This is a genomic window from Dyella japonica (genome assembly GCF_040545895.1).
Taxonomy (GTDB): domain Bacteria; phylum Pseudomonadota; class Gammaproteobacteria; order Xanthomonadales; family Rhodanobacteraceae; genus Dyella; species Dyella japonica_D.
Map to the genome: position 1 here is coordinate 1,251,561 of NZ_JBEPMU010000001.1, position 57,671 is coordinate 1,309,231.

Annotated in this window: 41 protein-coding genes and 2 tRNA genes (1 of these 43 only partly in view); 11 read left to right on the top strand and 32 right to left on the bottom strand. The window is 64.4% G+C overall.

The features are described from left to right. The 3 genes in view from recC to recD are tightly spaced (each overlapping or abutting the next) and all read left to right on the top strand, a layout consistent with a single transcriptional unit that may run on beyond the window. Positions 1-2,134: the 3' portion of an exodeoxyribonuclease V subunit gamma gene (recC, locus tag ABIC75_RS05525; protein WP_354013073.1), read on the top strand. Its footprint begins 1,349 nt before the window's first position; 2,134 of the gene's 3,483 nt are visible here — the last part of the coding sequence; its start codon lies beyond the left edge, outside the window; its stop codon occupies positions 2,132-2,134. After that, positions 2,131-5,796 (top strand): exodeoxyribonuclease V subunit beta, encoded by a 3,666-nt coding sequence (recB, locus tag ABIC75_RS05530; RefSeq protein WP_354012842.1) that lies wholly within the window; start codon positions 2,131-2,133, stop codon positions 5,794-5,796. Before recC ends, recB begins: the two co-directional genes overlap by 4 nt. Further along, positions 5,786-7,780: an exodeoxyribonuclease V subunit alpha gene (recD, locus tag ABIC75_RS05535; RefSeq protein WP_354012843.1), complete on the top strand. Its 1,995-nt coding sequence runs from the start codon at positions 5,786-5,788 to the stop codon at positions 7,778-7,780. The genes recB and recD overlap by 11 nt, the downstream gene beginning before the upstream one ends. 37 nt (positions 7,781-7,817) lie before the next feature. Here the strand turns inward: recD and ABIC75_RS05540 are convergent, their stop codons facing one another. From ABIC75_RS05540 to murJ, 13 genes are all read right to left on the bottom strand, one after another. Then, the gene (locus ABIC75_RS05540) at positions 7,818-8,255 is read right to left on the bottom strand and encodes a type IV pilin protein (RefSeq protein WP_354012844.1); all 438 of its coding nucleotides are present in this window, start codon (positions 8,253-8,255) and stop codon (positions 7,818-7,820) included. Positions 8,256-8,267: 12 nt separating this feature from the next. After that, complete coding sequence (locus tag ABIC75_RS05545) at positions 8,268-11,927, bottom strand: pilus assembly protein (RefSeq protein ID WP_354012845.1); 3,660 nt, start codon at positions 11,925-11,927, stop codon at positions 8,268-8,270. 57 nt (positions 11,928-11,984) lie between these two features. Next, positions 11,985-12,623, bottom strand: a complete 639-nt coding sequence (locus tag ABIC75_RS05550) for a pilus assembly PilX family protein (RefSeq protein WP_354012846.1) — start codon at positions 12,621-12,623, stop codon at positions 11,985-11,987. 1 nt (position 12,624) lies between these two features. Beyond that, positions 12,625-13,611, bottom strand: a complete 987-nt coding sequence (locus ABIC75_RS05555) for a PilW family protein (protein WP_354012847.1) — start codon at positions 13,609-13,611, stop codon at positions 12,625-12,627. Beyond that, complete coding sequence (pilV, locus tag ABIC75_RS05560; RefSeq protein WP_354012848.1) at positions 13,608-14,105, bottom strand: type IV pilus modification protein PilV; 498 nt, start codon at positions 14,103-14,105, stop codon at positions 13,608-13,610. Before pilV ends, ABIC75_RS05555 begins: the two co-directional genes overlap by 4 nt. Further along, entirely contained in the window at positions 14,102-14,830 is a 729-nt protein-coding gene (locus ABIC75_RS05565; protein ID WP_354012849.1) for a GspH/FimT family protein, read from the bottom strand. Before ABIC75_RS05565 ends, pilV begins: the two co-directional genes overlap by 4 nt. A gap of 242 nt (positions 14,831-15,072) precedes the next feature. Beyond that, entirely contained in the window at positions 15,073-22,086 is a 7,014-nt protein-coding gene (locus ABIC75_RS05570; RefSeq protein ID WP_354012850.1) for a beta-1,3-glucanase family protein, read from the bottom strand. A gap of 947 nt (positions 22,087-23,033) precedes the next feature. Next, positions 23,034-23,109: transfer RNA gene (locus tag ABIC75_RS05575), tRNA-Thr, on the bottom strand. A gap of 52 nt (positions 23,110-23,161) precedes the next feature. Next, positions 23,162-24,121: a 4-hydroxy-3-methylbut-2-enyl diphosphate reductase gene (gene ispH / locus ABIC75_RS05580; protein ID WP_354012851.1), complete on the bottom strand. Its 960-nt coding sequence runs from the start codon at positions 24,119-24,121 to the stop codon at positions 23,162-23,164. Between the two features lie 78 nt (positions 24,122-24,199). Next, a complete protein-coding gene (gene lspA / locus ABIC75_RS05585) occupies positions 24,200-24,691 on the bottom strand; it encodes a signal peptidase II (RefSeq protein WP_354012852.1) in 492 nt (163 codons plus the stop codon). A 66-nt stretch (positions 24,692-24,757) separates the two neighbouring features. After that, entirely contained in the window at positions 24,758-27,622 is a 2,865-nt protein-coding gene (gene ileS, locus ABIC75_RS05590) for an isoleucine--tRNA ligase (protein WP_354012853.1), read from the bottom strand. 117 nt (positions 27,623-27,739) lie between these two features. After that, entirely contained in the window at positions 27,740-28,693 is a 954-nt protein-coding gene (locus ABIC75_RS05595) for a bifunctional riboflavin kinase/FAD synthetase (protein WP_354013074.1), read from the bottom strand. 48 nt (positions 28,694-28,741) lie between these two features. Further along, positions 28,742-30,334 carry a murein biosynthesis integral membrane protein MurJ gene (murJ, locus tag ABIC75_RS05600; protein ID WP_354013075.1) on the bottom strand — a complete coding sequence of 531 codons (1,593 nt, stop codon included), beginning with the start codon at positions 30,332-30,334 and terminating at the stop codon, positions 28,742-28,744. A 288-nt stretch (positions 30,335-30,622) separates the two neighbouring features. Between murJ and rpsT the strand changes: the two genes are divergently transcribed. Next, complete coding sequence (gene rpsT / locus ABIC75_RS05605) at positions 30,623-30,886, top strand: 30S ribosomal protein S20 (protein ID WP_008213299.1); 264 nt, start codon at positions 30,623-30,625, stop codon at positions 30,884-30,886. A gap of 377 nt (positions 30,887-31,263) precedes the next feature. Here rpsT and cgtA read toward each other — a convergent pair whose 3' ends face one another. The 4 genes from cgtA to ABIC75_RS05625 all read right to left on the bottom strand — a co-directional run bounded on the left by cgtA (position 31,264) and on the right by ABIC75_RS05625 (position 33,935). Beyond that, entirely contained in the window at positions 31,264-32,340 is a 1,077-nt protein-coding gene (cgtA, locus tag ABIC75_RS05610; RefSeq protein WP_354012854.1) for an Obg family GTPase CgtA, read from the bottom strand. A 173-nt stretch (positions 32,341-32,513) separates the two neighbouring features. After that, complete coding sequence (gene rpmA, locus ABIC75_RS05615; protein ID WP_131408737.1) at positions 32,514-32,771, bottom strand: 50S ribosomal protein L27; 258 nt, start codon at positions 32,769-32,771, stop codon at positions 32,514-32,516. A gap of 19 nt (positions 32,772-32,790) precedes the next feature. Continuing rightward, the gene (gene rplU / locus ABIC75_RS05620) at positions 32,791-33,105 is read right to left on the bottom strand and encodes a 50S ribosomal protein L21 (protein ID WP_038616498.1); all 315 of its coding nucleotides are present in this window, start codon (positions 33,103-33,105) and stop codon (positions 32,791-32,793) included. 95 nt (positions 33,106-33,200) lie between these two features. Beyond that, complete coding sequence (locus tag ABIC75_RS05625) at positions 33,201-33,935, bottom strand: DUF2059 domain-containing protein (RefSeq protein ID WP_354012855.1); 735 nt, start codon at positions 33,933-33,935, stop codon at positions 33,201-33,203. A 210-nt stretch (positions 33,936-34,145) separates the two neighbouring features. Here ABIC75_RS05625 and uvrA point away from each other — a divergent pair, with 210 nt between their 5' ends. From uvrA to ABIC75_RS05645, 4 genes are all read left to right on the top strand, one after another. Continuing rightward, complete coding sequence (gene uvrA / locus ABIC75_RS05630) at positions 34,146-37,043, top strand: excinuclease ABC subunit UvrA (RefSeq protein ID WP_354012856.1); 2,898 nt, start codon at positions 34,146-34,148, stop codon at positions 37,041-37,043. Further along, positions 37,040-37,537 (top strand): acyl-CoA thioesterase, encoded by a 498-nt coding sequence (locus tag ABIC75_RS05635; RefSeq protein WP_354012857.1) that lies wholly within the window; start codon positions 37,040-37,042, stop codon positions 37,535-37,537. The genes uvrA and ABIC75_RS05635 overlap by 4 nt, the downstream gene beginning before the upstream one ends. A 102-nt stretch (positions 37,538-37,639) precedes the next feature. Then, positions 37,640-39,106, top strand: a complete 1,467-nt coding sequence (locus tag ABIC75_RS05640) for a DUF4139 domain-containing protein (protein WP_354012858.1) — start codon at positions 37,640-37,642, stop codon at positions 39,104-39,106. A 96-nt stretch (positions 39,107-39,202) separates the two neighbouring features. Then, the gene (locus ABIC75_RS05645) at positions 39,203-39,958 is read left to right on the top strand and encodes an enoyl-CoA hydratase/isomerase family protein (protein WP_354012859.1); all 756 of its coding nucleotides are present in this window, start codon (positions 39,203-39,205) and stop codon (positions 39,956-39,958) included. Positions 39,959-40,023: 65 nt separating this feature from the next. On the opposite strand, the gene ABIC75_RS05650 is transcribed toward ABIC75_RS05645, so the two are convergent. The 4 genes from ABIC75_RS05650 to ABIC75_RS05665 form a co-directional block, all read right to left on the bottom strand. Then, positions 40,024-40,905: a sulfurtransferase gene (locus ABIC75_RS05650; protein WP_354012860.1), complete on the bottom strand. Its 882-nt coding sequence runs from the start codon at positions 40,903-40,905 to the stop codon at positions 40,024-40,026. After that, positions 40,902-41,504 carry a CoA pyrophosphatase gene (locus tag ABIC75_RS05655; protein ID WP_354012861.1) on the bottom strand — a complete coding sequence of 201 codons (603 nt, stop codon included), beginning with the start codon at positions 41,502-41,504 and terminating at the stop codon, positions 40,902-40,904. Before ABIC75_RS05655 ends, ABIC75_RS05650 begins: the two co-directional genes overlap by 4 nt. After that, positions 41,504-41,755, bottom strand: a complete 252-nt coding sequence (locus ABIC75_RS05660) for a DUF1289 domain-containing protein (RefSeq protein WP_354012862.1) — start codon at positions 41,753-41,755, stop codon at positions 41,504-41,506. Before ABIC75_RS05660 ends, ABIC75_RS05655 begins: the two co-directional genes overlap by 1 nt. A 95-nt stretch (positions 41,756-41,850) precedes the next feature. After that, entirely contained in the window at positions 41,851-42,567 is a 717-nt protein-coding gene (locus ABIC75_RS05665) for an FKBP-type peptidyl-prolyl cis-trans isomerase (RefSeq protein WP_354012863.1), read from the bottom strand. Positions 42,568-42,721: 154 nt separating this feature from the next. Here ABIC75_RS05665 and ABIC75_RS05670 point away from each other — a divergent pair, with 154 nt between their 5' ends. Further along, positions 42,722-43,504, top strand: coding sequence for an enoyl-CoA hydratase/isomerase family protein (locus ABIC75_RS05670; protein ID WP_354012864.1), 783 nt, complete (start codon positions 42,722-42,724; stop codon positions 43,502-43,504). 145 nt (positions 43,505-43,649) lie between these two features. On the opposite strand, the gene ABIC75_RS05675 is transcribed toward ABIC75_RS05670, so the two are convergent. The 5 genes from ABIC75_RS05675 to ABIC75_RS05695 all read right to left on the bottom strand — a co-directional run bounded on the left by ABIC75_RS05675 (position 43,650) and on the right by ABIC75_RS05695 (position 50,354). Then, positions 43,650-44,555: a DUF1684 domain-containing protein gene (locus ABIC75_RS05675; RefSeq protein ID WP_354012865.1), complete on the bottom strand. Its 906-nt coding sequence runs from the start codon at positions 44,553-44,555 to the stop codon at positions 43,650-43,652. A 79-nt stretch (positions 44,556-44,634) separates the two neighbouring features. Continuing rightward, positions 44,635-46,482 (bottom strand): DNA mismatch repair endonuclease MutL, encoded by a 1,848-nt coding sequence (mutL, locus tag ABIC75_RS05680; protein ID WP_354012866.1) that lies wholly within the window; start codon positions 46,480-46,482, stop codon positions 44,635-44,637. A gap of 87 nt (positions 46,483-46,569) precedes the next feature. Beyond that, positions 46,570-48,216, bottom strand: coding sequence for an N-acetylmuramoyl-L-alanine amidase (locus ABIC75_RS05685; RefSeq protein WP_354012867.1), 1,647 nt, complete (start codon positions 48,214-48,216; stop codon positions 46,570-46,572). Between the two features lie 198 nt (positions 48,217-48,414). Beyond that, positions 48,415-48,873, bottom strand: coding sequence for a tRNA (adenosine(37)-N6)-threonylcarbamoyltransferase complex ATPase subunit type 1 TsaE (gene tsaE, locus ABIC75_RS05690; RefSeq protein WP_354012868.1), 459 nt, complete (start codon positions 48,871-48,873; stop codon positions 48,415-48,417). Beyond that, on the bottom strand, positions 48,870-50,354 hold the full coding sequence (locus ABIC75_RS05695; protein WP_354012869.1) for an NAD(P)H-hydrate dehydratase: 1,485 nt from the start codon (positions 50,352-50,354) through the stop codon (positions 48,870-48,872). Before ABIC75_RS05695 ends, tsaE begins: the two co-directional genes overlap by 4 nt. A gap of 59 nt (positions 50,355-50,413) precedes the next feature. Between ABIC75_RS05695 and queG the strand changes: the two genes are divergently transcribed. Then, on the top strand, positions 50,414-51,484 hold the full coding sequence (gene queG / locus ABIC75_RS05700) for a tRNA epoxyqueuosine(34) reductase QueG (protein ID WP_354012870.1): 1,071 nt from the start codon (positions 50,414-50,416) through the stop codon (positions 51,482-51,484). Positions 51,485-51,533: 49 nt separating this feature from the next. On the opposite strand, the gene pgi is transcribed toward queG, so the two are convergent. The 6 genes from pgi to pcnB form a co-directional block, all read right to left on the bottom strand. Then, positions 51,534-53,177, bottom strand: coding sequence for a glucose-6-phosphate isomerase (gene pgi, locus ABIC75_RS05705; protein ID WP_354012871.1), 1,644 nt, complete (start codon positions 53,175-53,177; stop codon positions 51,534-51,536). A 112-nt stretch (positions 53,178-53,289) separates the two neighbouring features. Beyond that, positions 53,290-53,676, bottom strand: coding sequence for an aspartate 1-decarboxylase (panD, locus tag ABIC75_RS05710; protein WP_046971832.1), 387 nt, complete (start codon positions 53,674-53,676; stop codon positions 53,290-53,292). 100 nt (positions 53,677-53,776) lie between these two features. After that, positions 53,777-54,622, bottom strand: coding sequence for a pantoate--beta-alanine ligase (gene panC / locus ABIC75_RS05715; RefSeq protein WP_354012872.1), 846 nt, complete (start codon positions 54,620-54,622; stop codon positions 53,777-53,779). A 25-nt stretch (positions 54,623-54,647) separates the two neighbouring features. After that, the gene (gene panB / locus ABIC75_RS05720) at positions 54,648-55,478 is read right to left on the bottom strand and encodes a 3-methyl-2-oxobutanoate hydroxymethyltransferase (RefSeq protein ID WP_354012873.1); all 831 of its coding nucleotides are present in this window, start codon (positions 55,476-55,478) and stop codon (positions 54,648-54,650) included. Between the two features lie 56 nt (positions 55,479-55,534). Then, positions 55,535-56,017 carry a 2-amino-4-hydroxy-6-hydroxymethyldihydropteridine diphosphokinase gene (gene folK, locus ABIC75_RS05725; RefSeq protein ID WP_354012874.1) on the bottom strand — a complete coding sequence of 161 codons (483 nt, stop codon included), beginning with the start codon at positions 56,015-56,017 and terminating at the stop codon, positions 55,535-55,537. Further along, positions 56,014-57,372, bottom strand: coding sequence for a polynucleotide adenylyltransferase PcnB (pcnB, locus tag ABIC75_RS05730; protein ID WP_354012875.1), 1,359 nt, complete (start codon positions 57,370-57,372; stop codon positions 56,014-56,016). The genes folK and pcnB overlap by 4 nt, the downstream gene beginning before the upstream one ends. A 189-nt stretch (positions 57,373-57,561) precedes the next feature. Between pcnB and ABIC75_RS05735 the strand changes: the two genes are divergently transcribed. Then, positions 57,562-57,637: transfer RNA gene (locus tag ABIC75_RS05735), tRNA-Glu, on the top strand. Positions 57,638-57,671 lie beyond the last annotated feature (34 nt).

Genomic DNA, 57,671 nt, shown 5'->3' on the forward strand with positions numbered 1-57,671 from the left:
TTTGCCGCCGGACGACCCGCGCCACCTGCCCTTTTCCGTCGCGGACCAGCCCTCGCGTGGCGCCGTGCCACTGATGGTGGCGCTGGAACATCTGCTGTCGCTGCCCGAATCGCGCTTTGCCGTGAGCGATCTGCTGGACCTGCTCGACGTGCCCGCTTTGCGCGCACGCTTCGACATCGACGACAACGGCCTGCCCACGCTACGCCGCTGGATCGAAGGCGCAGGCATCCGCTGGGGACTCGACCGCGAGCAGAAGCAGAGCCTTGAACTGCCCGGCATCGAACAGAACACCTGGCGCTTCGGCTTGCGCCGCATGCTGCTCGGCTACGCCGTGGGCGATGGCGAGACCTGGCACGGCATCGCACCATATGGCGAAGTCGGCGGACTCGATGCCGCGTTGATCGGGCCACTCATCCTGCTGCTCGATCGGCTGGAACAATGGTGGACACGCATGCGCGAGCCTGCCACGCCGAACGCATGGCACGAACGTCTGCAGCAGCTCCTGATCGATTTCTTCGATGCGGACGATCCGTCGGACAGCGATCGCCTCACCCGCTTGAACGATGCGCTGGACGAATGGCAGCAGGCGTGCGCGGAAGCGGATTTCACCTCGCCGTTGCCGCTCAATATCGTGCGCGAACACTGGCTGACAGCGATGGACGAAAGCCGCCTGTCGCAACGCTTCATGGGCGGCGCGGTTAGTTTCGGCACGCTCATGCCGATGCGCGCCATCCCGTTCCGCGTGGTGTGCCTGCTTGGCATGAACGATGGCGACTATCCGCGCCGACAGGCGCCCGCCGATTTCGACCTCATGGCGCAGCCAGGCCACGCACGTCCCGGTGACCGCTCACGCCGCGAGGACGACCGCTACCTGTTCCTCGAAGCCCTGGCCTCGGCGCGCGACACGCTCTATGTCAGCTGGGTGGGCCGCAACGTGCGCGACAACAGCGTGCTGCCGCCTTCGGTGCTGGTGGGCCAGCTGCGCGACTATGTGGCGGCAGGCTGGCTACGCCAGGGTGACGATGCCAACGATATCCACGCTGGCGAACAATTGCTCGATGCCATGACCACGGTGCATCCGCTGCAGCCTTTCAGCCGTCGCTACTTCAGCGCGGATGCGGACGCCCGGCTGTTCACCTATGCGCGCGAATGGCGCCAGGCGCATCGCGGGCACGACGACGCGTCCGCCCATACGCCGCTGACACCCTGGCAACCCGATGCCGCCGCAAGCATCGGTCTATTGCAAAGTTTTCTTGCGCGCCCCGTTCGCCATTTCTTCAATCACCGCCTGAAGGTGCACTTCGGCGAACTGGACGAAGAAACCATGGACGACGAGCCGTTCGGCCTCAATGCACTCGAGCGGCATATCGCCACCACGGGCGTGCTGCGCGCGGCGGTGGCCGCTGCGGATGCACGAGCCGCCGTCGACGTCGCCACGCGACAACTCGCCGATCAGGGCGCCCTGCCACCGGGAGGCTTCGGTGAACTGGCACGCGATGCGCTCGCTCGCGAAGGCGGCGATCTCGCTGCGCGCTGGCTGGCCGCCTGCGCACGCTGGCCGCTGGCCGCGGAAAAGACGGAAGTGCTGCACGAAGCGCACGGCGTGCGACTCGAAGACTGGCTCACCGATCTGCGACAGGGTGACGACACGCCCTTGGTGCGGCTTGAACTCGCCACCGGCAAGTTGAAGCAGAAAAGCGATATCCGCTACGACAAGGCGACCAGCGCGTGGGTTATCCACGTGGTGGCGCATGCCCTGGGCCTGCGCATGCAGACGCGCATCATCGGCGTGGACACCACGTTGGTATTGCATCCCTTGAGTACCGAAGACGCCACCATGTGCCTCAACGCCCTGCTCTCCTCTTTGTGTGAAGGCATGCGCATGCCGTTGCCGATCGCCCGCAAGACGGCGTTCGCCTGGCTGCAGCACATCGACGATCCCGAAAAGGCGCGCAAGCAGTCGCAGCTTGCCTATGAAGGCAGTGGCTTTGGCGGCATGGGCGAGGTGCAGGAAGACGCCTATCTCGCTCGCGCGTGGCCGCGTTTCGAAGCGCTGGAAGCCGGCGGTTTTCATCACTGGCTGGCGCTTTACCAGCCGATGATCGCGGCGATCTCCGATGGAGCGGAAGCATGAGCACGACCGCACCGCTCCAGCCCTTGCAGCTCCCGCTGCATGGCATCCAATTGATCGAAGCCAGCGCCGGCACCGGCAAGACCTGGACCATCGCCGCGCTTTACCTGCGCCTGGTACTCGGCCATGGCACGCCAGGCGGCAAGACGTTGCTGCCTTCGCAGATACTCGTGCTCACCTTCACCAAGGCGGCCACGGCCGAGTTGCGCGAACGCATTCGCGAGCGACTGAGCGAAGCCGCCGATGCCTTTCGCGGCCGTCGTGCGCCGGACGATTTCCTGCGCGACCTGATCGCCCTCTATCCCGACGACGATACCCGCGCACGTGCGGCGCGGCAGCTCGATCTGGCCGCGCAATGGATGGATGAATCGGCGATCCACACGATCCACGCGTGGTGCCAGCGCATGCTGAGCCAGCACGCGTTCGACAGCGGACATCCATTCGTGCAGGACACGGATACGGATGAAAGCGCGCTGCTTGCGGACATCGTGCGCGACTACTGGCGCTGCCATTTCTTCCCGCTGGACCGGGAAGGAGCAGCCCTGGTGTCACGCTGGTGGAAAGCGCCCGCCGACCTGCAGGCCGACCTGCGCCCGCTGCTGCGCCAACCGCCCGAGAGCCTGCGACTGGACGGCAAGCCGCTGCCCGATCCCTCGCGCGTGCTGGATCAGTTCCGGCATCACGTGAATAACGTCACCGCCGCCGAAACGCAGGCACGGCAGCGCTGGCGCGAGGATGTCGACGCCATCGAAGCCATGTTCGTCCGCGCACTCGATGCCGGTGCACTGAATGGCAACAAGATGCGCCGCGAGAAGGTGATCGATGAACTCGCCGTGCTTCGCGCATGGGCGAACGATGGCGCGGATGCATCGGCTACCTTGCCCCGCTACACGCAGTCAGCACTGGCCGCCGCCAGGAACAAGAACGCCGACGCGTTGCAGCACGCGGCCTTCAGTGCAGTCGAAGCCTGCGTGGAAGCGCAAGGCCTGGTCGCGCCGTGGCGCGCGCCCGTGCTGGCGCACGCCACGGGCTGGGTGGCGGCCAAACTGGAGGAAACCAAGCAGCGCCGCTCACAACTCGGCTTCGACGACATGCTCAAGCGTCTCGACGGTGCCTTGCATGGCCATACCGGCAAGCGTCTCGCCGATACCATCGCCGCGCAATATCCGATGGCGCTGATCGATGAGTTCCAGGACACCGATCCCTTGCAGTGGCGCATCTTCCATCGCGTGTACGCGCGTCGCGATGCAACCGGCCTGTTGTTGATCGGCGATCCCAAGCAGGCGATCTACGGTTTTCGCGGCGCGGACATCCATACCTATCTGCGCGCGCGCACCAGCGCCCAGCAGCCGATGTGGACGCTCGGCACCAACTACCGTTCCACTCAACCGCTGGTGGCGTCGGTCAACCGCGTATTCGAGTTTGCGGACACGCACGCGGATGGCGCCTTTGCCTTCGGCCGCGGCCGCGATGCCCTGCCCTTTTTCCCAGTGGATGCGCGCGGCCGCAGCGATCAGCTCGTGCTGGACGATCAACCGCTGCCATCCATGCAATTGGCCGTGCAGCCGAGCGACGACGCCATCAGCAGCTCGGCCTATACCGATCTGATGGCACGCCATGCGGCGAGCTACCTGGTGGAACTGCTTGCGGCCGCGCAGGAAGGGCGCTGCGGTTTTCGCGGCGCGGATGGCGCACTGCGCCCGCTGCGCCCCGGCGATATCGCCATTCTCGTTCGCCGTGGTTCCGAGGCGGCCAAGGTACGCGAGGAGATGCAACGCCGCGGGCTCAAGAGCGTCTATCTCTCCGACCGCGATTCCGTGTATGCCTCGCCGGAAGCCACCGACTTGCTGCGCTGGTTGCGCGCGTGCGCGGAGCCCGGCTCCGACCGTGCCATGCGTGCCGCGCTCGCGACGCCAACGCTGGGACAAAGCGACGAGGAACTCGACCGCCTGAACCTGGACGAGCATCACTGGGAAGCCTGCGGCGACCGCTTCCGCCAGTTGCATCTCACCTGGCAGCGGCATGGCGTCCTCGCGATGCTGCACGACCTGCTGCATGCCTTCGACCTGCCGTCGCGCCTGCTCGTCCATGCCGATGGCGAGCGTGCGCTGACCAATCTGCTGCATCTGGCGGAACTGCTGCAGCACGCGGCCGCCACGCTGGATGGCGAACACGCGCTGATCCGTTATCTCGCCTCGCAAATTGCCACCGCGCATGATCCGCAGGCCGATACTGCCGACGAGCAGATCGTGCGCCTTGAAAGCGAAGCAGCACTGATCAAGGTGGTGACCATCCATAAATCGAAAGGTCTTGAATATCCGCTGGTGCTGCTCCCTTTCATCTGTTCGGCGCGCGAGCTGAAAGCGGACGACAGCTTTACCTGGCACGACGAGGACGGCGAATTGCGCATGGACCTTCGCGCCAGTGAAGCCGCGCTCGCACAGGCCGATCGAGAACGTCTGCAGGAAGACCTGCGCCTTCTGTATGTCGCGCTCACGCGTGCCCAATATGCCTGCTGGATGGGCGTGGCCTGTACGCGCTCCGGCACGGGCAAGGCCTCGACGCTGCACAAATCCGCATTCGGCTATGTGTTGTCGGGAGGTGCAAGGATCGAGCCTGCCGATCTCATGCCGCGCCTCCAGGCATTGCGTGACGGCGAGTCCAACATGGTGATCCGCCCGCTTGCCTCGCCCAGCGTGCATCCCTTGCCTTCCACGCAGGACGACGTTGCGCCGCTGTGGGAAGCGCGCGTCTATCAAGGGCCTGCCGCCGAGCGCTGGCGCGTATCCAGTTACAGCGGCCTGAAATATGCCGAAGCCGAAGAGACACGCGTGCCCGCGCCGGAAACAGCCACGCAGGACACGCTGATCGAAGCCAGCGTCGAGCAACCCGAGCCGTCCGATTCGCCGACCTCCATCGCACATGGCATCCATGCATTCCATGCCGGCGCGGAAGCGGGCACCTTCCTGCATGACCTGCTGGAATGGGCCGCGGATGAAGGCTTCGCCACAGCGGCGGATAACACGCAGGCCTTGGAGAAGGAGATTGCGCGCCGCTGCCAGCGTCGCGGCTGGCAAGCCCATATCCCTATGCTCACAGCATGGATCGCGGATTTTCTGCGCACGCCGCTGGCGCTGCCCGATGGCAGCAGCGCGACACTATCGCAGATGACCAGCCACTACGCCGAACTGGAATTCTGGTTCGAGGCGCAACACGTCGACACGCTGGCGCTGGATCGCCTCGTCACGGCGCATACCCTGCAAGCGCGCCCTCGCGTGGCGCTGCTCGCCGAACGCATCCATGGTCTGCTCAAGGGCTTCATCGACCTGGTGGTGGAACGGCAGGGTCGCTATTACGTGATTGACTACAAGTCCAACAAGCTGGGCAGCGATGCGAGTGCGTACACTGCCGACGCGATGCGCGATTCGATCCTGCGCGAGCGCTACGACCTGCAGTACGCGCTGTATACGCTGGCCCTGCATCGACAGCTGCGCGCGCGGCTGCCCGGCTACGATTACGAGCGACACATGGGTGGCGTGGCCTATCTGTATTTGCGTGGCGTGGATGGCGTCGGCCACGGCGTCCATGTCGAGCGGTTGCCCAAGGCATTGATCGACGCGATGGATCGCCTGTTCGCCACCGGGGAGCACGCCCGTGTCGCATGACCTCCCCCTCGTGTCCGCGGAACTGGCCATCGAACGCGGGTGGCTGCGACCGTTGGACGTGGCCTTTGCACGATTCCTCGAAGCGCAGGAACCCACGGCGTCGCCCGCACTTCCCTTGCTCGGCGCGCTGGTGAGTCGGCAGCAGGCGGATGGCCATTTGTGTCTGGACCTGTCCGCATGGGAAGCGTTGGCCGACGATGCCGGCTGGCCTGCAAGCTGGCGCAGCATGCTCGCCGATGCGTCGGCCACTTCGTCGTCGCTGCTGTCGTCGGCCTTGATGGCATCGTCGGACGAAGGATCTTCGTCGGCCTCGCCGCTGGTGCTGGACGGCAGCCGCATCTATCTGCGCCGCTACTGGAATCATGAGCAACGCGTGGCCCAGGCGATCGAACAGCGGCTGGCACGCGCGAGCGATGTCTCGCCGCTGCTTTCGACGCAACTGTCGCGCCTGTTCCCCTCCACGTCATCCACCGAAGATCCCGACTGGCAACGCGTCGCCTGCGCGCTCGCCGCGCGTGGTGCCTTCACGGTGATCACGGGCGGCCCAGGCACAGGCAAGACCACCACGGTGGTGCGCCTGCTTGGCCTGCTGCAGACCCTGCATCGCAAGGAAACGGCGCGGTCGCTGCGCATTCGCCTGGCGGCGCCCACCGGCAAGGCGGCAGCGCGACTGCAGTCGTCCATCAGCACGCAGATTGCCCAGCTCGATGTGGATAATGACGTGCGCGCCAGCATTCCCAGCCAGGTGGATACGCTGCACCGATTGCTTGGTGCGCGGCCGGACACGCGGCGCTTTCGCCACGACAGCAGCCATCCGCTGCATCTGGATGTGCTGGTGATCGACGAGGCGTCGATGATCGATCTGGAGATGATGTCCGCCGTATTGGCGGCGCTGCCGGACGATGCGCGACTGATCCTGCTCGGCGACAAGGACCAGCTGTCGTCGGTGGAAGCCGGCGCCGTGCTCGGCGACCTGTGTCGACGCGCCGAGGCCGGTCACTACAGCGAGGCAACAGCGCAATGGCTGCGCGAGACCACGGGCGACCGCATCGACGCGTGGGTGCGCGGCGACGCCCGGCCACTCGACCAGCACGTCGCGATGCTGCGCCACAGTCATCGTTTTGGGGCGGACAGCGGCATCGGCACGCTGGCGCAACGCGTGAACGAAGGTCACGCAGCCCAGGTGCATGCATTGCTCTCGGAGCAGCATGCCGACATCGCGTGGAGTGACGCGGCGGCGGATGCGCGCTCGCTAAGCCACCTGGTGCTGGACGGCGGTGCTTCGCGATTCCTGCCCCACGCCGGCGACCTGCAGCCGCAGGGTTATCGTCATTACCTCCAATGGCTGCAGCGCGAACGCCCGTCGCCACGCGCCGATGCACACGCATGGGACGACTGGGCTCGCGGCGTCCTGCGCGCGTTTGGAAGTTTCCAGTTGCTGTGCGCGTTGCGGCACGGACCGTTCGGGGCGGAGGGCCTCAATCGCCAGATCGCTGGCATTCTTCACCAGGCCCAGCTTATCGACACCACGCACGAGTGGTACGAAGGCCGCCCTGTACTGGTCACGCGCAACGACTACAGCCTCGGACTCATGAATGGCGATGTGGGCATCGTGCTGCGCGTACCCGATGAGCAAGGCGCACTGCACCTGCGTGTTGCCTTCGAAGTGGCTGGCGGCGCCGAGGACAGTGCCACGCGCATCCGCTTCGTCTTGCCATCACGACTCGGCGAACGGGAAACTGTTTACGCCATGACGGTGCACAAGTCGCAGGGCTCGGAGTTCGATCACGCGGCGCTGGTACTGCCGACCGACGCGAGCGCCGTATTGACCCGTGAGCTTCTCTACACCGGCATTACGCGTGCACGTCGCTGGTTCAGCCTATTGGCGCCGACTGCCATCGTGCGCCAGTCGGTGGAGCAGCCCGTGCACCGCCATTCCGGGTTGCACCAGCGCTGGTCATCCGGCGACGCGGACGTCTCATGAAAGCGGCCGCGAATGGCGGCCGCTTTCAAACCCATCACTACCAACAGCCGCTGGTCGTCGGCCCGCGCGTGCCGCGCTGGTTGAGCGTCAACGTGCCGCATAGCGTGTCGCGCGACGCCTGCACCGTGGTCGGCGTCGCGGTGACGGTGAACGACGTTGACGTGGTCGCAGGCGTCAGGGTGTAGTTGCGGGACACCTGCGTTTGGCAGTCCAGATGCGGATCGGCATTGGCCACGCCAGCCTGCGTCTGGTCGTAACGCAGGTTGCTGGTGTAGTACCGCTCCATGTAGTTGGCGTATTCGGCCATGCACGCCTGCGCGGCCACGCGGTGCGTACGACCGACATGGCGCGTGTAGTTAGGCCATGCGATGGCCGCGAGGATGGCGATGATGGCCACCACCACCATCACCTCGATGAGGGAGAAGCCACGATGGAAATGGCGGTTCGGCATGGCGTTGACGCGGGTCGTTTGCATGATCGGCATGCCTCAGGGGTTGATCAGTTCGCGCCAGGACACGCGGGTGAATGAGCCCTGGGTTCCCGCGGTATTGATGCTGCTGTTGGATCCGTTGTCGAAGCTCACCAGCATCACGCCACCCACGAAGATCGGGTTGTTGGGCAGCGAACTGAAACCGATGCCGCTGTTGGTGTAGGTCTTGCCGCCCGACTTGAGCGCATCGTCATCGTTGATCGCGCCGTTGCCGTTGAGATCGAAGAAGCTCGTCGTGGCTGCGGTACCAGTGAACGGGTTCACCGCCATGATCCAGCCGCGGCCGGACGGGTTGCATGCATCCACCGCCTGCGGAATGCGCGTGGTACCCAGCAGGACGCTGCCCTGGAAGATATTGGGCGTGACGATGCGTTCGCCTTCGACACCGTTGAGCGGCGAGATCAGGTCCATGTACCAACCCGATTTGGTGTCGATATCGCTGACCGCCGGCGTGGCGGTAATGGCGCGTCCGGGCGACACGGCGGGGGTGTCCTTGGTGGCGGCGGCGCCGGCCGTCTCCACTAGGATTTCGCGCTTCACCAGCGCACTGCGGCCGTTGGAGAGATTGCTCACCACGGTGTCGCTGCTGGGCGACTGCGCGATGATGCCGTACCACGTTTGCGTGGCCCGGCTATCGAGGTCCGACGAGGTGAGGTACTTGCCGGTGCCGAAGAAGAGCCACAAGTTGCCCGTGGTCGGATCGCGCCCCATCAGCATGCCCGCCGTGATCGGCTGCGCGTTGCTGTCCTTGTCCACCGCCTTGAACACCAACGATCCGGTGCTGCTGGGCTTGGGATCGGTGCCATCGTTGAGCACGAACTTCCATACCTGACCTTTCGCGTCGCCGGCATAAGCCAGGGTGCTGATGCCATTGGTGGGCTCGCCGATCCACACCGCTGGCGCGGCAAGACCATTGCCCGTACCAGTGTCGCTGACCGCGTGCACCGTCAACGTGCCATCGGTGACGCCGAACTGCAGCAGCGCGGCCGTATTGTTGGCGCTGTTGTAGCCGTTGCCGATCAACACCGACCACGTGCCGTTGGCGGTTTGCGCAATCACCGGCTTGCCCGTCATCTGGCCGATATAGTCGCTGTTGGCCAAGCCATCGGCGGCGGAGCGTTCCCACAGCAATTTGAAGGTGGCCGGATCAGTGACATCGAGCGCGTATACCGCCTTGGCCTTGCCTCGCCCGGTTGTACCTACGGCCACGGTATGCCAGCTTTCCGAACCGCTGGGACCAAAATACACATCCGCTACGGTCAGTTCGCCATCGTTGAAGTACTGGTGAGGAAGGCTTGTTCCACCGTAGTTGGTGTTGGCGAGGCTCTTGAGATTGCTGGTGATGACGGATGAAGGCAGGTACGCATAGACCTCCTTGCCGTCGGCGGCATTGAAGGCATGCAGCATGCCGTCGTTGGCAGCCACCAGGATGCGACCGGTACGACCGCTCTTGCTCGTTGCATAGCTGGCGAAGCTCGTGGAGCCCTTGAACGTCTTGCCCACGAACTGGTTCGCGGTCGGCTCGCCCACGTAGACCGGCTGCGAGTTCACGATGTCGCCCAACGCCGTGTCGCGGCTGCGCAACGTGCCACCCTTCTGGGTCGACTCCTTGGAATTGTCGCCCAGCAGGTAATCGATCACCGTCTGCTGTTCCGCCGCGGTCGAACCCAGCGCATTCTGCTGCGCGGTGGAAAGCAGGTTCAGGTTGGCCGAGTTGAACTGGAACACCGTGGGATTGGTGCCGGTGGCGGCCACGTTATACGTGTACACCTTGCGGCTGCCGAAGGCCGGCAGCACCTTGGACGCCACCCAGTCCGACGCGGTGGCAATGGCGCCGGTATTCGCATCGATGGACAACGCCTTGAGATCGCCCGTCCACTTCGCCGTGACATAGGTCGCCTGGTACGCCTTGGTGCCGGTCTTCAATTGGGTGGAATTGGCGGCCAGGCTGGCGCCGGTGCCCACGCGCTCTTCCGCGCGCTTGAGGGCGTCCTTCAGGCCGTCGGTGAAGGCCTGCGGCGTGGTCGCGGAATAGAAGCCACCGCGGCCGTTGACGGCAGCGTGCGCAAGGTCGGCAATGTTGTTCTGGCTGTCTGCCGCCGGCTTGGGCCAGCTGAAATTGGCGATGGCCGGACCGTTGCGCGACCAACTGAAGATATCGTCGACAGTTGCCGTGGAAGGCGTGATGCCCGTTGGGACGAAACCAAGACCCAGCGTGAAGGTGGTCATGTGTTGCCAGAACGCGGGGTCCACGTCCTTGTTCACCGGCACTTCGTTGGGTGTATCGGGACGAAGATCGTTGACCCAGTAGTACTGCGCCACGTCCGCCAGCGTCAGCGAGTTGGTATCACTGAAAGGCGCCGCCGGCGTATAGGTATACGTCTTCTGGTTGGGGCCGGTATTGGTCACCTTGGTGTTGTCGGCGTTGCCGATGGCCGTGGCCGGATTGTTGCCGTTCCAGAAACCGTCGGTAGTGAGGATGGTGTATGACTGCCGGCAGGCCAGTTCCGAATGGGAAGCCGCCGTGTCGTAGTCGGGATCGGATTTCATCGCCGACCACGGATCGTCCGTCTTGTAGTACTGGCCCACGAAGTCCAGTGCCTGCTGCAGCGGCGTGCCGCCATTGGGCACCTCGCCTTCCAGCCAGGACCAGAACTTCGCCCTCTGGGTGTCAGTGGAGCCATCGCCAAACGGTTTGACCTTCGCCAGGCCCGAGGAGTAACTGACCTGCTTGTTGTTGCTGGTGATCGAGGTGGTGAACGGGAAATAGCCGTCGCCCAGGCCCGACACGTTGCCGCCGTCGATGGAGCCAAAACCCACGCGATACGTAGGGTCGATGTTGCTGAACGAATTCATCAGGCCGGTCTTGGCCATGAGGATGCGCGTGCGGTAGTACGAGAACCACGTGGCCACGTTGATGCGCGTTGCCGAGCTGTCGTCGCACACTGCTTTTTCAGAAGCCACCGACAATTTGGCGCAATCGCCATTCTTGCCGACATAGCGCTGCGCATTGGCGCCGCTCACCGTCACGCTATAGGTGAAGTAGTTCTTCTTGTTCGTCGAGCACACGTGATTGGTGTTCGCGTTGCCGTCGCCCGAAAGGCAGTTCCAGGACGACGGATCCCTTGTTTGCCTGCCGGACGCGCAAGTGCTTCCGTTCCAGGTGTAGCCGTTCGGGCAAGTGGGCGTGGCGGGATACGTCGTGGTCTCGGTCGTCGTGCGCTTCGTGAAATAGTCCTTGTTGCCGGTGAAGCTGGTTACATCCACCGTGGACGTATCGAGAAAGCCGTCCTTATAGGCGGAGACGATGTCGGACGGCGTGTTGTAGCTGCTCTTGCCATCGGCCTTGGGCGGCGCCTTGTAGGTCGTATTGGGGTTGTAGTACGTCCCATTGATGCTCGAATTGCGAAAGCCGTCGGTGCTGGTGTCGCTCAGCGTGTCAGGCATGTAGTCATTGGCCATGGAGCCCGAGTCATCGAACATCAGCACGATGTTAGGCGGCAGCGTGCGCTGGATGATCAGCGGCTGCTGGTCGACGACCACGTCGGCCATGGACGGCGTGGAGATCACGCCCAACGCCAGCACCGTCAAACTGGCCGACACCAGTCGGCTCACGAAACGACCCGCACGCGTGCGCAGACGGAAGTGGTTGTTCATAGCGATTCGCCCCTGGAGGTGAATGGCGCGCTGTGTTCCAGCGCTGCCTTATGGAAATCAGCGCTGCTTGACGATGGACTGCAACACGACGACCGCGCGGTCTCCTACCTGGGCCGGATCGCCGCTGCGCGCCGTGATGCGGTAATAGACGGCCGTGGTCGAGCCGCCGGAATTGCCATAGTTGTAGGAGTTGGCGCTCTGGTTGAAGCCGGTGTCCGAATCGGGATCGGCCCAGTTGCCCATGTTCTCGATGACGTACTGCGGTTTGCTGGCCGCCAGCGCGGACGCGCTGAACTGTCCAGCGTCCGTGCCCTCGCTCACCTCGTGGATGGCGTTGGCCGGCAGGTTGGCATCGTTGAAGGGATTGGAAAGGCACACCGTTCCACCGGTGCGGCAGTTGCGTGCGATGTCGGCTGGATTACCCGGGATACGCAACCTGGCGGCGCGCAATGCGGCTTCGGCGCTCTGGAAGGCGATCTGCCTGTCGTACTGGTTGGATGCCATCTTCTGCTGGATGAGCGTGCCGCGAATGGCGGCGAAACCCACCAGCGTCAACACCACCAGCAGGATCAATGCCACCACCAACGCTACGCCTCGTTGCGTGGACGGCCCCGCCACGGCCACGCGATTCGAACGCCGTTGCCCTGTCGATGTCATCGCGTTGATCGAGCCACATGCATGTAATGTCGGCTTCATGTCACAGCACCCGATTGCGCAAGGTGGTGGTGGTGGTGAAGGAGCGCGTGATGGGGGCGGCGCCCGCGGTTCCGTCACTGCTCTGCATCGTCAAGGTGACTCGCACGGACGAAACAAGCGTCCAGTTCGTGACATCGCCTGCTGCCACGAACTGGTCGGCGAGACCCGGCTGGTGATACGCCAGCGCCATGGACGTCACGCCGCGCACCATTTCTTGCCGCTCGAAGATGTCGCCGTTGCGCGCCAGGCGATAGAGCGATGTGCCGCCCGCGGGGTTCTTGCCGACGTACCAATCGCTCGCATTGAGCTGCGTGATCAGCGAATTCGTGCCGAACGTATACGTATTGGCCGTGCCGGTGCACACGGTGGGATAGCCCAGCCCCGCGGAGCAGTTCCCGCCCGTCGTGGCATGGCCAAGCGTCTTGGCGCCGTTGTTGAAGGAGCTGGCCTTGAAGATGGCGGCATGATCGAAATCGCAGACGATGTAGACGCCTTTCGCATTCAAGTCCGGGTTGCTTTCGTTGAGCGTGAAGGTCGCCGTGGACGGCGTGTGCGTGGCCACGCTGAAGCTCGCCTCATCGCCACCGATCAGTTGAACCGACGGCGTACCGGCGACGCGATCGCCCTCACCCGTGCCCGTTGGCACGTTGCTGTCGTTGCCCGCATAGCCGCGCACGGCGTTGTTCCAGTCGGCCCACCAGGTGGTGCCACCATTGACCGGGCCGGCGTTCAGCACATTACTCACGCGGCTGCTGTTGCTGCACGCGGTAAGCCCTGCATTGCGGATATCGCGCGCCAGCATTTCGAAGGCGGTGCGCGAATTGTCCTGCACCTCGCTGAGCGCGCGGTTCGTGCGGTACACGCGCTGATTGGACAGAAACACGCTGCCGACGCCAGCAATGACCACCAGGCCCAGCAGCATCGCCACCATCAATTCGATCAGAGTGAAGCCGCGTACGTTCGCGGCAGGAAGGCGCCCCTGCGTCATAGCATGGCCCTCGTCACGACGGTCTGGTTGCGCTCGCCGCCCTTGCCGGCGCGGCTGTCGTCGAACTGGATGGTGATGGTGCAATCGCCTTCCGTTCCCACGCAGTTGATGCTGCCCGTGGTGGTATCGACCGCACCCAACGTCTTGCCCAGCATGTCGCACCAGTCGTACTGCTGCGTACTCACCATCGAGGTTCCCTTGTCAGGGCACGCGCTGGCCTTGATGGGCGTGGTGGTGTTGTAGCTGCCACTCTTGGCCGCGGCCACATCGGCCCGCATGGCGTCGAGGATCGAGTAGCTCGCCATGGTGGCCATGCTTCTTGCCATCGCACTGTTGTTGGTCGAAAGCGACATGGCCTGCAGCGCGGCGATGCCAAGGAAGGCGACCGACAACAGCAGCACCGCGATCAGCACTTCGATGAGGCCGACGCCACGCTGCCGTTGCGACGTACCGAGCGCATGCGCGCTACGCATGGGATAGTGGAATGTCTTCATGGCGAACATTCGCTTGATGTTTCCGTGTCCGTTTGCAGAACTGAGCCAGCAGCCATCCTGATCACGCGATGGTTATCGCCGCTGAGCGCAGTCGTACAAAGATCCGCCACCGTGCCGGTGTAAGGCGCAGAACTGCTGGTGGCGTGCGCAATGCCCTGCGCGCTGAAGCGCAGCGCTGTCACGTCACCATGAAGCTGCACGTTGCCTGACAGGCTGAGGTTGCTTTCGCGCACCAACACGGCGTTCGCACCGGATAAGGCGACCACGGCGCCCGCCGCCGACGCACAGGCGCCGCCAAGCGTGTCGGTGGTGTTGCTCGTCTCGGAGTTGCTGCAGAACTGCGTGCGCGCGTTACGCTTGATGGCTTCCATGCGAGCGGTCTGGATCGCACCGACCAGCTCGTTGGCGTTCGTGGTCAACCGATTGGAAAGCGTGATGCTGCGAAAGCTCGGCACGGCCACCGCCATCAGCACGACGAGCACGGCAAGCGTCACCAGCAGCTCGACCAGCGTGAACCCTCGCCCTCGTCCTCCCGCACAAGCGGGTTGCCGCATCGCCTCGACGTACATTGCCCGTCCCCTGCCCTGACTTCGAGGACAGGCTATTTCTGTCGGGCTGTATCGCAAAGTCTTACGACGACGAGCGGTATGAACTGTCCGATAAACGGCAAGAACTTGCTGATGGCGGCCGCAGGAGATGACCGAATGACGATCAAATCCTTTCAAATCATTCGATTAATCAAAGAGCGGCGAGTCATCGCGATACGACAGCAGCTGCCTAGTTTCGTAATTTATTGCTGATCGCAGCGACACGCCTTTCCGGGCCGTGGAACAAGCCGGGCGCCGCGTCGGCGGCACCAAACATCGCCATCACGTTGTCTCGCCCAGCAGGTGCGCCCAACCAGCCAGTCTCGCCGGCATAAAAAAAGGCCGGCCCTTATTCAGGGCCGGCCTTTCAACTCACCGTTTTACCAGCCGATGCCGAGTTCCATGTACTCCGGTTTATCGGTGTGGATGGTCGAGCTTTCGCTGGACACGTCGTCGTACGCAAAGCCGTAGGCGAGGCCACCGACGCCGTGCGTATGCCAGAACTTCGCGTAGTAGTTGGCCGGCGAAGCCCCGTAGTACGAGGACGAGGAAGCCCACAGCGTGCTGTCCTGCATCACGTGGCGGTTGAACGCCGCGCAGATCTGCGCTTCCAGCGCCAGCTCCGTCGCGTTGCCCGTGGCTAGCGTGCCCTTGCCTTCCAGGATGTCCTGCGTGGTTGGCTTGTGCACCACGTACGGCCCGCCCGACACGACGTTGCCAGCATTATCGAACTCAGTGAACTGCAGGTTGCCGTTGATCACCTGTCCGACGAAGTTGCGCCCGCCAACGGTGACGTTCAACGGCGTGCTGGTGTACTGCGCCCAGATCTGGTTCACGTAGTTGTCGAAGTAGTACTGGTTGGCCTGCCCCACGTCGAACGTCGACTTGCCCGGCGCCATGATGCGCAGCTGTCCCTGTTGGGGCACCTGGAATTCCGGCGGCACTTCGTTCGTGTACTCGGACATGAGCGCGTCATGCGCCTCGGTCAGGCCGGTCTGCTGGTGGAAGTTCTTGCTGTCGCCCCACACGTCCAGCAGCAGCGGCAGCCCGAAGTCGTCCACCTGCGTGGTGTTGATCCACAGGCCGGAGTCGTTGTACGTGAACTCATACCAGTCGTAACGCACGCCGATGTTCGGGTCGGTACCGTTGAGCGGATTGGGGCCGGCAAAGCCCACGTTGCCATTCGCGTCCGGCACCACCTTGATGTACAGCGGCTCGCCCAGCGAGACGAAGATGCGACCCGAATCCATCTTCGGCAGCTCCATCTGCTTGGCCTGGGCCAGCGTGAACGCATGGTTCGGGTAGTTCTGGCCGTTCTTGGTCAGATGCCCGCTCGCATCGTTGTCCGCCGCCGACAGGTGCGTGAATGTGCCGTCCGGGTTCACCCACGAGAACACGTGGGTGGCGGGATCCTGGGCGATCACTTCCACGTAGACCTGATCGTCGGTATACGCGCCGTGCGTGTTGTTCTTGAACACCGTGCCGACGAAGCCCGGAGTCACCGTGTAATCGGGCGTGCCACTGCCCGACTGCGGCGCGCCGGACGCATAGACTTCCATTTCCCAAAGCGAGTAGCCGTACTGCGTATTCCGCTGCGTGCCATACATGCGCACATAGCGGGCCGGCGTGGCATTGAACGTATCGTTCTCGATGCCGCCGCTGCCATTCGGCTGGGTGAACACCGTGCTCCAGTTCTGCTCATCCGTGGAGACCTGGATCTGATACGTCTTGCCGTACGCGTTCTCCCAGTTCAGCACGACGCGGTTGACCGGGTATGTCGCACCCAGGTCGATCTCCACCCATTGTGGATCCATGAAGGCCGAGGACCAACGCGTGTTGGCGTTGCCGTCGTTGACATTGGCGCCGCCGAAAGCCACGGCGTTTTCCGTGCCCGACACTTTCACCAGCTTGCCGAGTGCGAGATTCACCGTACCCGCGCTTCCGTTGTTACCGCCGCCGACGGTTCCGCCACCGGTCGAGCCGTTGTTTCCACTGCTGCCGTTGTTGCCCGACGTCGCCGCCGTCACGGTGAGCAATGCCGCCTGGCTGGTGGTGCTGTTGCCGTTGCTGTCAGTCACCACGACATCGAACGATGTCCCGCTATCGATCTGTGCCGCGACGAAGCTGTACGTCGCCTGGGTCGCGCCGGTCATCGGCGTTCCGTTGCGGCGCCACTGATAGGTCACCGGACCACTGGCATTGACGGTGACGGCGAACTGCGCCGCCTGCCCCACGGTCACGCTCTGCGACGCGGGCTGCGCGCTGATGGTCGGGCCGCCAGCGACGGGGTACACCTCGAACTCGTACAGCGAGATGCCATAGCCGGACGAACGCGCCGTGCTGTAGAGCCGCACGTAGCGAGCCGTCTGCGCGGTGAAGGAGATGCGCTCGGTGCCGCCCGCGCCTGCCGTTTCCGAGTAGAACGTCGTCCAGTTCTGCGCGTCGTTGGAAATCTGCAACTGGTACGAGGTGGAATACGCCCGCTCCCAGCGCAGCACCATGTGGTCAAACGTGCGTGCCGACCCGAGGTCCACATAGATCCAGCCCGGATCGCTGAACTGCGACGACCAGCGCGTCGTGAGGTCGCCATCCACCGCCTGCGAGGACGAGAGATAACCGTCGTTCTCGCTGCCGCTTTCGAACGAGGGCTGGTGCAGCGCGATGTCCACGCCGCCCTTGCCATCGCCCGGCGAGTTGTCGGTGTTGTCGCCACCGTTGCCGCCGGTGCCACCGTCGGTGCCGCCGCCATTGTTGCCATCACCACCCTGCGGAGGATTGCCACTGGTGGAGTCGTCCACGGTGAGCACGGCCGCGTTGCTTGCCACCATGAGCCCTTCGGCGCTGGTGACCTGCACGATGTAGCTGTCGCCGTTGTTGGTGGTGGCTGCGGCCGGCGTGTCGTAGAACGCATCGCTGGTGACGTACACCGACTTGCCATTGCGGAACCACTCGTAACTCAGCGGTGCCACGCCGGTCGCGGTCACGGTGAAGTGCGCGCTGCGGCCCACGCCCGCCGTCTGCGGCACGGGCTGCGTGGTGATGGCCGGCGGGAACACCTGAGCACCAGCCACGCACATCGCCTGGCCGGGATAGTTGTTGGCCACCTGGCGGGAAACATCGCCCGCGGACGACACCACGATGCCAAAGCTCGGATCGCTCGGGTCACTGTCGGCAGACCACGTATTCCACGGCACCGGGAAGGCGCAGGTCGGCGCACTGGCACCGCTCACCGCCTTCGCTTCCGCCGCGGACGGCAGGCGCGCGGTGATGCCCTGGCAGTACTGCATGGCCTTGGCCTGGGTGAGCTGCGCACCCTGGTCGGTCAATGCGTGCGGCACGCGCGTCCAGACCAGCTTACTGAGGTTGTCGGTGACGGTGTCCGGATCGTTCACCGTATAACGCTCGGTGGACGTACCCGCCGTACCGCAGTTGGCGCTGTTGTACACCTCGAACTCGAACATCGAGTAGCCGTAGTTGGTGGCACGCTTGACGCCCTGCATACGCACGTAGCGCCCCTTGATGCTGGGGAAGCTCACGTCTTCCGTGCCGCCGGTGCCGGTGCTTTCGCCGTAGGCGTCGGTCCAGGTCTGGCGGTCGTTGGAATACTGCAGCTTGTATGCGGTTGCGTAGGCGTTCTCCCAGCGCAGCACGGCGCGGTTGAACGTGCGCACCGAACCGATGTCGACATCGAGCCATTCGTCATCGGTGAACTTTGAACCCCAGCGCGTCGTGGTGTCGCCATCCACGGCGTTGGCGCCCTGCGTACCGTTGGGATTTTCCTCGCTGGAATCGAACGTGTGCTTGTTGAGCGCGAGGTTGGCGCCCGGCGGTGCCAGCTTGAGCGTCGCGCCCTTGCTGGTGGCCTGGCCGACGATGTTGGTCACCGTCACCTGATAGGTGCCCACATCGCTGGACTGCACGGCGTTGATGGCCAATGCGGGCGAATCGTCTCCCACGACCGTGCCGTCCTTGGTCCACCGATAGTGGAACGGCGCCGAACCACCGGCCACTACCGTGAAGCCGCCCGGCTGGCCGGGATTGACCACGATGCTGTTGGGATCCTGCACGATGGTCGGCGCGCGCGCCGCGCTCACCGTCAGCAGCACCGGTGTGGTGGTGACGCTGGTCACCGGGTTGGTGACCTGCACCGCATAGGCTTCGCCGTTGTCGTTGACGTTGAGCACCGGCGTGTCGTACGTGCTGCCCGTGGCGCCCTGGATGGCCTGGTTGTTCTTCAACCACTGGTAGGTCACGGTGGGCGAACCGCTGGCCGTCACGGAGAAGTGCGCACTCTGCCCTTCGTCCACGTTCTGCGCCTGCGGTGCCTGCTGGATCGACACCGGCACCGGTGCGAACACATGCAACACGGCCTGGGCGGACATCTGGTCGCCCGATGCATTGCTGACGTCCACGGCATACACCGCGCCGTCGTCATCCTGCGAAGTCGCACCCGTATCGAGCACCGCGCTGTTGCCACCCACGCGCAGTCCATTCTTGTACCACTGGAACGCGAGCGGCGCGGCGCCGGACGCGGTGACGGTGAAGCGCGCCGACTGGCCCGCAGTGACGTTCTGCGCCACCGGCTGCGCGATGATCGACGGCGGCCCCAGCGGCGTCACCGGGTTGGCCACGGCATCCACGTTGAAGCTCACCTGTCCCGCACCCAGGCCCGGCGATGTCGCGGTTACCGTCACAGGGCCCGTGGTGAACTGCGTGCGCAGCGCGATCTTGGTCATGCCGCCTTCGAACTGCAGCTCGTGATCGCCCGGCGCGTGATAGTGCAGGCCCTGCCCCGGCGTCACCAACTGCTGCGAGCCGCCGTGATAATCCACGGGACCGCTGACCGCAAACGTGACGTTGACGTCCGCGCCCACCGGCACGACATTGCCGTTCGCGTCCACCACCTTGGCCACGATGAAGGCCGCATCCGAACCATTCGCCGTCAGCTGGAATGAGGTCTGATCCGGGCGTACCAGTTCGGCCACCTTCTCCAGCACGATGTGGTCGGCGGGGCCTGCCGTGGTGATGCTGTCCTGCGTGGCCACCTCGCCGGTGGGGCTCAGGCACTGCGCCGTCACCGTACCGGCCTGCCACGTCACGTCCCAATGCACCTGACCCGGCAGCTTGGTCGTCATCTGCCCCGCCTGGATGTTGGCGGGATCGGCCACGATGTCGTCGCCTTGCTGCACACCCTTTTCCACCAGGCCTGCATCGCCGGAGGAATCGGTGTCCCAGCTGTTGGGCACCTGGTCCGGGCCGGCGAGCTGGCCGTTGATCATCAGTCGCACGGCCGGGCAGTTACTGAACGCATTGACGCGCACATTGCCCGAGCGGTTCCAGTGATGCGCCAGCTTCACCACCGGCTTGATGCCGTACGGCACCCAATTGGCCTGGTAGATGTAATAGAGCATGCGCGGGAAGCGGTTCATGTCCACCATGGACTGACCCATCGAACGCACCAGTTGCGCGTCGGTGCCTTCGGCAAACTGGAAGATCTCGCCCGGGCTGTCCGCGAAGTACCACTGCGTCATGCCGAACGTGTTCGCCTTGCGGCCGCGCGTCCAGGGATCGAGATACTGCAGCGCGAACGCCAGCTCCGCATCGTATGCGGTGCGCTGCGTGCCCCAGTTGGCCCAGTATTCCGCGCCGTACATCGGCTTGCCCGCGATGTCATGCGTGTGCGCGTAGATTTCGCAGCCCGCGCCGTCGCACGAGATCACGTCACCGTTGTTGACGTCAGGCGTGCGGTCGGTCTGTGGACGGCTGCTGATCGAATCCCACTGCAGTTCGATCTGCTTCAGCGAGGCCGCATAGGACTCGTACATCGTGCCGTTGTTGGCTTCCCAACCAAGAATCGAGGGATGGCTGCGATCGCGAATGATCATGTCGCGATGCAGTTCCTTCTTCAGCGTTTCCTTGTCCTGGCATTGCTGGAAATTCGTGGCCTGGGAACTGCACGGTGTGGCGAAGCCGTTCTCGCCATCGCCCGAAGGCTGCACGATGAAAACGCCGTATGCATCCGCAGCCGCCACGAATTCCGGGCTTGCCGACGAATGTCCCGGACGCCACAGGTTGCCGCCGGCCGCCGCCAGCTGCGCGAGGTCGCGCCACTGCTGCTCTTCGGGCACGGAGGAACCGAGCGCGGGATAGTCATAGCGTCCAGCGGCGCCCCACAGGTAATGCTTGTGGCCGTTGATGTACGGGAAGTCCTTGTCCCACGTGATAACGCGAATGCCGAGCGGACTTGCCTTGGCATCGATCACCTGTCCATCGACGCTGACCGTGTGGAACACCTTGTACATATAAGGCTTGCCCCACACGCTGTTGTTCGGATACCACAGGTGCGGGTTGGTCACCGTCAGCGTCTGGTCGAACACCGGCGCGGGATCCGCGCCCGGCACCGAATGCGCAGGCAACGTCTTTTCATCCTGCGTTGCGGCGACCACATTGCCATCGGCGTCGACCACCTGCGTGGTCAGCGTGACTGTCACCGGCGTATCGTGCTCATTGGCGACGTTGGTCTGCACGCGCACTGTCGCGCTGGCGTCGGTGGCCGATTCGGTGGCGACGTACGTGCCCCAGCTCTTCTGGCCGGAATACACGTTTTCGGGAATGTAGACCTTGTCCGTCACGTGCAGGCGCACCGGGCGGAAAATGCCGGTATCGGACTGCCCGAAGCGGAACGCGCCGGAGAACGAGGGGTCTTCGAAGAAGTTGTCGCCGCGCGCCACCTTCACCGCCAGCACGTCGTTGCCGTCGAAATGCAGGTACGGCGTCAGGTCCACGATGAAGGGCAGGAAGCCGTTGACGTGCGTGGCGTTGGCATCGGCAGGCACCTGGCTGGTACCGGGAACGAACTGCCCGTTCACGTACACCTGCGCGCCCATGTGGGCGCCTTCAAACTCCACCATGATCTTCTTGCCGACGTAATCGGCCGAATGCGTCAGGCGCGTGCGGTACCAGGCGATGTTTCCACCCAGCTCGCCATCACCACCGCCGGACTTCTCGTTGATGAAGGTGTTGAACTGCGTGCTCGAGTACGGCAGGCCCACTTGCTGCCACGCCGAGTCATTGAAATTCACCTGCGCCGCGGCCGCGTTCTTGTCGACCGGATCGGTTTCGTTGTCCTCGGACAGGTAGCTCCAAGGTTGCGCACCCAGATTGATCTCCAGGCGCTGCGACGGCGCCAGCGTCACCGGCGAACTGGAGGACGCATTCGCCATCAACACCTTGGGCATCAGGCTGGTGCTGCCACTCAGTTGCGATGTGTCCAACGGAACCATCGAAGGAATGACGGTGCTGGCCACGCTGATGGCAGCCAGCGAAAACGTACCGAAGACGGTCCACGCCCTGTTGCGCAGCCACTTCCCGACTACGACAGACCCCAGTTGCATTTCTATCCCCTGTATTGATCAAACGGGCTGGCCCGAATGCCGCCGCCACCCTTGGGTGACAGCCTTGGCGCGACACGTCGTCAAGCCATCACCGGGCACTTCGCCTCTGCATGACGTCCACACATGAGACGGACGACACCTACAGCAACCTTGCGACCGACGGGTCATACCAAGCCAGCCGTTCGCGCATGATTCGACGGTCGCGGACGTTCTCACGAAGCGCAGGATTTAAATGCGACGCGCTACACATTTGGCCGTCCAAATTGCGAGCGCTCGCGAGACGAATGAAGTCTTCGGATTTTTGGAAATTTAGACGTCGTTGCAAACGTGATGTGTATCAACGTAAGTCAATTTCCCGACTCGCTATGTGACACTCGCGTGTCAGGCATGCGGATCCGATGCGCGAGCATTCGCTTCACGCCACGGCACCCAGCCACCGTGAAATTCCAGACGAGGCGAGCCACTTTGTGATCCACGGCAGCTCATCGGCGAACACGCAAGGCGTGATCAAGGAAACGTCGATGATGGGTTCAGCAGCAACCCGCATGGATATGCCGGTGCCTGCCTGGTGCCGACATAGCGCATTACGCAATGGCATTGCGTTCGTAGCGAGCGTGGTCCACGCGTCGCACGGTTATGTCTTCAACGCTCCGCAGGCGGAGACTCCCGCCTGCACGGAATGCCTGCTCGCAACGCGGGAACGAAAACGACGAAACGCGGCCTTTAACGGACTTCGATGCCCACACGCCCGGCCAGGAGTGGGAACTTCCCATAGTCAGGGCCGGCACTCGTAGTCAGCTGCCAGCGCTGCCAGCGCTGCCAGCGTCAGGGATGCTCAAGGGGACAGAGTGGGCGGCGCACAAGCCGTGCACACGGCCTCTGGCGGGGCAGACACAAAGAAAAAGACCTGATTTCTGACATCAGGTCTTTCGCTAAGTACTTGAATTTGGTGCCGGAAATAGGAATCGAACCTACGACCTACGCATTACGAATGCGCCGCTCTACCAACTGAGCTATTCCGGCGAGGAACCGTGAATTCTACGGAGCGGAGCCGGGCCGCGCAAGATGTCGGCGATCAAAGGCTCGCCGAAACGCCGCCGACCAGGCGCAGTTCCTTGGGCAATGCGAAGGTGATCGTCTCCGGCTCGCCATCGAGTTCGCGTACGGCGCCAGCGCCCCACGATTGCAGGCGCGCAATGACGTCGCGCACGAGCTTTTCCGGTGCCGACGCGCCCGCGGTGAGGCCAATGCGGGTGACACCGTCGAGCCAGCTACGCTCGATGTGCTCGGCGCCATCGATGAGGAAGGAGCGCACGCCTTCCTTCTCCGCCAGCTCACGCAGGCGATTGGAATTGGAGCTGTTGACCGAGCCCACCACCAGCATCAGATCGACCGCTGCGGCCAGACGGCGCACGGCATCCTGGCGGTTCTGCGTGGCGTAGCAGATGTCGTCCTTGCGCGGGCCTTCGATGTCGGTGAATTTCGCGCGCAGCGCGTCGATGATCGCCTTGGTGTCGTCCACCGACAGCGTGGTCTGCGTGACATACGAGAGCTCGTGCGGAAACTTCGGTTCCAGCGTGGCCACGCATTCCACCGATTCCACCAGCAGGATTTCGCCTGTGTTGGCGGGGTTCCACTGGCCCATGGTGCCTTCCACTTCCGGGTGGCCGGCGTGGCCGATCAGCACGACGCTGCGGCCCAGGCGGCCCAGGCGCGCGACTTCCATGTGCACCTTGGTGACCAGCGGACAGGTGGCGTCGAACACCTTCAGGCCGCGCTGGTCGGCTTCCTGGCGCACGGCCTTGGATACACCGTGGGCGCTGAAGATCACCGTGGCGCCGTCCGGCACTTCGTGCAGTTCTTCGACGAACACCGCACCGTCGGCGCGCAGCTTGTCGACCACGTAGCGGTTGTGCACCACTTCATGACGCACGTAGATCGGGGCGCCATACGATTCGAGCGCGCGCTCGACGATGGCAATGGCGCGATCCACACCGGCGCAGAAGCCACGGGGATTGGCGAGCAGAATGTCCACGGAAACTCCGGACCTTTCGGTTCGACTGACAGGCAAGCATTATCGCACGGCTGGTGTGACCGCACGTGAGGGCGCGATTCAGGCCTTGGCCTTGCCCTGGAACAGGCCAAAAACAACCAACATCACCGCACCCACCGTGATCCCACAGTCGGCGAGATTGAACACCGGGTAGTTCCACTGGCGGAAGTACACGTGGATGAAGTCGGTGACCTGCGAGGCATGCAGGCGGTCGATCAGATTGCCCAGGGCGCCGCCAACGATCAGCCCCAGCGGCATCGCCGTTTTCCAGTCACCACGTGGCGTACGCGACAGCCACACCACCAGCACGCCGCTGATCACCACCGCCAGCAGCACGAAGAACCAGCGCTGCCATCCGTCGCTGGAAGCGAGGAAGCTGAAGGCCGCGCCCGTGTTGAACGCCAGCGTCCAGTTGAGCAAGCCGGGAATCACCGGGTACGGTGTGCCCGCCGGCTGCAAGGCGGCGAGCGCCCACCATTTGCTCAACTGGTCGAGCACGATGACAACGAGGGAGAGCAGCAGCCAGGAAAGGGCGTTGGGTTTGGGTTTCATCGGTAGTCAAATCTTGCGCAGGTACTTCCTCTCCCTTTCGGGAGAGGAAGAAGTGTCGTTCCGCTTTTAGAACCAGCGGCGATTCTCGCCCGGCCCTTCCACATTGCTGATGCAGCGATCGCACAGTTCCGGATGCGCCGCATGCGTGCCGACATCATCGCGACGCTGCCAGCAGCGCACGCACTTGGCCGCATCGCTCACCGTCGCCGACACCCACACGTCCGCGCCTTCCAGCTCGGTCAGCACCGCGTCGGCAGGCTGGCCACCGGCCAGATCCAGGCGCACATCGGAACTGATGAAGAAGAAGCGCAGCTCGGAGGCCGCCTGCTGATAGCGCGCTACGACGGCGGCATCGGCATGGATCGCCACCTTCGCTTCCAGCGATGCGCCAATCTGCTCCGCCTTGCGCATGCCTTCGAGCACGCGCGACGCGGTGTCGCGGATCGCCAACAAATCGGACCAGTAACGACGCTGCTCCGGCGAACCCTGCGTGGCAGCGAGGCCGTTGTACCAGGTTTCGAACAGCACGCTTTCGCTGCGCTTGCCCGGCATGTGCTGCCAGATTTCCTCGGCCGTGAAGGTGAGCACCGGCGCCAGCCAGCGCACCAGCGCTTCGGCGATGCGATACATCGCGCTCTGCGCGCTGCGGCGACCGTGGCTTTCGGTCGGCATCGTGTAGAGGCGATCCTTGGTGATGTCGAGGTACAACGCGCCCAGCTCGTTGGTGCAGAAGTTCTGCACGCGCTGCACGATTTCCGGGAAGTCGTAGCGGTCGTACGCCGCCGTTACCGCCTGCTGCACGTCGTACGCCTGCTGCACCACCCACTGGTCGAGCAGCGTGCTTTCTTCCACCGGCACCAGGTGCTTGGCGGGATCGAAACCGTCGAGGTTGCCGAGCAGGAAGCGCGCCGTGTTGCGGATGCGGCGATACGTATCGGACACGCGCTTCAGGATTTCGTCCGACAAGGACATCTCGTTGCGATAGTCGGTCGAGCAGATCCACAGGCGCAGGATGTCCGCGCCGAGGTTCTTCATGATGTCCTGCGGCTCGATGCCGTTGCCCAGCGACTTGGACATCTTGCGGCCCTGCGCATCCACGGTGAAACCGTGGGTGAGCACGTCGTTGTACGGCGCCTTGGCGAACATGGCCGACGAGGTGAGCAAGGACGACTGGAACCAGCCGCGATGCTGATCCGAGCCTTCCAGGTACATCACCTTGTAGCTCGATGCGTTGCCTTGCTGCAGTTCGGGACGCTGGCCCACCACGGTGAAGTGGCTGGCGCCGGAATCGAACCACACATCGAGCACGTCGAGGACTTTTTCATAGTCCTTCGCCTGGTCGCCGAGCAGCTCGGCTGCGTCGAGCGCGTACCACGCGTCGATGCCGCCCTGCTCGATGCGCTTGGCAACTTGTTCCAGCAGCGCGACGGAATCCGGATGCGGTTCCTGCGTGCTCTTGTTGATGAACAACGCAATGGGCACGCCCCAGGTGCGCTGACGCGAGATGCACCAGTCGGGACGATCGCCGACCATGCCGGCGATGCGTTCTTCGCCCCAGCCCGGCACCCAGCGCACCTGCTTGATCGCATCGAGAGCGGTTGTGCGCAGGCCTTCCTTCTCCATGCTGATGAACCACTGCGGCGTGGTGCGGAAGATCACCGGCGTCTTGTGGCGCCAGCAATGCGGGTAGCTGTGCTCGATCTTGGCGAACGCCAGCAGCACGCCGCGACGGCGCAACAGATCGACAATTTCGTCGTTGGCCTTCCACAGGTGCTTGCCCGCGATCACGGTGCCATCGAGTGCGGCCGGCGTGTCGGCGCGATACGTACCGCGTGCCTCGGTGTAGTTCAGCGTTTCGATGCCGTACTTGCGCGAGACGACGAAGTCTTCCACGCCGTGGTCGGGCGAGGTGTGCACGGCACCGGTACCGTCTTCGGCGGACACGTGGTCGCCGATCAGCACGGGCACTTCGCGTGCATAGAACGGATGCTTGAGCAGTACGCCTTCCAGCGCCTGTCCGGCGACATGGCCGAGCACCTTGGGCTCCTCGATGCCATAACGATGTGCGGCCTTTTCGACCAGTGCACTGGCGACCACCAGGAGCACGCGCTTGCCGTCGCGCGCCGGACCTTCGATCAACGCGTAGTCGAGCTCGCCACCCAGCGACACCGCCAGGCTTTCCGGCAACGTCCACGGCGTGGTGGTCCAGATCGGGATAGCGACGATGGCGTCGCCGGCGTCCACGCCGAACTTCTGCGCGAGTGCTTTCGGCTCGACCGCGTCATAGGCGACATCGACCGCAGGAGAAACCTTGTCCGCATATTCGATCTCGGCTTCGGCTAACGCCGAACCGCAATCGAAACACCAGTACACCGGCTTGGCGCCGCGCACGACGTGGCCGTTGCCGACGATCTTCGCCAGCGCGCGCACCATGTCGGCTTCGTACTTGAAGTCCATCGTGCGATAGGGGTTTTCCCAATCGCCCAGCACACCCAGACGCTTGAAGTCGGTGCGCTGCAGGTCGATCTGCTGCTGCGCGTATTCGCGGCACTTCTGACGGAAGGCAGCGGCGTCGAGCTTGTCGCCCACGCGGCCGAATTTCTTTTCCACCGCCACTTCGATCGGCAGGCCGTGGCAATCCCAGCCCGGCACGTAGGGCGCGCGGAAACCGGCCAGCAGGCGCGACTTCACCACCACGTCCTTGAGCACCTTGTTCACCGCGTGACCCAGGTGAATCGCGCCGTTGGCGTACGGCGGACCGTCGTGCAGCACAAACACCTTGTCGCGGCCAGCGGCGCGCTCCTGAATCTGCTGGTAGCGGCCCACCTGCTGCCAATCGGCCAGCCACTTGGGCTCGCGCTTGGGAAGGTCGCCGCGCATCGGGAATTCCGTCTGCGGCAGGTTGATGGTGTTCTTGTAATCCTGGGTCATTGCCTGGGGATGCTCTGATCGTAGGTTGTTCGGTGTCACCGTCACGGCGCCAGGTCCCGTGGGACCGACGTTTCGACCGAAACGGCGAAAGCCCCAACGTTACCGGATTTGGGCCGGTTACGCCTCGCTGAGACGCGGATTCATGCCCAGCAATTCGCGGGCCTGGCGGGCGTCTTTGGCCATCTGGACGGTCAACTCGTCCAGGTTGTCGAATTTCTGCTCGTCGCGGAGCTTGGCCACGAACTCCACCGCCATGCGCTGGCCGTAGAGATCGCCTTCGAAGTCGAACAAATGGACTTCCAGCAGCGGCTCCGGCACCTCGTTCACCGTGGGCCGCACGCCGAGGCTCGCCACGCCCGGCCAGCTGCATTCGCTTTCGCCCAAGCCCACGCGTACGGCAAAAATGCCGTGCACCGGACTGCTGCGGTCGCGCAGATGGATGTTGGCGGTGGGGTAACCCAACTGGCGTCCCAGCTGCTGGCCGTACTCCACCTTGCCTTCGATCACGAACGGACGACCCAGCAAGGGCGCGGCGCCGGAAAACTCGCCAGCAGCCAGCAACATGCGCACCCGCGTGGCCGATACCCGCGCGCCATCCAGCAACACCGACGGCATGGTGCGGGCGGTGAAACCCAGCTCGGGCCCGACGCGCTCCAGCATCGCCACGTCGCCACTGCGCTTGTGGCCAAAGCGGAAATCCGCGCCGACCCAAACCTCATGCGCGTTCAACCGCTCCACCAGCACGCGGCGTATGAAATCCTCGGCACTCATCGATGTGAGGGCGCGATTGAAGCGCAGCAAGAGCACCTGCTCCATGCCGGCCTCATCGAATCCACGCAGTTTTTCGCGAACGCTGGAAAGCCGGGCCACCGGTTCGGGCGAAAAATACGCCCGCGGCAACGGTTCGAAGCTCACCACGATCGGCGTGAGGCCGAGCTTGGCCGCGCGTTCGTGCACCTGCGCAAGCAGGGCCTGGTGACCACGATGCAGGCCATCGAACGCGCCGACGGCCACCACGCTGCCGCCGGGCGCCAGGCTGGTGCCGGCGACATCCCTGGAAAGTCTCATCATCGGGCGAGTATAGCGGCTCAAGCGCCGTGTTTCGGCCCGACCGGACCCTCAGACACCGCGCAATTCACGCAAACGGAACCCCGCTGCGAACAGCGTGACCACATACGCGCCGCCGCCCGCCGTGACCAGCACGGCCAGACGCCACACGCGCGTCCATTTGTCCGCATTCGTCCAGTCGGGCCACACCCACATGCCGACCAGCAGCACCGCCACCATCACCGCACAGGCGAGCACCAGACGCAGCATGTGGCGCGTCCAGCCGGGCTGGCGCTGATACACGCCCGCCTTGCGCAGCCAGTGCCACAGCAGGCCCAGGTTGATGTAGCTCGCCAGGGCACTCGCCATGCCCAGCGCCATGTGCAGGCCCGGCACCGCGGCAATGCCGTCCAGCCACGGCAACTGCCGCTGTTCCGGCGAGGCCCACAACACGTAGAGCATGGCAACGAAGATGACGTTGAGCACCATGTTCGCCACCAGCGAGGCCACACCGGCACGCACGGGTGTGCGCGTGTCCTGGCGCGCATAGAACGCCGGTAGCGCCACCTTCACCAGCGCAAACGCCGGCAGGCCGAAACTGAGCGCCGTAATCGACAGCGTGGCCATGCGCGTGTCGAACGGCGTGAACTGGCCGTGCTGGAACAAGGTGGCCACCAGCGGCTTGGCCAGCAGCATCAGCGCGAACATCGCCGGCACGGCGATCAGCAGCGTGGTGCGCAGGCCCCAGTCCAGCGCCTTGGAAAAGCCGTCGCGATCCGTGGTCACGTGATGGCGCGACAGCGACGGCAGGATCACCGTGCCCAGCGCCACGCCGAACAAGCCCAACGGCAGCTCGAGAAAACGATCCGCCTGCGACAGCCAGCTCTGCGAACCCGTCATCAGATACGCGGCAATCACCGTGTCCAGCAGCAGATTGATCTGCGCGATGGAGGAGCCGAACAGCGTGGGCACCATCAAGGTAAGGATGCGGCGCACATCCGGATGGCTCCAGCCCCAGCGCGGCAACGTCAAGAGATCCAGCCCGCGCAACGACGGCAACTGGAACAGCAGCTGCAGCAGGCCCGCCACCAGGATCGCCCAACCCATCGCCATGATCGGCGGATGCACGTACTTCGACAGCCATAAGGCACCGCCGATCATGCACAGGTTGAGGATCACCGGCGTCAGCGCAGGCAAGGCGAACTTGTGGAAACTGTTGAGCGCGCCGCCGCACAACGCGGTGAGCGAAACGAACAGCAGGAACGGGAACGTCAGGCGCAGCAGTTGCGCCGTGAGCGCGAACTTCTCCGGCGTATCGGCAGCGCCCTGCGAAAACAGCGCTGCCACCTGCGGCGCAAAGATCACGCCCAACGCCGTAATGACCAGCAACACGCCGCCCAGCGTGCCCGACACGCGCGACATGAGCTGCTTGAGATCATCGTGGCTGCGCGTCTCCTTCACTTCCGTGAAGACCGGCACGAAGGCCGTGGAGAACGAGCCCTCGGCAAACAGGCGACGCATGAAGTTGGGAATGCGAAACGCCACCCAGAACGCATCCGTGGCCGCGTTGGCGCCAAAGGTGGCGTTGATCGACATGTCCCGGACCAGCCCGAGCACGCGCGAAATCATGGTCATGCTGCTGAAGGACAGCAGCCCGCGGAACATGCTGGGAGACTTCATGCCTTGAGGTCGTACCTATGCTGGTGGGACGCGCTGCCTGCCCGGGCCGCTCTGCCCCGGCGGCGAAAGGCGCGTAGTTTGACAGCCCCGGATGGAAAGATGACAGCGCATACGTGGCATAATCCGGGCTGTCCGTTCTCCCTAGGCCACCGTGTGGGTGGCATGGCGCTCCGCGGAACGCCTTGACAAACGGCTAAGCTGTTGACGCAGCGGCGCATTGGCCGCATACTTGCCGTCTTTTTCCAACCCAGCAATTCATTTCGGAGTTCTACCTTGGCCAACATCAAGTCCGCGAAGAAGCGCGCGCGCCAGTCCGAGCAGCGCCGCCTGCGCAACGTCAGCGCCCGTTCCATGGTGCGCACCGCCCTCAAGAAGGTCGTCAAGGCCATCGAGGCCAAGGACAAGGCTGCCGCCGTTGAAGCCTTTGCCGCTGCCCAGCCGGTCATGGACCGCTACGCTGCCCGCGGCCTGATCCACAAGAACAAGGCTGCTCGTCATAAGAGCCGCCTCAACGCGAAGATCCACGAGCTGGCGTAAGCCAGCTTCGTGTCCTGAATCTCGGGTTGGCGAAAAAGCCGGCGCAAGCCGGCTTTTTTTGTTTGCCTGTGAGAGCAGGCCGGCGCAAGCCGGCTTTTTTGTGTGCCTGTGAGAGCAGGCCGGCGCAAGCCGGCTTTTTTGTGTGCCTGTGAGAGCAGGCCGGCGCAAGCCGGCTTTTGTGTGCCTGCAAAACCGGCGCCCCTCTCCCACTCGTCATTCCGGCGAAGGCCGGAATCCAGTGACTGTGCATGGCGGTTGTCGCCCTAAGGCTCTCAGCCTGGACACACGAAAACGGACTACCGAGTCTCTCGATTCCAGCCTGCGCCGGAATGACCATAAAAAAAGGCGGCCAATGGCCGCCTTTTTTATGAGCGGATTTACTCCGCCCCCTCACCGCGCAACCGCACGTCCCCCGGCAACATATCGTCGCGCTCCTCGCGCGCCATATGCTCCGCCTCAAGGAAGCGCCACACCTGCTGACACACCGGCATGGTGTTTTCGCGCGAAATGGCCGACACGAGGAACCAGGGCTCTTTCCACCCCAGGCGCTGCACCACGTCCGCAGCAACAGCCTGGCGCTCGTCCTCCGGCAGCACGTCGGCCTTGTTCATCACCAGCCAGCGGGGACGATCCAGCAGCTCCGGATCGAACTTCTCCAGCTCATGCTCGATGGCGCGCACCTGCTCCACCGGATCGGAACCGTCGATCGGCGCGATGTCCACCACGTGCAGCAGCAGACGTGTGCGCGATACGTGACGCAGGAACTGAATGCCCAAACCCGCGCCATCCGCCGCACCTTCGATGAGGCCAGGGATATCGGCGATCACAAAGCTCTGGTCCGTGCCCAGGCTCACCACGCCCAGGTTCGGATGCAAGGTGGTGAACGGGTAATCGGCCACGCGCGGCGTCGCAGCGGACACTGCACGGATGAAGGTGGACTTGCCCGCGTTCGGGAAGCCCAGCAGGCCCACGTCCGCCAGCAGCTTCAGTTCCAGCTTCAGCTCACGCAGGTCGCCCGGCGTGCCCGGCGTCGACTTGCGCGGCGCGCGGTTCACCGAGCTCTTGAAATGGATATTGCCCAGGCCACCCTTGCCGCCCTGCGCCACCAGCAGGCGCTGGCCGTTCTGGGTGAGGTCGCCGATGGTTTCGTCGGTGTCGACGTTGATCACCACGGTGCCCACGGGCACGCGGATATAGGTGTCTTCGCCGCCCTTGCCGTACATCTGGCTACCCATGCCGTTCTGGCCACGCTCGGCCTTGAACGACCGCTGGTGACGGAAGTCGATCAGCGTGTTGAGGCCTTCGTCAGCCACCAGCCACACCGAGCCGCCGCTGCCGCCGTCGCCACCGTCAGGGCCGCCAAAGGGGATGAATTTCTCGCGACGGAAGCTGATGCACCCGTTGCCGCCGTCACCGGCTTTGACATTGATGATGGCTTCGTCGACGAATTTCATAGGAGAGTCAATAGTTGATGATCAATGGTAAAGGGTGAAAGCGTCGCCGGCCCGTGAGGGAGCAGGAACTCCGGACAATGCCGGTCTCCACTCTCCACGCCTGGCGCAGAACATTCACCCAAAAAACAAAAGCCCCGCCGAAGCGGGGCCTTCGCTGCAACGTCGAAAAGGAATTAACCCTTGATGACGCTGACGAAACGACGATTGTTCTCGCCGCGGACCTTGAACTCGACGGTGCCGTCGACCAGCGCGAACAAGGTGTGGTCACGACCCAGACCCACGCCCTGACCGGCATGGAACTTGGTGCCGCGCTGGCGAACGATGATGTTGCCGGCTTCGATGGCCTGGCCACCGTAGATCTTCACGCCGAGGTACTTCGGGTTCGAATCGCGACCGTTGCGGCTGGAACCTACGCCTTTTTTATGTGCCATGACTCAATGCTCCAGTTGCTCAGGCGTTGATGCCCGTGATCTCGACTTCGGTGAAATGCTGACGATGTCCCTGCTGCTTCTTGTGGTGCTTGCGGCGACGGAACTTGATGATGCGGATCTTGTCGGCACGGCCGTGCTTGCGCACGGTGGCGCTGACGGTGGCACCGGCCACGATGGGCGCACCGACGGTGATCGACTCACCGGCGCCGACCAGGAGGACCTGATCGAAGGTGAAGGCGGCGCCTTCTTCGGCGTTCAGCAGCTCCACGCGCAGGACGTCGCCCTGCTGAACGCGGTACTGCTTGCCGCCGGTCTTGATGACTGCGTAACTCATGGGAATATCCCTTCTGTCGTTATTCTCTTGGGTTCACCGGGCTATTGGGCACCGGTGAACTCGGGAGTATATCGAACCCTGAAGGGGCTGGTCAATTACTGACCAGCTTGTCCGCCCGTCGAGGCCGCCGGCTTCGTGTCGGTCTTGGCCGGCGCGGCCTTGGCGTCGGTTTTGGCCGGCGCCTTGGCGGCAGGCTTGGTTGTGGCCTTGGCGGGCGCGGCCTTCTTCGGGGCTGGCTTGCTGGTTTTCTTGGCCGGTGCCTTGCCATGCGCAGCGGGCTTGGTGGCCTGCGCCTCGCCATTCTTGGCGCCCGCCTTGGGCGCCTGCGGTTCGCCGTTTTCGGCAGCCTTGATCGCCGCAGCGCCTTCCATGGCGGTGCCGGACATCGGCGTGGTCGACACCTTGCCCGGGCAACGGCCCGAGCCATCCAGCGTGCCCATCTGCTTGAGCTCGTTGACCATCTGGTCGCTGCGCTCATGGCTCCACTGCTGGCCGGCCTGGTTGGCCTCGGCCATGGTGGTGGGCATCTCGTTGATGATCTTCTGGCCCAGCGGCGAGCGATAGAACTTCAACAGGCCTTGCATCTCATCTGCCGTGAAATGCTTCTGATAGATGGGCACCAGCCGGCCGATGAACAGCTGGGTCTGGTTGGCGTCCATATAGTTCTGCCAGAAGTCGGGCGGCACGCAAGGCATGGACTGCTGCAGCGTGGTCACTGCCTGGGTGTTCATCTGGAGCAGCATCTTGCCGACTCCGACGACTTCCATCAGCTGGCGAACCTGATCTTCCGTGGCGGGACCCGATGCCGCCATGGCCTGGCCCGTGCCCATTGCAAGCGCAAGGGCTACACCCCATCTCGTCAACTTGCCCATCCGCACTCTCTGTTCGTATGCCGGCCAGAAACTGGCCAAAGATTCCATTAAGCCATACTCGGCCGAATCTTCTCTTAAGAGTTTGTTGGCGGGCGTCAGATCGCAATAAGCGTACTGACAAGTTTGATATAGTACAGTTTTCCCCTTCCCTCCGACTCTCCGGGCGATATGGATACGATCCGCATTCGCGGCGCGCGCACGCACAATCTCAAGAACATCGACCTCGACCTGCCGCGTGACAAGCTGATTGTCATCACCGGCCTGTCCGGTTCCGGCAAGTCGTCGCTGGCGTTCGACACCATCTATGCGGAAGGTCAGCGCCGCTACGTCGAATCGCTGTCGGCATACGCCAGGCAATTCCTTTCCATGATGGAGAAACCGGACGTCGACCATATCGAAGGTCTGTCGCCGGCCATTTCCATCGAGCAGAAATCGACCTCGCACAATCCGCGCTCCACCGTGGGTACGATCACCGAGGTCTACGATTATCTGCGCCTGTTGTATGCCCGCGTAGGTACGCCGCGCTGCCCGGACCATGGCATCCCGCTGGAAGCCCAGACGGTGAGCCAGATGGTGGACACCACGCTCGCGCTCGATCCCGAGAAGCGCTTCATGCTGCTGGCGCCGGTGATCCGCGAGCGCAAGGGCGAGCACGTGCAAGTGTTCGACCAGCTGCGCGCACAGGGTTTCGTTCGCGCGCGCGTGGATGGCACCGTCTACGATCTCGATGCCGTGCCGCCGCTCACGCTGCGCCAGAAGCACACCATCGAAGTGGTGATCGATCGTTTTCGTCCGCGCGACGACATCAAGCAGCGCCTGGCCGAGTCGTTCGAGACCGCGTTGCGCCTGGGTGATGGCATCGCGCTCGTGGTCGACATGGACGATGCGAAGGCACCCGAGCAGTTGATGTCCTCGCGTTACTCCTGCCCGGTGTGCGACTACTCGCTGCCGGAATTGGAACCGCGCCTGTTCTCGTTCAACTCGCCGGTGGGCGCGTGCCCGACCTGCGACGGCCTGGGCGTGACGCAGGTGTTCGATCCCGCGCGCGTCGTGGCGCATCCGGAGCTGTCGCTCGCCGGTGGCGCCATTCGCGGGTGGGATCGCCGCAACGCGCATTACTTCCAGTTGATCCTGTCGCTCGCCGCGCATTACAAGTTCGATGTGGACACGCCGTGGCGTAAGCTGCCCGCGGACGTCCAGAAGGCCATCCTGTATGGCAGCGGCAAGGAAACCATTGCGTTCAAGTACATCACCGAACGCGGCGGCCGCGTGACGCGCGAGCACACCTTCGAAGGCATCCTTCCGAACATGGATCGCCGCTACAAGGAAACCGAGTCACCCGCGGTACGCGAGGAATTGGCTAAGTACATCAGCGACCAACCCTGCCCCGAATGCGGTGGCCAGCGACTCAATCGCTCGGCGCGCAACGTGTTCGTGGCCGATCACGCGCTGCCCTCGCTCACCTCGCGCTCCATCGACGACGCCCTCGGCTTCTTCGAAAAGCTGACGCTCACCGGTTGGCGCGGCGAGATCGCCGTGAAGATCGTGAAGGAGATTCGCGAGCGCCTGTCGTTCCTCAACGACGTGGGCCTGAACTACCTCACGCTGGATCGCCAGGCCGATTCGCTCTCGGGCGGTGAAGCGCAGCGCATTCGTCTTGCATCACAGATCGGCGCCGGCCTGGTGGGCGTGATGTATGTGCTCGACGAGCCATCCATCGGCCTGCACCAGCGCGACAACGAGCGCCTGCTCGGCACGCTTACGCGTCTGCGCGACCTGGGCAACACGGTGATCGTGGTCGAGCACGATGAGGACGCCATCCGCATGGCCGATCACGTGCTGGACATCGGTCCCGGCGCTGGCGTGCACGGCGGCGAGATCGTGGCGCAGGGCTCGTTGAAGGACGTGCTCACGTCGCCACGTTCGGTTACCGGCCAATACCTGTCGGGCAAGCGCGGCATCAAGGTGCCGGAGGAACGTCGCCAGCAGGTGGATGCCGATTCGTGGCTGCACCTCAAGGGCGCCAGCGGCAACAACCTGAAGAACGTGGATCTGGCGATTCCCGCGGGCCTGTTCACCTGCGTCACGGGCGTCTCCGGCTCGGGCAAGTCGACGCTGGTGAACGACACGCTGTTCCGTCTCGCGGCCGCCGAACTCAACGGTTCGAGCGAGCAGCCTGCGCCGTACAAGTCCGTCGATGGCCTGGAACTGTTCGACAAGGTGGTGGACATCGACCAGTCGCCGATCGGTCGTACGCCGCGTTCGAATCCGGCGACGTATACCGGCCTGTTTACGCCGCTGCGCGAGCTGTTCGCGCAGGTGCCCGAAGCACGCGCGCGCGGCTATACGCCGGGACGTTTCAGCTTCAACGTGCGCGGTGGTCGCTGCGAGGCCTGCGAAGGCGACGGCATGATCAAGGTGGAGATGCACTTCCTGCCGGATGTCTACGTGCCCTGCGACGTGTGCCACGGCAAGCGCTACAACCGCGAAACCCTGGAAGTCCATTACAAGGGCCACACGATTGCCGACGTGCTCGACATGACGGTGGAGGATGCGCTGAAGCTGTTCGAGAACGTGCCCACCATCGCGCGCAAACTCGAAACGCTGCGCGCCGTGGGTCTCGATTACATCAAGCTCGGCCAGAGCGCGACCACGCTTTCGGGCGGCGAAGCGCAACGCGTGAAGCTGTCGAAGGAACTGTCCAAGCGCGATACGGGCCGCACGCTCTACATCCTCGACGAGCCGACCACCGGCCTGCACTTCCACGATATCGAGCAGTTGCTCGACGTGCTGCATCAGTTGGTGGACCAGGGCAACACCGTGGTCGTGATCGAGCATAATCTCGACGTGATCAAGACCGCCGACTGGCTGGTCGATCTCGGCCCGGAAGGCGGCGCCGGCGGTGGTCGCATCCTCGTCACCGGCACGCCGGAAACGGTGGCTGCCACGCCCGGTTCGCACACCGGACACTTCCTTGCCCCGCATCTCGACATGAAGCCCGCCAAAGCGGCCAAGACCGAGAGCAACGGCAAGAGCAAACCTGCACTACGGAAGAAGACTGCATGAGTTCCACCCCCCCCGTGCCTGAAACGCGCACACCCAAGGCCGCGGCGCAGGAAAGCGCCCCGGCCGTGACTGATGCGCAGGCACCCGAGGCAACGAACACGCCGTTGTTCGTTGCCCCGATCGGCGTCCGTTGGCGTGATCTGGACGCGTTCAATCACGTCAACAACGCCAACTACCTCACCTACCTCGAAGAAGCGCGCCTGCAGTGGCTGCAGCACGTGCCGGGCTGGTTCAACGAGCACTCGATGCCCGTGCTTGCCGCGAGTGAACTGAACTATCGACGCCCCATCGAATGGCCGGCGCAGTTGAACGTTGAACTGTTCTGCGAACGCCTGGGCAACAGCTCGGTCACCATTGCCCACCGCATCGTCAACGCGCACGACGACGCGCTCTACAGCGACGGCAAGGTCGTGATGGTGTGGATGGACCCGGCCACCGGCAAGCCGGTGGCGCTGCCGCAGTCGATCCGCGACGCGGCCGAAAACGGCTGTTGAACGGACTGGATCACATTCCGGGTTAATCCTTCGGTTCGACGGATGCCGCAGCTTCATGCGGCACCCGTACTATCAGCGGCGACACCCGAATGGAGTTCGCCCGTGATCCCGCTCCCCCTTCGCACCCTTGCCCTTGCCATCGCCGCCACTGCCAGCGCGAGCGTCTTCGCCGCGCCGGCGGCAACCTCATTGACGCTCTATCGCAGCGATGACAACGCGCTCTACAGCGCCGGTGACAACGGCTCCCTGCAGTCGGGCCATGCCGTGGCGCGCGAAACGCGCCAGCTCGATCTCAAGGCAGGCACGCAGGACGTCAATCTCGATGGACTGCCGCAATATGTCGATCCGGAAACGATCGCGCTGGGCGTCGACGGCGACGCTGCCAAGGTGCTGTCGCAGCGGCTCCGCCTAGGCCAGGGCCAGTACGCCGCACTGGGCAGCCTGATCGGACAACCGGTGGATGTGACCGGCACCAATGGAGAAACGCTGGCCACTGGCACGCTGTTGCGTGCGGACGCCAGCGGCTTGATGGTGCGCGACACCTCCGGGGCCGGCGAACGTACGGCGCTGATCCGCGAGTACGGCGCGGTCAAGGCGCGTGGCGTCTTCCAGACAGGCTCGGGCTTGCAGTTGCGCGTCGATGCCAACCGCGCCGGCAGGGCCAACGCGACCTTGAGCTATTCCACCGCGGGCCTCGGCTGGCGTGCCGCCTACGTGGCTACGTTGGCACCGGGCGACGGCTGCAAGATGCAGTTCGAATCGCGGGCCAGCATCGCCAATCGCAGTGGTCGCGACTGGAACAACGTGCAACTGAAGCTGGTGGCCGGCGAGCCGCGACTCGCGCCGTCTCCGGGGCCGCGCCCCATGATGTTCAATGCGCGAGCGAAGACCGCGGATGCCCCCCTGCCCGAACAATCCACGCTCGCCGACTACCGCAGCTATTCGCTACCGGGTCAGGTCGACCTGCCCGACGGCAGCGTGACCCAGGTGCCGCTGTACGACACGCGCAGCATCGCCTGCGAACGCACGTCGCTGTATGAAACCGGCGCCGTCTGGACGCCACAGCAACCCATCATCGGGCGGGACGCCATCAACAGCGGCGGCCCCGAGGGTATTTCCAGCACGCTGCAATTCCGCGCGTTCGACAGCCTGCCGGCTGGCAACCTGCGCGTGCTCGTCGCCGATCGCAACGGCACGCCGCAACTCATCGGCAGCAGCTACGTCGACGACACGCCCAAAGGCGGCGATGCACGCATCACGCTCGGCATGGCGTTCGATCTTCGCGCCAATCGCGAGCGTACGACCTTCACCGTGGACAAGAACGGGCGCACCATGGACGAAGGCTTTCGCATCACCTTCACCAATGCCAGCGACACGCCACGCACGATCACGGTGCGCGAGCATCCCCAGCGCTGGCGGCAGTGGACGCTGGCATCGTCCAGCAGCAAGCCAAGCGCACAAACCACCGACACGCTGGAATTCAAGGTGACGGTGCCCGCCAACGGCAAGGCCACGCTGGACTATCTGGTGCGCTACCAGTGGACCGCGGACGACCAGCCGCAAGGGTGATGACCGGGTGAAGACGAGTGGGCAGACATACAAAGCGGCGGCATGCCGTCTTTGCTAATCTCGTTGCCCACTCTCAACTCATGCCGGCCCACTGCCATGCTCAACCTGATCACGCACGACGCCATCACTGAAATCAACATGGCGCGTCCGCCGGTTAACGCGCTGAACATCGATCTGCTCCGCGCCATCCGCGATGCGGTCGACAACGCCGTGGCCAGCGGCGCGCGCGGCATCGTGTTTTCGGGACTGCCCGGCATGTTCTCCGCCGGCGTGGACGTGCCCTCGCTGCTGGGCCGCGACCGCGATGGTGTGCGTGATTTCTGGCGCGAGTTCTTCGCCACCTGCTCGAAGCTGGCGATGTCGCCGGTGCCCACCGTGGCCGCCATCACCGGCCACAGTCCGGCAGGCGGCGCCGTGCTGTCGCTGTTCTGCGATTACCGCGTGATGGCCGAAGGGCCGTTCCGCATCGGCCTCAACGAGGTGCAGGTGGGTCTGGTCGTGCCCGAAAGCATCCAGATGGCGCTGCGCCGCATCGTAGGTGGCTATCGCGCCGAACGCCTGATGGTGGCGGGCGCGATGGTCGAAGCAGCCGAGGCGCTGGCCGTGGGTCTGGTGGATGAAATCACCAACGCCGAACAAGTGGTAACGCGCGCCCTGGTGTGGATGCAAGGCATGATCGCGCTGCCCTCCAATGCCATGCTGAAGACTCGCGCCATCGCACGCGCCGACCTCACGGACGTGTGGGCACATCCGGAACAACTACCGATCGATGAATTCATCGACGCGTATTTCCATCCGGAAACGCAGGCCGTGCTGGAAAAGCTGGTCGCACGGCTCAAGAAGAAGGATTGATCGACCTTATGAAAAACGCCGGCACATGCCGGCGTTTTTTTGGCGTGTAGGAAGGGCGACGAAGCTCAGCCTGGCTCAGCGCCTTTCGCCACCGGCCGCGTCGCATCGCTCACCCAACCGCTCCACGACGGTGCGTACAGCCGCGAACCGGTCAGGCCGGCATGCTCCATCGCCAACAGGTTGTGGCAGGCGGTGACGCCCGAACCGCACATGTGCATCACGTCCTGCGATGCGTGCGCGCCGATCAACGCCTGGAACTCGCGGCGCAACATATCCGCCGGTTTGAAACGGCCATCCTCGCGAAGATTGTCGGAGAAAGGACGATTGAGCGCACCGGGCACATGGCCACCCACAGGGTCGATCGGCTCGACCTCCCCGCGGTAGCGCGGCGCAGCGCGTGCATCGAGCAACACGCGCTGCGGGTCGTTGCGCAACGCGGCGTGATCGACCATGTATTGATCTGCGTCGAAGTACACGCTTACCGCGCGTGGCTCGCGATTCACATCACCCGTTTCCACCGGCATGCCAGCAGCCACCCAGGCCTGATAGCCACCGTCGAGCACGGCCACATCGCGGATGCCTGCCAGCCGCAGCAACCACCACAGGCGTGCCGCAGCAAGCGAACCGTTCGCCGCGTCGTAGCACACGACCTGCATGCCCTCGTGCCAGCCCCAGCGCGACAGGACTTCCGAGAAGGCCGCTTCCAGCGGCAACGGATGCCGACCCAAGCCCTGGCTCTTGCGCGTGAGATCGGAAAGATCGGAATCAAGGCTGGCATAGACCGCGCCGGGAATATGCCCGTCGCGATAGTCGCGCTCGCCCTTGCCCACGTCGCGTTCGCCGCTGCCGGGCGCCATCAGGTCGAAGCGGCAGTCGACGATCAGCACGTCGGAGGGTGCTAGCGCCGCCAGTTCCTGCACGTCGATTAGCGTGGTCTTGAGTGTCATGTGCGTCCCATCCTCTGCAGGAGGTTGAACACCATCGCGGCGGTGGCGCCCCAGATGCGATGGCCGCCGTGCACGAATTCCAGCATGTCGCGGCGATGCCCGCGGAAATCCATGGTGTAGCGCTTGAGATTGCGCGGCTCGAGAAAGAACGACAACGGCACCTCGAACACTTCCGCCACTTCCGCCGGCGCGGGATACAGGCGTGCGTCGGCATCGATGCGCGCCACGACCGGCGTCACGGTGTAACCACTGATCGTTTCGAAGCGATCGAGAAAACCCATCGGCGTCACCAGCCGGCGCTCGAGGCCGATTTCTTCCTCGCTCTCGCGCAGGGCGGTGGCAATGGCATCGGCGTCTTCTGGGTCGGTGCGGCCGCCAGGAAAAGCCACCTGCCCCGCATGATCCTGCAGATGGTCGGTGCGCACGGTGAGCACGAGACGCGGCTGCACGCCTTCGCGCACGCCCACCAGCACAGCGGCCGGCCGACGCGGCGTATCACCGATCAGCTGGACCATGTCGGCGTGATTCCAGCCGCGCCCGACCGGTGGCGACGACAGGGGCAATACTGCATGACTCAGGTCGGTCAGCAGTTCGCCCATCACGGGCTCTTCCGCGTGGGCAGCACGTCGCGCATGTAGCGGAGTCGTTCGTCGTCCGGCATGGCGCGCCAGCGGGCGATCTCCTCACCTGTGCGCAGGCAGCCGATGCAATAGCCACGCGCATCGAGCCTGCAAATGCCGATGCAAGGACTCAAAGGGTTGCTGGAGGGACCAGGAGAGCAGTCTGCCGCCGTCATGCTGCAAGAGGTATCGTCGAAGCGCGGCACGGAACGTGCCAGGGAAGCGAGCATGCTATCGCAAGGGGCCCGGGGCTGTCATGCGAGGACGTCCCCGGGCGGTGGCGTTGCGTCGGCGAAACGCAACGCACACGGGCTTTGGCGCTATCTCAGGGCTTGATCTCGAGCAGCTCGATTTCGAAGACCAGCGCCTCGTTCGGTCCGATGCGCGGCGGGTCGCCCTTGATGCCATAGGCCATCGCCGGCGGCACCGTGACCTTCCACAGGTCACCCACGTGCATGCGCTGGATGACTTCCTGCCAACCCGGAATGACCTTGTTGTTCACCACGAAGCTCACCGGCGAACCGTGTGCCCACGAGCTGTCGAATTCGGTGCCGTCGATCAGCATGGCGCGGAAGTTCACCGTGACCACGGAGCCTTCCGGCACGGGCTTGGTACCAGTGCCCTTCTTCACCACTTCATACTGGATGCCCGACGGCAGCTGGATGACGCCCGGCTTGCTCCGGTTGCGCTCCATGTAGTCGGCGCTCTTGCGCGCATTGGTTTCGGCCGCCTGCTTGAACTGCGCCAGCGCCTGCGCGTGCATCTGCTCGTCGAGTTCGCGCAGCTGGTCGTGCATGTCGCGCATCGGCACGGTGGGACGCTTCTTGGCATAGGCATCCTGGATCGCGCGCAGCAGCGTGGGAATGTCCACTTCCGGATCGCCGTTGGCGAACTGGCTGCCGATTTGATAACCGATGGCGTAGGACAGCTTGGTCTTGTCGAGCTTGACCTTCGACGGGTCCTGCGGGGCGCCACTGTTCTGGGCATGCACCAAGCCACCCCATAACAGGATGCCCAGAGCGAGCCAACGCAGTTGTGCCATGCCTTCCTCCATTGCGGCCGCAACTTCACCATCCTAAGCGGTCTTGGCGAATCGTGCAGCGTAACCGGTCGAACCGGCGTCCCTGGCTTCGAACGCGGGGGGCGCCAAAGGTTCCCGCTGCTAACATCACACCTTTTCCCGCCGGAGTGGAATCATGGCCTATCGCAACCTGGAAATCGCCAACCGTGGCGCGGTGCGCACCATCACTGTCAATCGCCCGGACAAGCTCAATGCGCTCAACCGGGAGACGCTCAACGAGCTGACGCTGGCCTTCACCCAGGCCGCCCAGGACGATGTCGTGCGCGTGGTCGTTCTCGCCGGCGCCGGCGAGAAGGCTTTCGTGGCCGGCGCCGACATCGCCGAGATGAATGGCTACACGCCTGTGCAGGCACAGGGTTTCTCGCGCACCGGTCAGCGCCTGATGAGCCTGGTGGAACGGCTGGGCAAGCCGGTGATCGCGCGCATCCAGGGCTTCGCCTTGGGCGGCGGCATGGAGCTGGCGATGTGCTGTCATCTGCGCGTGGCCAGCGAGAAGGCGAAATTCGGCCAGCCCGAGATCAACCTTGGCCTAATCCCCGGCTTCGGCGGCACGCAGCGCCTGTTGCGCCTGGCGGGCCGCAGCGCCGCGCTGGAACTTTGCCTGCTGGGCGCACCGATCAGCGCACAGCGCGCCTATGAGCTGGGCGTGGTCAACCGCGTGGTTGCGCCGGAAGCACTGGATGACACCGTGACTGCGATGGCCGATCAGCTTGCCGCGGCGGCGCCGCTGGCGGCTGCGGGCATCCTCGATGCAGTGCTGCAGGGTGGTGAAAGCAGCATCGACCAAGGCCTGGAGTTTGAAACGCAGGCATTCGCACTGGCCTTCGCCACCGAAGACATGCGCGAAGGCACCACCGCGTTCCTGGAAAAGCGCAAGGCAGAGTTCAAGGGGCGTTGAAAGCGCATTGAGGTGCGCTAGGCATTCCGATTCGTCATTCCCGCGAAAGCGGGAATCCAGTGCCTCTGCTTTTACATGCCGAAAAGCGCTGGATTCCCGCTTTCGCAGGAATGACGAGCATGTCGAGCACGAATAAGCCGGATGCTCAGTGATGACTGCCGCGGTAGTTCTTCTCGCCCGCCGTCACCGCCAGATCCATGCGATTTTCCGGCGGCGCCAGCGGGCAGGTGGCGTACGGCGTGAACGCGCACGGCGGGTTGTACGCGCGATTGAAATCGAGCACGACCTTGCCGTCCTTCGGCAGATCGGCATACAGGAAACGCGCGGCACCGTAGGTTTCCTTGCCGGAGGTGCGATCGGCGATCACGAAGAACAGCGAATCGGGTTCTTCCTGGATCGGCATCAGCTCGTAGGTGTGGCCATCGCGATGGAACACCGCCTTGCCCGGCACCTTCTCCTTGTTGACCGTGCCCAGCACCGAGCCGATCTCCAGCTCATGCGGCGGATCGAACGGCACCCAGTCGGCCACGATGCGCCACGACGGATCGGCCGGGTAGTAATCCAGCCCCTGGAAATGCGTGCGCGTTTCGGCGTTGCTGTCCTTTACCCGCAAGGCCTTGCGGCCATCGCGCTCGATCACCAGGAAACTCGCCGAACCGAAGGCCACGACGGACGGCGCGCCATCGCCAGCATGCATATCGTCGACGAGCGTCGCTTCCGGCACCGTCTTGCCGTCCACGGTGGCGCCGCTGTGCTTATCGAACACGATGTGCGTGCTGCCATCCTTCGACAAGGTGACCACGCCCAGATGAGCCGGGCCGGCCTTCAACACGAGGTCGTTGTCCGCGGCGCTGCCCACGCGGTTGGCGCCTTCCTTCAGCCAGTCCAGGCCGATCAGGCTCAGCCAGCCACTGGGCGCGGTAAGACCGGCCAGGCGCTTGTTCTGCCAGTTGGCGTTCTGCTGGGAAAAATCCGTGGCGGCGGGGGTTTGAGCTTGCACGGCGGCAACTCCAAGACTCAGGGCAAAGGCGAGAACGGCGGTACGCAACATGGCAGGCCCCGTCAGGATGACGCCCGAGTATGGCCGTCCATTTGCAGACGGCGCAAGCGCACGCCAGTACAGAAAACCGTCAACGACCGCGAAGGAAGAGCTTGTCGAGCTCGGGCAGGCTCAGCTGGGTCCAGGTGGGCCGCCCGTGGTTGCACTGACCGGAGCGCTCGGTGGCTTCCATCTCGCGCAGCAAGGCATTCATTTCGGGAATGGTGAGCCGGCGTCCGGCGCGAACCGAACCATGACAGGCCATGGTGGAGAGCAATTCGTTCTCCAGTTCCTGCAGGCGACGCGAGCTGCCGTGTTGCGCAAGCTCGGCGAGCACGTCGCGGCACAGCTGCGCCACATCGGCACCTTCGAGCAGCGCGGGGATACGACGCACCACCACGCCGGACGGACCACTGCGCGACAGCTCCATGCCCCACTCCGCCAGCGCATCGGCGTGTTCTTCTGCCGCTGCCGCTTCTTTCGCGCTCACGGCCACATTCAAGGGCACCAGCAACATCTGCGAACGCAGGTTGCTGCAGGCGCGACCGGCCTTGAGCTTTTCGTAGGTGATGCGCTCGTGCGCGGCGTGCATGTCCACCAGGATCAAGCCGTGCGCATTCTCCGCGAGAATGTAGATGCTCTTGAGCTGCGCAATGGCGAAGCCCAGCGGCGGCGCTTCCTCTTCCGACGCTTCCGGCATGGGCGCATTGGCAGCGAACGACAGCGGTGTGGAAGCCATGGACGGCTCACCCAGCAGCGCGGCGTATCCGGCCAGAGGCTCATCCCTCACGCCCAGGCTCAGGCGGCTCTGGCTGAAGGCATTGGGCCATGCAGGCGCAGACGTTGCCGCCCCTCCCGGCGACGGCGCCATGCTGTAGCCATACGCCGGTGCCGCGCTCGACGCCGGCGACTCCGTGGCCGGCAATCCGGTGTTGCCGGCACGTGTCTGCGCGAGTGCTTCGTGCAGCGTGCGGAACAGGAAGTCGTGCACGAGCCGCTGCTCGCGGAAACGCACTTCGTGCTTGGCCGGATGCACGTTCACATCCACGCCGACGGGATCGAGTTCGAGATACAGCACGAACGCCGGATGGCGACCGTGGAAGAGCACATCCGCATACGCCTGGCGCACCGCATGCGCCACGATGCGATCGCGCACCAGTCGACCATTGACGTAGAAATACTGCGAATCGGCCTGCGAACGCGAGGCAGTGGGCAAACCTACCCAGCCCGACAGATGCAAGCCCGCCGCGGCGTGATCGATACGCAGGCTTTGCGCCGGAAAATCTTCGCCGAGCACTTCGGCCACGCGCTGCAGTGCCGCGCTTTCATCGCGCGCTGCCTTGAGGACGCGCACCGGTTTGCCGTTGTGGCTCAGGCGAAATTCCACCGAACCACGCGCCAACGCAAGCGACTTGAGCAGATCGTCGATATGCGCGAACTCGGTGCGTTCGGCGCGGAGAAATTTGCGTCGCGCCGGCACGTTGTAGAACAGGTCGCGCACTTCCACGCTGCTGCCCTGCGGATGCTGCGCCGGACGCGCGGCCTGCATCTTGCCGCCATCCACTTCGATGCGGAACGCCGTATCCAGTCCTTGCGCGCGCGAGGTCAACGCAAAGCGCGCCACGGAGGAGACGGAGGCCAACGCTTCGCCACGAAAGCCCATGCTGGCCACGTGTTCCAGATCGTCGAAGCTGCCGATCTTGCTGGTGGCATGCGAAGCCACCGCCAGTTGCAGTTCATCCGGAGCGATGCCGCAGCCATCGTCACGCACGCGGATCAGTCGCGCACCGCCCTGCTCGATATCCACTTCGATGCGGGTGGCGCCGGCATCGAGGCTGTTTTCGACCAATTCCTTCACCACGGAAGACGGTCGCTCGATCACTTCACCGGCAGCGATCTGGTTGATGAGTTCGGGAGGCAGGGCGCGAATGACTGGCATCGGTAAAGCTTAGAACGTGATGCCCCTGGGCGAAAGCAAAAGCGCCACCCGAAGGCGGCGCCTTGATCACTCCTTGAGCAGGCTGCTTTAGCCGGCCGGGATGGCCAGCATCATGCCGACGCGCACGGAGCTGTCGCTTTCCAGCCTGTTGGCGCTCTTGATCGCATTGACGCTCACGCCGTACTGCTTGGCGATGCTGCGCAGGCTCTCGCCGCGCTCGACGCGGTGCAGATCCTGAACGCCATCGTCCGCACGCGCGGCGGCACCGGGGGTGGAAGCCATGGCCTGCGCCACGGCGCGCGTGGCCTTGGCGGACGTATCGTCGTCACCCTGCGAGGTGGCGACATTCGCCATGCCGTTGCGACGCGAGGCCTGTGCGGCGAACCAGCTGCCCGGGGGCGGCGTGGCTTCGAAATAACCGCGCACGCCAGTCATCACGGCCGTGGCGAGACGCGATTGGTGCGAGGGATCGCGCAGCTTGCGCTCTTCGTCCGGATTGCTGATGAAGGCGGTTTCGACCAGGATCGACGGCACGTCCGGCGAGCGCAGCACCACGAAGTTGGCACGCTCCACGTAGCCACGATGCGTGGGGCCGAGATTTCCCAGCGCCTTCAGCACGTTGCCGGCAACCGATTCGCTGGCCTGCATGGAATAACCCTGCTGCAGGTCGAGCAGCACGGCGGCGAGGCCGTCGTTCTTGTCATCCAGCGTGACACCGCCAATCAGGTCGGCGCGGTTCTGACCGTCCGCCAGCCATCGCGCCGCCATGCTGGTCTTGCCGCGCGGCGACAGCACCCACACGGACGAGCCCTTGGCGTCGCCGTTGATGAATGCGTCGGCATGGATCGAAACGAACAGGTCGGCCGAGTTGTTGCGGGCGATCTGGTAGCGCTGCGCGAGCGGAATGAAGAAATCGGCGTTGCGGGTCAACACGGCTCGCATGCCGGGCTGCTGGTTGATCTGGTCCGCCAGCTGGCGCGCCACCGCGAGGGTGACGTTTTTCTCCAGCGTGCCGCCGGGACCATGGGCACCCGGATCTTCGCCGCCATGGCCGGCGTCAATGGCGATGACCACCTTGCGTTCGCCATTGAGCAGCGCGGCAGCGGCACGTGTGGAAGCCATGCCGCTCTGGGTCGGTTTCAGGGAAGACTTGGTCGAACTGCGCACCGGCTCCGGCGCGGATGTCGGCGGCGGCAAGGGAGCCGGCGGCGGAGCGGCTTCGGGTACGGCAGCGGCGGCCGTCGAGCTGCCTTCGCCACCGTCGTCATCCGACGGCGCAGGGGCAGCAGCCGCAATCACCGGCAATTTGGCCGGCGACGAGGTCTTCGCCACCGAGCCGCTGCCCGGATAAACGTCGACCACCAGCCGATAGCCGTACTCGGCCTGCGGCTTGAGCAGGAAGCTCTTGACGCTGCTGGACGGGTCGACTTTGGCGGTCAGACGCACATTGTTGCCCTGCTTCGCGCCGCTCATGCCCTTGTACAGGCCGGTGGCGCCCGGCGAGCTGAAACTGCCCGAGATCGAGCTGGCGTTGAGGTCCACGGTGAGCTGATCGCCGTCCTGGTCGACCTTGTAGGTGACCGGGCCGGAAACATCCAGGACGACGCGCGTGTATTCGGGCCCGGCCCAGACACGAGCCGACTTCAGATCGGCCGCGCGGACCACGCAAAAAGGCGCCAGGGCCAGCAAGGCCATGGCGCCGAACAGAGCAGGATGCGTCCTATATCCCTTCATGGGCCGAATTGAAGCCCAGCCGCCTCGTGAATGCAATAGGTTTTCCCTTGAATATCCATAACCTGCGTTAGTTTCGTTAGGCGACATCCAGGTATCGGCCGCAAGCCACGCAAACTGAAGGCTAAGTCGCCCATCCCTGACGCAAGAAAAATCTCAGCAACTACCGATACTTAGGCGTACCGGGACCTGTGGGCAGGATCAGCCGAGGCGGGAGGCGATGGCCTCGCCGCGCGCCGTCCGCGCTTCCATCCGGGCGTGTCGCCCGGTACCGGCATAGCCCAGGTGCACTACCAGATCGGGGGCCGGAAGCGCACCGGCGCCACGCTCGGGCCATTCCACCAGCACCAGTGCTGTGGGATCGGACAGCGCATCGAGGCCCAGCCATTCCAGCTCGCCGGGATCGGCGATGCGATAGAGATCCAGGTGCCAGGCGGCGCGGCCGTTGGCGCGATAAGACTCGACCAGGCTGTAGGTCGGACTCTTGATGCGTTCGCCGACACCCAGGGCGCCGAGCAAGGCGCGGGCAAAGCTGGTCTTGCCGGCGCCCAGATCGCCGTGGAGATAAACCACCAGGCCGCTGTCGAGTGCGCCAGCCATGCGGATGGCGAGCGCAGCGGTGGCCGCTTCGTCGGGCAGGTTCCAGTTTGGCTCCGTCATGATTCCCGTCCGTTGAGCAGCAGACGCAGCGGTTCCAGCAGGTCTGTGGCGATCAGGCCACGCTCGCCGCCGTGTCGCGCCGCCAGATCGCCCGCGCGGGCGTGCAGCGACACGCCAAGCGTCGCCGCCTGCCACGCGTCGCAACCCTGCGCCAGCAGCGCGGCAACGATGCCGGTCAGCAGGTCGCCCATGCCGCCGGTGGCCATGCCAGGGTTGCCCCAGGGGCAGACGGCAACGCGGCCTTCGGGATCGGCCACCAGGCTGCCCGCGCCTTTCAGCACAACCACCGCTTGATATCGCCTAGCCAATTCGCGCACCGCCGCGAACCGATCCGCACCAATGGTCGCGGTATCGCACCCAAGCAAGCGTGCCGCTTCGCCCGGGTGCGGCGTCATCACCGCGGGAACAGACAATTGCCGAGGTTCCTGGGCCAACAGATTCAGACCATCCGCATCGAGCACCATCGGCAGATGCGCATCGAGCGCTGTCAGCCACAACGCATGCCCCCACGCCCCCTGCCCCAAACCCGGCCCGACCGCGAGCACGGTAGCGCGTGGCAGCAGGGCTTCCAGCGCCTGCGGACCATTCACGTCGTGCGCCATCAACTCCGGGCGCGCGCTATTGAGTGCAATCAGATGCTCGGCGCGCGTGGCGACGCTGACCAGTCCCGCACCGCCCCTTAGCGCAGCCTCGCCACACAAGCGGATCGCGCCCGCCGTGCCGTGATCGCCGCCGATCGCCAGCACGTGGCCGTTATTGCCTTTATGCGATTGGCGCGGACGCGGCGGCAGCGTCCAGGGCTGCATCAGTTCGGCATCCCCATGGGCGTTCTGCCACAGCGTCTCGGGAAGACCGAGTGATTCAAGTTGCACCGCGCCCACATAGCCCGGCGCCACACCTGTATAGAGACCGCGCTTGGACGCTATGAAGGTCACGGTGACATCGGCCTGCACGGCCTCGCCCGGCACGTCGCCCGTATCGGCGTTCACGCCCGATGGCACGTCCAGCGCCAACACGGGTGCGCCCGTCGCATGAATGCGTCGGACCAACGCAGCAACGTCCGCTGCCAGTGCGCGCTGCAGGCCGGTGCCATACAAGGCATCGACGTGCACATCGACGGCCGGAAGCACGACGGCGTCGTTCCACGCGTTCACTATTCCACCGCCATGCTCGAACTCGCGCCGCGCACGCGTTGCATCGTCGCCGCGGCTCTCGGCAGGCGCAAACACCTCGGCATGAAGGCCCGCCTCACGCGCCAATGCAGCGAGCAGGAATCCATCGCCTCCGTTGTTGCCGGGACCACAGTACACGGCGGTGCGTCGTGCCTGCGGCCAGTGCTGCCGAAGGCATACCAGCGCGGCGGCAGCGGCGCGTTGCATCAGTTCGTAACCGGGAATGCCGAGCTGCTCGATGGCGCGGCGATCGAGCGCGCGCACCTGGTCGACGGTGTAAAGCTCGTGACGATGGGCATGGGCAGTCATGCGGGAATTATAGGCATGCCTGCGTCGGGCTTCGCGCGCATACGGCTTACAATGGCGCCATGGCTTCCGTTTCCGCCCCGTCCGCCGACTACGCTGCGCTTGCGCTCGACATCAAGCGCTGGGCGCAGGAACTTGGCTTCGCCGATTGCGGCATCGCCGGCACCGAGCTGGGCGAGGACGAGGTGCACCTGAAGCGCTGGCTCGACGACGGCCATCACGGCGAGATGGATTACATGGCATGCCACGGCGACAAGCGCAGCCGTCCAGCCGAACTGGAGCCAGGCACGCTGCGCGTGATTTCCGTGCGCATGGATTACGTGCCACCGGGCACGCGCAACGCATGGAACGTGCTGCACGACGCCGAAGCCGGCTACGTGGCGCGCTATGCCTTGGGCCGCGATTATCACAAGCTGATGCGCAATCGCCTGCAGAAACTCGCGGAACGTATTCATGGCGCCATCGGCGATTTCGGCTATCGCGCCTTCGTCGACTCCGCTCCCGTGCTCGAAAAAGCGCTGGCACGCAATGCCGGCCTGGGCTGGATCGGCAAACACACGGTGCTGATCAACCGCAGCGCCGGCTCGTATTTCTTCCTCGGTGAGCTCTACACGAACCTGCCGCTGCCGATCGATGCACCGGCCAGCGCGCACTGCGGCAGCTGTCGCCGCTGCATCGACATCTGCCCCACACAGGCCATTGTGGCGCCCTACAAACTCGACGCGCGCCGCTGCATTTCCTACCTCACCATCGAATTGCGCGGCAGCATTCCCGAAGAGCTGCGCGCGCCGATGGGCAACCGCATCTTCGGCTGCGACGACTGCCAGCTGATCTGTCCCTGGAACAAGTTTGCCCAGGATGCGACGGAACCGGATTTCGCGCCGCGCCACCGCCTCGATGGCGCGAAGCTCATCGAGCTGTTCGGATGGAGCGAGCAGGAATTCCTGCAGCGCACGGAAGGCATGGCCATTCGTCGCACGGGTTACGAGGGCTGGTTGCGCAATATCGCAGTAGCGCTGGGCAATGCGCCTTCTTCAGCGGAAGTGCGACAGGCCTTGCTTGCACGCGCCGGGCATTCGTCGGAGATCGTGCGCGAGCACGTGGCGTGGGCGCTGGCGCGACATAACGCATGACGTCACGGCGAAGCGCACTCGATGCGCTTCGCCGCTTCAATCCAGGGATTTACTGCGCGGTACGGCGCTGGTGAATCACTTCAATCAACGCTTGCGTGGACGCGTCCAGGCCGGAAACACTCCTCGCCCCGCTCTCGTCCAACGCCGGCAGAATCTGCCGCGCAATCGACTTGCCCAGTTCCACGCCCCACTGGTCGAACGCGTTGATGCCCCAGAGATGGCCGAGCATGAACACCTTGTGCTCGTACAGCGCGATCAGTGCGCCCAAGCTTTCCGGCGTGAGCGCATCCAGCAGCATCACGGTGCTGGGGCGATCGCCCGGAAACGTGCGCTGCGCAGCCAGCATGCGACGCTCTTCGTCGGTTCCTGACTTTGCTTCGGCGAGCGCCTCATCGAAGGTCTTGCCGAGCGCGAGTGCCGCCGCCTGCGCAAGCAGGTTCGACAACAGCGCGTCGTGATTGGCGGCAAGGTCGTGCGCGGGTTTCACCACGCCGATGAACTCCAGCGGCACGGTGTCGGTGCCCTGATGCAGCGATTGGAAATAGGCGTGCTGCGCATTCGTGCCGACACTGCCCCACACCACTGCAGATGTCGGCTGCGCCACTGGCTGGCCCTGCTTCGTCACCTGCTTGCCCAGGCTCTCCATTTCCAGCTGCTGGAGATAGGAGGTGAGATCGGTGAGCAGGTCCGCGTACGGAATCACCGCACGGCTGCCACGGCCCTGCGCGTCGCGGTTCCAGTACTCCACCAGGCTCAGCAATACCGGCAGGTTTTCCGACCACGCCGCGCTGCGGAAATGATCGTCGACCAGCGCCGCACCCTTGAGCAGCTCGTGGAAGTTGTACGAACCGATGGCCAACGCCAGCGACAGACCCACGGCCGACCACAGCGAGAAACGGCCGCCGATGAAATCCCACATCGGGTAGACCTGCGCCGCGGGCACGCCCCACTTTTCCGCCTCGGCGACGTTGGCGCTCACGGCGAGGAAATGGCGCGATACGGCCGCCTTGTCGCCGTTGTACGCCCGGCTGATCCAGTCGCGCATGACGTTGCCGTTGAGCAGCGTCTCCTGCGTGGTGAAGGTCTTGGAAACCACGATCACCAGCGTGCGCTTGGGATCGAGCTGATGCATCAGCTCATACGCCGACTGGCCATCGACATTGGTGAGGAAATGGCTGCGCAACCCAGGCACGTGATACGGCGTGAGTGCACGGACAGCGAGGCGCGGCCCGAGATCCGAACCGCCGATGCCGATGTTGACGATGTCGGTAATGCCCGGCGCCACGCCGAATGCCGTGGCGTCGCCAAGTTCCACGGCCTTGGTCAGCGCGTCGATGCGCTGCAGGGTCTGCTCGATTTCCTTCAGCGCGTCGCGCGGTGCCGGCGAGGGCAGCTTCGAGCCGGACGCACGCAGTGCGGTATGCAGCACCGCGCGGTCTTCAGAGGTGTTGATCGGCTCGCCCGCGAACATCGCGTCGCGTGCCGCCTGCCAGCCGCTGGCCTCGACGTGCGCGCCAAGGGCCTCGAGCGCGGCCTGGTCGAGCTTCTGACGGCTGAGGTCCAGCAGGATCGGTCCGACGCGGTGTCGCAGGCGCTTGCCGCGCTCGGCGTCCTTCAGCAATTCACGCAGGTGGGTGCCTGCCAGGCGATCAAGGTGTGCTGCCAGAAAAGAAGGACGGCGCTCGGACGACATGGGGACTCATGCTCGGCGAAGGGAGACGTCGATCTTACGCAGCTTCGCGCACCGTGCGCCAGCACATTGTTGCACCGCATCCAGGCCCCGCGGGGAAGCGGGGCAGCAGGCTTCAGGCCGCGGCCATCTGCTTGGGAATCGAGCGGTTGGTGTGCGAGATGGCGTTGTTGGCGTCCACGTACACCAGCGTCGGCTGGAACTGCTCCAGCTCGGCCTCGGACAGCTGGCAGAACGCAGCGATGATGACCAGGTCGCCCGGCTGCGCGCGATGCGCGGCGCTGCCATTCACCGAGATGATGCCCGAGCCTTCTTCCGCACGCAGGGCGTACGTGACGAAGCGCTTGCCGTTGTTGATGTTCCACGCATGGATCTGCTCGTACTCGCGGATGCCGGAGGCATCGAGCAACAGGCCGTCGATGGCGATGGAGCCTTCGTAATGGAGCTCGGCATGGGTCACCGTGGCACGGTGAATCTTGGCCTTGAGCATGTTCAGGTTCATGACTTCAGTTTCCGGCAAATCGGTCTGCGTAGCTCGCCATTATCCAGCCGGGACACGCCGCGTCGCAACATGAGCCCCGGCAGCCCCTTGATGGGGTCGCTCAGTCGAAAGGCAAGTTGTCGATCAGGCGGGTGGAACCCAGCCGGGCTGCGATGAGGGCCACCAGGCCTTCGTTCTCGCCGTCGACCGGCTCGGCCAGGTCGTCGGAGCGCCGGATGGCGGCGTAATCGGGCTCGAAACCTGCCCGGGCCAGCTTGGACGCGGCCGCCTGCTCCACCACCGGCCAGGCATGGCCCTTGGCGATCAGGTCGCGCATCTGCTGCAGGGTGGTGTAGATCTGCGGCGCCAGCGCCCGGTCGTCGGCCGAGAGGTATTGGTTGCGCGAGCTCAGGGCCAGGCCGTCGTCGGCGCGCAAGGTCGGCGCCGCCATAATCTTCACCGGCAGCGAGAGGTCACGGACCATCCGCTCGATCACCTTGAGCTGCTGGAAATCCTTCTGGCCGAACACGGCCAGATCGGGCTGCACTAGGTTGAACAGCTTGCACACCACCGTCGCCACGCCATCGAAGTGACCGGGACGATGGGCGCCCTCCAGCGTTTCGGTGAGCTGCGGCACGTGGATGCTCACGCTGTTCTCGGCGCCGAACGGATAAAGGGTCGTGACGTCGGGCGCAAACAGCAGATCGCATTCCTGCTCGGCCAGGCCCACCTGGTCCTGCACCAGCGTGCGCGGGTAGCGCTCGAAATCCTCGTTCGGGCCGAACTGCGTGGGATTGACGAATACGCTCGCCACCACGCGATCGGCGCGGGCGCGGGCCAGCTTGATCAGCGAATGGTGACCGGCGTGAAGGTTGCCCATCGTCGGCACGAAGCCCACGGTAAGGCCCTGGCCGCGCCAGCCGCGGATGGTGGCGCGGAGCGCCGCGGCGTCTTGCACAGTCTGCATGGTTGCTTTGCTCTGCTGTGTCGCTTCAGTCGAAGCCATGTTCCGGAGCCGGGAAGGCGCCACTGCGCACGTCCTCGGCATAGGCCGCGATCGCCGCAGCCACAGAGTCGCGTCCTGCGAGGAAATCCTTGCTGAATTTCGGTCGCTTGCCCGGCGTCACGCCCAGCATGTCGTGAATCACCAGCACCTGCCCGTCGCAATGCGGGCCGGCGCCGATGCCGATGGTCGGAATGGAAACAGCGCGCGTGATGCGCTCGCCTAAGGGGGTTGGAATGCCTTCAAGTACCAGCAGGTCGGCACCGGCGGCTTCCACCGCCTTGGCGTCCTCCACCAGCCGGTCGGCTGCATCCTGCGCGCGACCCTGGATGCGGAATCCGCCGAACTTGTGCACGGACTGCGGCGTCAGACCCAGATGCGCGCAGACGGGAATGGCGCGCTCGACCAGCGCGGTGATCGCTTCGAGGATATGCGGCGAGGCACCTTCGATCTTCACCATCGCGGCACCGCCCTCGCCGACCAGTTGCGCGCCCGCTTCCAGCACGTGGGCCACGTCGCGATCGGCCATGAACGGCAGGTCGGCGATGAGCAGCGTGGCGTCGAGTCCGCGCGAGACGATGCTGGTGTGATAGACCATGTGGTCCAGCGTCACCGGCAGCGTGCTCTTGTGGCCCTGGATCACCATGCCCAGCGAGTCGCCCACGAGTGCCACGTCGACGCCCGCCATTTCCAGTTGCGCCGCGAAGCTCGCGTCATAGCAGGTAAGCATGACGATGCGACGGCCTTCCGCCTTCATCGCACGCAACGACGGCACGGTGACCGGCTTGCGTGTGGGTGCGTTCGCTTTTTGCGCGTACACGACAATTCCCTAGAACGGAGGCAGACAAGGATTATCCCGCGTTGAGCGTGAAGGGCTCAAGGCAGACGCTCACAGCCTTTGGTGTCGGTGGCCGCCAGCAGGTCGGCCACCTTGCCCTGGCCTTGCAGCAACAGGTCGGGTGCAAGCTCGCTCAGCGGCAGCAACACGAAGGCTCGCTCGGCAATGCGCGGATGTGGCAGCGTAAGCCGATCATCCGACAACGCCACGCCTTCCATGTGAAGCACATCGAGATCGAGCGTGCGCGGGCCCCAGCGTTCGCCATCACGCACGCGACCGGCCGCGCGCTCGATGCCCAGCAGCGCATCGAGCAAGTCGTGCGGCGAAAGCAGCGTGTCGATGCGCGCCACCGCGTTGATGAAAGCGGGTTGGTCCAGCACGCCCCACGGCGGCGTGAGATACAGCGGCGAGCGGTCGAGCAGGCAGGTTTGCGGCAAAGCGTCCAGCGCATCGAACGCGCTCAGCACCTGGCCGCGCGCGTCACCGAGATTGCTGCCCAACGCAATGAACGCAACCGTCACGCCGGATCCGACTTGTTGCCCGCCTTCGACGTCGGCTTGCGACGACGACGCTTGCGTGGCTTGGCTGCCGGCGCACTGCTTTCAGCCGCACCGCCCGCCGCACTGCCGGTCAACGCTGCCGCCAGCGTTTCGTGCGGCAGCTGCTGCGCGTGCTGCCACCACGCACCCAGCTCACGCACGGCGGACGATTCCGCGGCACGCAGCAGCAGGAAATCGAACGCGGCACGGAAGCGCGGATGCGCCATCAGGCGGAACACGCGCTTGCGCTGCACCTGCTCGAAGCGCGGCTGCAGGCCCCAGATTTCTTCCATGGTGAGCGTGAAACGGCGCGGAATCGCCACGCGCTGGCACTGCTCGGCAATCACGTGCGTCGCCGCGCGTTCCCAGGCGGCCACCGGCTCCATGCCTTTGGTAATCCAGGTATGCGCCAGATCGCGCACCTCGCCCCACAGCAGCACGGCAAACAGGAAAGCCGGCGTCACCGACTTGCCCTCGGCCACGCGCGCATCGGTATTGGCCAGGCCCTGCTCGATCAACGCGCGCAGCGCCTTGTCGCCACGCTTGAGCGCACGCGCCGTGGCCGGGAACATGAACTTCAGCAGGCCCGTCTGTTCGAGCATGTGGAAGCTCTTCAGGCCATGGCCGGAAAGGAACAGCTTGAGCGATTCGTCGAACAGGCGCGCAGGCGCGGCTTCCGCCAGCAACGGCCCGAGTTCGTCGAACGGTGCGGCAGCGGCCGCATCGATGCGGAAATTGAGCTTGGCGGCCAGGCGCACCGCGCGCAGCATGCGCACCGGATCTTCGCGGTAGCGCGTGGCCGGATCGCCGATGAGATGCAGCACGCGGTCTTCCACGTCCTGCATGCCGCCCACGTAGTCGCGCACCGAGAAATCGCTGATGTCGTAGTACAGCGCATTGACGCGGAAGTCGCGTCGGATGGCGTCCTCTTCGATCGAGCCCCACACGTTGTCGCGCACGATGCGTCCATCGACGATGTGCCGGTCGCCCTCGCCTTCTTCCTCGCCCGTGCCGCGGAACGTGGCCACTTCGATGATTTCCGGCCCGTACACCACGTGGGCGAGGCGGAAACGACGACCGATCAGGCGGGAGTTGCGGAAGAGTTTCTTGACCTCGTCGGGCGTGGCGTTGGTGGCCACGTCGAAATCCTTGGGATGGCCGCCCAGCAGGAGGTCGCGCACGGCGCCTCCGACGAGATAGGCCTGATATCCCGCCTCATTGAGGCGATAAAGCACGCGCAGCGCTGCCTTGCTGATGTTCTTGCGCGAAATCACGTGCTGCTCGCGCGGAATGATGCGCAATGCAGGCGTGGCGTTAGTCCTTGCGTCGTGATTCAAGCGGTCTGGATCCTTGCGGGCGCGCATTGCGCCATTCAAAGCGATCATTTGCGGCATCGCTACCACCGCATCCATTTCCACCGTAGCTCCGCAGAGCCGGCGGTTGTCCCGCCCAGCCCGGTTCCATGCGCCCCAAGGGCATTGCCGGGCGAAACAATTCCGCTATACTACCGCGCTCCGGTGCATTTCGCTCCCTTCGTCTAGTGGTCTAGGACACCGCCCTCTCAAGGCGGGAACACGAGTTCGAACCTCGTAGGGAGCGCCACTTCCGGCCTGGCACGGGCCCCGGCTCATTCAAG

What these genes read in the sequence shown, in the direction of transcription:
- pilV (WP_354012848.1), bottom strand. Translation starts at nt 14,105, where the DNA reads ATGAAGACATTCCACTATCCCATGCGTAGCGCGCATGCGCTCGGTACG.
- ABIC75_RS05655 (WP_354012861.1), bottom strand. Translation starts at nt 41,504, where the DNA reads ATGGGCGAACTGCTGACCGACCTGAGTCATGCAGTATTGCCCCTGTCG.
- ABIC75_RS05545 (WP_354012845.1), bottom strand. Translation starts at nt 11,927, where the DNA reads ATGAACAACCACTTCCGTCTGCGCACGCGTGCGGGTCGTTTCGTGAGC.
- recB (WP_354012842.1), top strand. Translation starts at nt 2,131, where the DNA reads ATGAGCACGACCGCACCGCTCCAGCCCTTGCAGCTCCCGCTGCATGGC.
- ABIC75_RS05635 (WP_354012857.1), top strand. Translation starts at nt 37,040, where the DNA reads ATGAGTTCCACCCCCCCCGTGCCTGAAACGCGCACACCCAAGGCCGCG.
- ABIC75_RS05650 (WP_354012860.1), bottom strand. Translation starts at nt 40,905, where the DNA reads ATGACACTCAAGACCACGCTAATCGACGTGCAGGAACTGGCGGCGCTA.
- ileS (WP_354012853.1), bottom strand. Translation starts at nt 27,622, where the DNA reads ATGACCCAGGATTACAAGAACACCATCAACCTGCCGCAGACGGAATTC.
- panC (WP_354012872.1), bottom strand. Translation starts at nt 54,622, where the DNA reads ATGCAGACTGTGCAAGACGCCGCGGCGCTCCGCGCCACCATCCGCGGC.
- queG (WP_354012870.1), top strand. Translation starts at nt 50,414, where the DNA reads ATGGCTTCCGTTTCCGCCCCGTCCGCCGACTACGCTGCGCTTGCGCTC.
- ABIC75_RS05670 (WP_354012864.1), top strand. Translation starts at nt 42,722, where the DNA reads ATGGCCTATCGCAACCTGGAAATCGCCAACCGTGGCGCGGTGCGCACC.
- lspA (WP_354012852.1), bottom strand. Translation starts at nt 24,691, where the DNA reads ATGAAACCCAAACCCAACGCCCTTTCCTGGCTGCTGCTCTCCCTCGTT.
- ABIC75_RS05695 (WP_354012869.1), bottom strand. Translation starts at nt 50,354, where the DNA reads ATGACTGCCCATGCCCATCGTCACGAGCTTTACACCGTCGACCAGGTG.
- ABIC75_RS05675 (WP_354012865.1), bottom strand. Translation starts at nt 44,555, where the DNA reads ATGTTGCGTACCGCCGTTCTCGCCTTTGCCCTGAGTCTTGGAGTTGCC.
- ABIC75_RS05570 (WP_354012850.1), bottom strand. Translation starts at nt 22,086, where the DNA reads ATGCAACTGGGGTCTGTCGTAGTCGGGAAGTGGCTGCGCAACAGGGCG.
- ABIC75_RS05665 (WP_354012863.1), bottom strand. Translation starts at nt 42,567, where the DNA reads ATGGCACAACTGCGTTGGCTCGCTCTGGGCATCCTGTTATGGGGTGGC.
- uvrA (WP_354012856.1), top strand. Translation starts at nt 34,146, where the DNA reads ATGGATACGATCCGCATTCGCGGCGCGCGCACGCACAATCTCAAGAAC.
- ABIC75_RS05595 (WP_354013074.1), bottom strand. Translation starts at nt 28,693, where the DNA reads ATGATGAGACTTTCCAGGGATGTCGCCGGCACCAGCCTGGCGCCCGGC.
- ABIC75_RS05625 (WP_354012855.1), bottom strand. Translation starts at nt 33,935, where the DNA reads ATGGGCACGGGCCAGGCCATGGCGGCATCGGGTCCCGCCACGGAAGAT.
- cgtA (WP_354012854.1), bottom strand. Translation starts at nt 32,340, where the DNA reads ATGAAATTCGTCGACGAAGCCATCATCAATGTCAAAGCCGGTGACGGC.
- murJ (WP_354013075.1), bottom strand. Translation starts at nt 30,334, where the DNA reads ATGTTCCGCGGGCTGCTGTCCTTCAGCAGCATGACCATGATTTCGCGC.
- mutL (WP_354012866.1), bottom strand. Translation starts at nt 46,482, where the DNA reads ATGCCAGTCATTCGCGCCCTGCCTCCCGAACTCATCAACCAGATCGCT.
- ABIC75_RS05550 (WP_354012846.1), bottom strand. Translation starts at nt 12,623, where the DNA reads ATGAAGCCGACATTACATGCATGTGGCTCGATCAACGCGATGACATCG.
- ABIC75_RS05540 (WP_354012844.1), bottom strand. Translation starts at nt 8,255, where the DNA reads ATGCAAACGACCCGCGTCAACGCCATGCCGAACCGCCATTTCCATCGT.
- rplU (WP_038616498.1), bottom strand. Translation starts at nt 33,105, where the DNA reads ATGAGTTACGCAGTCATCAAGACCGGCGGCAAGCAGTACCGCGTTCAG.
- ABIC75_RS05685 (WP_354012867.1), bottom strand. Translation starts at nt 48,216, where the DNA reads ATGAAGGGATATAGGACGCATCCTGCTCTGTTCGGCGCCATGGCCTTG.
- ABIC75_RS05645 (WP_354012859.1), top strand. Translation starts at nt 39,203, where the DNA reads ATGCTCAACCTGATCACGCACGACGCCATCACTGAAATCAACATGGCG.
- rpmA (WP_131408737.1), bottom strand. Translation starts at nt 32,771, where the DNA reads ATGGCACATAAAAAAGGCGTAGGTTCCAGCCGCAACGGTCGCGATTCG.
- panD (WP_046971832.1), bottom strand. Translation starts at nt 53,676, where the DNA reads ATGAACCTGAACATGCTCAAGGCCAAGATTCACCGTGCCACGGTGACC.
- ABIC75_RS05660 (WP_354012862.1), bottom strand. Translation starts at nt 41,755, where the DNA reads ATGCTCGCTTCCCTGGCACGTTCCGTGCCGCGCTTCGACGATACCTCT.
- ABIC75_RS05555 (WP_354012847.1), bottom strand. Translation starts at nt 13,611, where the DNA reads ATGACGCAGGGGCGCCTTCCTGCCGCGAACGTACGCGGCTTCACTCTG.
- pgi (WP_354012871.1), bottom strand. Translation starts at nt 53,177, where the DNA reads ATGTCGTCCGAGCGCCGTCCTTCTTTTCTGGCAGCACACCTTGATCGC.
- tsaE (WP_354012868.1), bottom strand. Translation starts at nt 48,873, where the DNA reads ATGACGGAGCCAAACTGGAACCTGCCCGACGAAGCGGCCACCGCTGCG.